Source organism: Achromobacter pestifer (assembly GCF_013267355.1).
GTDB classification, from domain to species: domain Bacteria; phylum Pseudomonadota; class Gammaproteobacteria; order Burkholderiales; family Burkholderiaceae_B; genus Achromobacter; species Achromobacter pestifer_A.
Genome location: NZ_CP053985.1, coordinates 2141587 through 2198378, shown reverse-complemented (window position 1 = coordinate 2198378; position 56792 = coordinate 2141587). Strand labels below are relative to the sequence as shown.

Genomic DNA, 56792 nt, shown 5'->3' with positions numbered 1-56792 from the left:
GATGCGGGGCGACTCGCCTGCTGCTCGATATGTCACTGTCGCCGCCTACGAGAAGGCGGGCGGGGAGGTGCGCCGCGATCTTTTCGAGGACGACACGTATCTGGCCGACCCGGAGAAAGTACGCACGATGGCAGAGACGAAGATGCAGCGGTCCAAGCTTGCGAAGGGCGTAGCAGGGGAGGGCTGGCTGTGGGTCGAGTACCGCGTTTCCTTTGAGCATGCAGACAAGAAGCCCTTTGGCGAGATCCAGCGCGTGCGGCAGGAGCCGAGCAAAGAGCAAGCCAAGCGCATTGATGGCCTGAGGAAGAAAATCGAAGCGGCCCAGGCCAAGCTGGCCGAACTGCGCTCGGTGGAGGGATACGACGAGGCCGACCTGAACAAGGTGCGCGGCCTGATACGCGGTTACGAGGGAGAGCTTCGCGTCATCGAGAGCGAGCTTCTCGACTATCCGGCGAACTTGAAGGCATTGGCCGGTGTGGTTCTGCACCTGGACCATCAAGGCGACCTGACGGCCACGCGCGGCCTGATCCGCCAGGATGAGCGCGATGCGGTGTCGCAAATTTTGCGGACCAAGGCGGGCGGGGCAGGGGCGGCGCAGGCCGTGGATCTGCCCCCGGTCAAGACGCGCCCGGTACATTCGGAAGCGCTGACGAACCGCCTGCAAGCACAGCGCGTTATTGCCCTGCAGGCTGAGGTCATGATCCGCCCCAATCTAGCCCTGTGCCTGCTGGTGGAACAGATGCTGGGTGATATTGACTGGACCCGCCGCAGCGCCAGCGGTGATACTTTCGATTTCTCGGCACGGTCGGCACATCACGAATTGACGAACACGGATCCGGAAATCAAGGACAGCGCCGCTTGGGCGACCGTGCAGGAGCAAATCGCACTGGTGACGAAGGACATACCCGAGGACGACGGCGCAGTCCTGCCCTGGCTTCTGGCGCAGGCGCAGGCCGACGTTATCGACATGCTTGCAGTGTTGATCAGTGCGACGATTTATCGTCATCGCAGCCATGCGCACGGCACGGAAACCGGACACCTTGACCGGCTGGCCGAAATTGTCGGCCTGGACATGAGCAAATGGTGGCAACCCACGGCCCAATCCTATCTGGCGCACGTGTCCAAGGAGCGGATCGCTGCGGTTGTGACGCAAGCCACCGACGCAGAGCAAGCCCAGCCCCTTTTGGCGATGAAGAAGGCCCAGGCGGCGGCCGCTGCTGAGGAACTGCTGGCGGGGAAGGGCTGGGTTCCTGAACTGATGCGCACTCAACCCCTTCTGACCGAAATGGCGGTGGAGCATCCCATGGGCGAGATGGAGGCGTAAGAAGGATGCCCGCCCGAGAGGAAACCGCGGGCGGGCATGTCGTCGCCTCGTTGGATGGGAAGCCTTGCGTCAATATTAAATTGTTAGTACAATTAATTTATGCTAACCGTGATCGAAACCGATGAATTCAGCGCCTGGTCCGCGAAGGTGTGGAGCGACTCCGAACGGGAGGCATTTGTGGATTGGATTGCAGCCAATCCGGAAGCGGGGGATGTGATCCCCGGTTCGGGGGGATGCAGAAAGGTGCGATGGTCTCGCGCCGGGATGGGCAAGCGCGGTGGTGCCCGAGTGATCTATTACCTCAGATTGGCGAGCGGTGAGGTTGTGCTGCTCATCGTGTACGCGAAGGCCAAGTTCGATAACCTCCCCGCCTCGTTTCTCGCCAAACTCAAGGAGTGCTTTGATGCCTAAGAAAGTTGATACTGAGATGGCCGAGTTTGAGGCTGCGTTGCTGCGCAGCGCCAAGCAGGCTGTTGACGGTAAATATGCTCGCGTGCATTCGCCGGACGAGATTGTGCGGCGGCGTGGCCGTCCTGTTGGAAGCACTGCCGCAGTTCGCAAGTCGGCTACTACTATCCGTCTTGACGAGGAAGTCTTGTCGGCATTCAAGGCTACCGGGCAAGGCTGGCAAACTCGCATGAACAACGCGTTGAAGGACTGGTTGAAAACCCACCAGCTAACCTGACTGTTGCGCATGTGACGCGAGCGCGGGAAGTATGGCGACGAGGAATCGAGATGGCACGCTACCTACCGCATCCGGGCGAAATTCTCCGAGAGGACGTTATCGCGGTCCTGGGTCTATCCGTGACTGAAGCCGCCGCACGGCTGGCCATGTCTCGGGCGGCGCTGGCCCGCGTCCTCAATGGTAAGGCCGGTATCAGCCCTGACCTCGCGGTCCGGCTGGAACAGGCCGGGGCTAGCACCGCCCAGGCATGGGTGGCGATGCAGGCCAATTACGACTTATGGCAGGCATTGCAGCGTGAGCAACCTCCTGTTCGGCCGCTGGCCGATCTGGCTGACGCGCCCTAACCGCCCACAACACCCGCCAATGCAAAAGGCCGCCCTAGTGAACTGACCCCCAGAAGTTGGATGGTCAGAAGCTAAGGCCCGAAGGCCTGAGTTCGGTATTGCACCGGGCTCAGGCCTTTCAGCTTGAGCTTGATGCGATCGTGATTGTAGTAACGGATGTACTGGCGTATGCCGGCCTGCAACTGGTCGACACTCTCGAAGCGGTTCAGGTGGAAGAACTCGGCCTTGAGCGTGCCGAAGAAGCTTTCCATGGCGGCATTGTCCAGGCAGTTTCCCTTGCGTGACATGCTCTGCGTAATCGACCGTGCTTGCAGCATCCGACGGTAATAGGGTTGCTGGTATTGCCAACCCTGGTCGGAGTGCACAACAGGACGGTCCCCTGGCCTGAGTCGAGCCAACGCTTTCTTCAGCATGTTGCCCACAAGCTGGAACAGCGGCCGGCGGCTGGTCTCGTAGGCCAGGATCTCGCCGTTGTACAGGTCCATGACCGGCGACAAGTACAGCTTCTCACCGTGCACATTGAACTCGGTCACGTCGGTGACCCACTTCTGGTTGGGCCTGTTGGCCTCGAACTGGCGTGCCAGCAGGTTCGGCGCCACGCGGCCCACCTCGCCTCGGTACGAACGATATTTCTTCGGGCGTACCAAGGATCTCAGCCCGAGCGTCTGCATCAGTTTTTGCACCGTCTTGTGGTTCACGCACTGCCCCGTCTGGGCGCAACACGGCTGTGATGCGCCGGTAGCCGTAGCGGCCCTTGTGGCGTGCGTAGACAGCACGGATCCTGTCTTTGATCTCGGCATGCTTGTCGGCAGCTTCAGCCACCTTGACCTGGTAGTAATACGTGCTGCGCGCCAGACTGGCCGCCTTGAGTAAGGCTGCCAACGGATGTTGCTGCCTCAACCCAGTCACGGCTTGCGCTTTTTCTGCGCAGCCGCACGCTTCTTTTCCTGGATCAAGGCATCGAGTTTTTTTAAGTACGCGACCTCGGCGCGCAATTCGATCAACTCCTGGTTCTGCCGGGCAATGATCTGCTTGTCGTCCAGTTCGGTAAAGGGGACGTCGGGCTTGGCTGGCTTGGTGCTCATGGTCTTGGGGCGACCCTTGGGAAGGGGCCGCAGTGCGTCGATACCTCCAGCATGATACTGGCGTGCCCATTTGCCAATATGGCCTGCGCAGCGAATGTCAAACGCTACCGCCGTCTGGGCCAGGGACCATTGCTCGCGCCACATCCGCTTGAGCACCTTGAGCTTGAACTCCGCGTCATAGCTTGAACTCTTGCGGCGCAGCCCGGACATGCCGTGGGCTTGGTAACCGTTCACCCACCGCCTCACCGCCGCATAATCAAGTCCATGGCGAGCTGCAATCAACTTGCAGCCCCCGGACCCTGACAGATACTGCCTCACTACCTCGAGCTTGAAGCCCTCGTCGTACTTCGCCATGTAAAAACCCCCGAAGGTTGGATCAACGTCCAACTTTCGGGGGTCAGTTCATAGGCGGCCTTTTGCATTGGTTGTGGCGGTGGTTTCATGCGGGGCGGCCATTCCCACCGGCTGCGCCGGCGGGGCCGTCCTGCGGACTTCGTGAGCGTCCCCCGGACGCTCACAGGTGCCCTTAAGGTCCCCGCCGCCAGGGCGGCGGCGGATCCCTTAAAGCCACCACACAGAACGCACCCCGCGGGTGCCGCTATCTCTTTGATTTATTGTGATTCCTCTTGAGGAGAGTGCTTTTCCTTTGTATGACACCGAAAGCCTCCGACGACACCCAAGTCCGCGGCGCATATGGCATTCTTTCAACTTTCACTTGTACACAAACGGCGACGAAAGAGACTTTCCAGATCAGAAATGCGCCAAAACTCCGGTGACGTCTACATTCAGTCTACTGTTTGTCTACACAGTGTCGCCTGCTGTCTGCCGACTGTCTACGTGTTGTGACTTTGTGACTACGAATTATCTACAGGATGTCCACGTAAAGAGGGTTGTGGCTGCCCGCCGGGAGCAGCCCGGACTGCGCAGCGCTTCGTTCTGAAGGCGCCGAAGGACGAGGTCCATTCAGCTTATGACGTGGTTCACTGAAGCTGGCCTGAAGCCAGAGCGGAGCCTCATCCGCGCCGACCGCTATCGACCCAAAGCAGCCATTGGGATTCCGTATGCTTTGCACGGCGAGCCATCCTTGGGCATCGTGCTGCGAACGGTCACGAAATAGTGCATTACTGCCATTAAAATGACGGATTCGCGCGCATGCCTGAGATGCAAAGTCAGGCTCTGTTTGTTTTGCGCTTAGATTAAACACAGCTCTGTGCTGGCACTACGGACGCTTGCAAGTTGTTTGAGCAGCGCCTTCCAAGGCTTATAGGTAATATCCCTATGAGGGGCGTGGGGCTATTGAAAAACCTAACGGCGTCACCACTTTGTTAACGTCGAAATCCTTAGCACGCTTTGGAGCAGTAGTCGGCTTGTCGACTAAAGGGTGAAATGGGTGGCTCGACAACTACAGGCGATGCGTTGGACACGCGTCGTGCCGTCCACCTCATACCCTTCCACCCATGCTGAATCTGAGCGCCCTTTTTTACACAGAAGTCGAATCTGAACCTTGCCTCTTCGGCAATTTGAACCTGCGCGATGACGATCGCAGGGACATCGCCGAAGCCAAGAATGAAGTCCGGTTGGCGCTGCGGGACGGCATCCCCCGTGTCTACGCGGCGGAAGGCCATCCCGGCAAGATCCCTCAACCGCGATTTTTCACCCAGGGCTCCTGGGCGTACAAGACGCTAAACGCTCCGGCGCAGCGGCCCCAGCAGGCCGACGTCGACGACGGATGCTACCTGCCGCTCAGCTTCCTGAACCAGACAGACCACCCCAGTGTCGCAGCCGACGTGTTCTTCGACATGGGGGAAAAGGCCTTGGCTGACCTCGTGTACGAGAAAGGCTGGAAGCTCTCCAGAAAACCCACCTGCATCCGCGTGGAGATCAGCGATCTTGCCCATATCGACATCCCCCTGTACGCAATCCCGGACAAGGAGTTCGATACCCTCGTCAAGGCTGTGAACGTCATGCGCGCGTCTCTCGAGAGTCGCAACGCCGCTGATGCAGTGATGGACAGCTGGGAAGATCTACCCAAGACGAAGGTGCTGCTGGCCCACCGCGAAGAAGGCTGGATGCACTCCGACCCTCGCCCGGTAAAGGAATGGTTCGTCGACCAGGTCGAGACCAGAGGCGAGCAGCTGCGCCGCGTAGTGCGCTACATCAAGGCCTACCGCGACTGGACCTGGAAGTCGGGCGGCCCCAGTTCGATCCTGCTGATGGCGGCGGCGTCGCCCCTGTTCGTAAAACAAGATCGCCGCGATGACCAGGCGCTTGCCGATGTTGTGAAGCAGCTGCCGGCGGCGCTTCGCAAGGGCGTTAGCAACCCAGTTAATTCGAAGGAGTCGCTGACCGACCGTCTACGGGCATCCAGCGATGACGCGGATATGGTTGAACAGGCTGCGCTACAGTTTGAGGATTTGAGCTGCCGCCTTCAGGCCGCCCTAGACGCCGGCAACGCCGAGCAGGCATGCATATGGTTGCAGGACCTGTTCGGGCCGCGCTTCCCTGACCGCCCCGACCGCGTCAAGGAGGCCGCGATGGCCTCGGCCGTTGTAGCCGCCATCGCTTCCTCTCCGGCAATCGCGGGTCCGTCCGAACTGATGGGTCGGACTCGCGCCGGATGAAATTCGCGAAAGTCGCGATTCCAGACCTGACCGCCGCGCTGCAACAGCGTGGCTTTTCCTACGTCGGCCGTGGCTGGAAAGGCTGGTTGATGTTCACCGGCGAGCTCAGGCTGAAGTCGCAGCGCTATCCCTGTGAGATCGCCGTCTCGTCGGCGTTGGACGATTTTCCTCGAGTCTGGCTGACCCCATTGCCCGTTGACAAGCGTGAGTTGCTGCCTCACCTGAGCAAAGATGGATACTTGTGCTACCTGGCTTCGGGCTCGGTTATCTTCGACTTCTTCGACCCTATTCGACAGACATTGGCTTGCTTGGACCGTGCCGAGCAGGTCCTGGAAGACATCTTGGCTGGCGAGATGGTTGATGACCTAGCAGAGGAGTTCCACGTTACCTGGGGTACCACCTCGTGCATGCTGGACGTGAACGAAAGCCGGCCGGGCATCCTCGAGGCCTACACCTTCGGCCAGAAGGTCACATTCGTCACGGACGATAAGGCCCGGACCCGCGCGAAGCTGGAGGCCATTGGCCTTGGGCTGCCCAAGATCGAGTTGTCCGCTTTTCGGGTGTTCACCAAGTCGCCGCCGATGCCGCTGCAGAGCAGCTGGCCGCCGACAACCGTCCAAGCGTTCCTGCAATGGCAGGGCACGCTGGACCCGCTGTGCCGAAAGAAGATCGAGCGGCGGCTCATGGACTTGTTCCGACGGAAGGCGACCCGGGTACTAGTCCTGATCGATTCGCCGGTGGTGCAGTACGGCATCGAGGTGGAGCTGAAGCGCCAATTGGCCAGCGTGGGAACAAAATCGTCCATGCGCGAGGACCTCTACCGCCTGCCAATCCGCAGGATCTCGGTCTATCGCATCGATGACAACTACCTCGCCGGGCGAAACCTCCCCGGCTCGAAGACGCTAGCTGGGCTCAAGGTTGGACTGATTGGATGCGGAACCATCGGAGGCTACCTTGCCGAGATGCTCGCGAAGGCCGGAGCAGGTACCATCGGTGGCAAGCTGACATTGGTGGACATGGGCAGCTTTGAACCCGGCAACCTTGGTCGCCACCGCCTGGGCTTTAACGCCTTACTGGTGAACAAGGCCGAGGCGATGCGCGAAGAGCTTCGTCGCGTCGCGCCTGGGATCGACGTCGTGGCCGTTACCGACAACGCGAAAGAGATGACCCTAGGACCACTGGACCTGCTGATCGACGCCACCGGCGAACAGGGGCTGACTGATTGGCTAACGTGGAAGCACTCAGACAGGGTGCCGTTCCTGACGGCTTGGGTCGAGGGAGCCGGTGTAGCCGTCCGTGCCCTGTTGCAGGCTAAACCCGAGCACGCTTGCGCGCGCTGCGTGTCGCAGCCTCCTATGGCGGATCAATACCGCGTGTTTGACGCACCGCCAAAAGTCGTTTTGAAGGGCCACGGCTGCGAGGGCCTCTACGTTCCCTTCCCGGCGTCCGCCTCGGTGCAGGCGGCTGCGCTTGCGATGGAGATGGTACAGGCCTGGCTGGACGGCGCAGAAACGCCCACCTTCAGGACGCGCGTGCTGGCCCAAGAGCTCAAGGTCCACTTCAGTGACTGCACACCGCCTCGATACAAAGGATGCCCAGCGTGCGCCACGTGAGTGATTGGACGCTCGGCGACGGCAGCCTGTTGCTGAATTTCTCCGACGAGGTCCGCGGAGTGTTCGAGAGGAACGTGCAAGTGGGTGAGCGACCAGAAAGCGGCGGAGTGCTGCTCGGGACCGTCCACGAGCACGGCCTGCTCGTCACCCTGGCCACCACTCCTACGCGTTTAGACCGCCGATTCCGCTACCTCTTTGAGCGGTTGCCATTCGGGCACCGCGCGGTGGCGAAACGCCTCTGGCGCTCCACGGCCGGCACAACCCGCTACATCGGCGAATGGCACACTCACCCGCAGGACATTCCCTCACCCTCGGGCATTGACGTGGACGAATGGCGGAAGCTTGCCAAGCTGCGCGCCGACAAGCGCCCGTTGCTGGCGGTCATCGTGGGTCGTGACGCCCTGCACGTGGAACTGACGCATGGAAACGGCGATCGAGAACAGCTCCAGCCGTACGTTTACTGAGCGCGGAGAGGATCAGCGCTGGCGCATCATGCTCAAACTCGTGTACGACCGCTGAAGTCGGCGTCCAATCTCTTGTTGTGCATCGTCCATTCGACGGTGGTGAACTGCGGGACGACATGGGGGGTGGCGATAGTAAAGACCGGCGTGTACCCCTTGACGATCCCGGCCACCCAGTTTTGGTGGTTGACCACAGAACGGCGATTCGCTGCGTTGCCTGTTTAGGTCGTGATGCCGATGTCGTGCCACTCCATGAGCGCCCGCGAGGCGTGGTCGTTCACCAACTCCACTTCATCGACGATCGGCAGCATCATCAGAAAAGCGAATGCCTCGCTCCAGATCAGCGCCGCCGCATCCTCGTGCGCCGTTTAAGATGCGGGCTCGGCGATGTCTAGTAGCGCATTGAGCCTGCAGAACTTCACGCTGCCACGTCGTGGAGCTGACGCGGACCACGTCAGCCGCTCCGAACCAAGGTCATCTGGGGCTCGTGTCTCAGAAATGGCGCCAACTTCGTGTTGAGGATGTCGCTGGCCGCTTTCTTGCCTAGGGCCATTAGTGTGCGCCGCGCAGCCTCGGTCGCTACGTCCAAGCCGAGGTCTTTGGCCTGCTCGTTTGATGGGAGTGCGTCGAGGCGGAAGTACCGATCCTTCAGCTTGTGCTGCATCAGCTGGTCCACCAACTGCTGCTGCGAAGAGATCGTGACGGAGAAAAGTCGGTTGTCATCCATCCAGCCTTGGATGCCCAGCTCGCGGCCGGACTCGAAGGATAGGGAGTACATGTTGGTCGTCGTGCCGACGCTGAGAATGCGGACGGCATCGCTGGGCACGCCGAAGAAGTGTTCGGCCTCGTGAAGCGCCAGCAGATCCGGGGCATTGGCGTACAGGCCGCCGTCGGCATAGAGCTGGCCGTCAAGTTCGGCCAGCTCGAAGAAGGTTGGGGCCGCCGAAGTGGCCAGCGCCACGTCCACCGCGCGGTACTTCCAGTCGCGGGTCCACTCGGCCTTGTGCCGGGTCTTGAAGACCTGTGGACGTCCGCTGGTGACGTTGACCGCGGGGATGCCGACAGCGTGTGTTGCGTCGTTCAAGGTCGCGTCTTCAGGGATGAGGCTTGTGATCACGTCGCGAAGGGCCTGTGAGCGGTAGCGGGGATGATTCCAGTGCTTTACGATGTCCCAACCCTTGCTGAAAGCGCCCGTCGGCTTATTGCGCGGCGGAAAGATCCTTTCGCCTGACTGCGCGAATGCGTGTACCACCTTCTGCATTGGGACTTCGAACGCTACGGCCAGTGCGATGATCCCACCGATCGAGGTGCCATAGGAAAGGTCAAACCGTCGGCCGATGGGCTCGCCGATGTGCTCTTCTATCTCCTGAAGCGCGCATGCAGTGAAAAGGCCTCGATAGCCTCCGCCCGTCAGTGCCAGCGCCTGAAAGGGCCGATCCTCAGTCCACGCCATGCGTGCGCTCCTCTATTTTGGTATTGGGATTGAGGATAGCAAGGATAGCGCCTGTTAGCTAAAGCAAAAGAACTCGTTGCGGAAACTGGCGATGGCGATTGGTTGCTGTGGGTTGATGTCTCCGCCCGAGCAGCAGACGCTGTTCGGCGAGCTGTTTTATGAGGTATCGCTTGCGACAAAACCAGCCATCAAGCGGACTGATACCGACCATTCGCTTTCAGCCTGAAGCAGTCACTTGCGCGGTTACTCTCAAGGACCGCTTCTGGCCGACAAGCGACTGCTCGCCGGCCGGGATGCATCAAACCTCGGTTTGCTCTGCCATCTCAAGCGCATCGTCGACCTCGATGCCGAGATAGCGAACTGTGCTTTCCAGCTTCGTATGCCCGAGCAGCAGCTGCACCGCCCGAAGATTCTTCGTCCGGCGGTAGATCAGCGAGGCTTTAGTACGGCGCATAGTGTGGGTGCCATATGCGGTATCGTCGAGGCCAATCGATGCGACCCAGCGATGCACAATCCGGGCGTACTGCCGCGTCGACAGATGCGGCGACGTATGCAAACGGCTCGGAAACAGAAAATCCGCCGCCTTTAGCCCTCGCGCCTCGATCCATGCTTCCACGCTCTCACGGGTTTGCTCCGTGATCTCGAATTGCACCGGACGCTGGGTCTTTTGTTGCATGACGGTGGATCTAGCGGCCACGTGGCTTCCGTGACGGATTTCCTGCACCTGCAATCGCGTGAGATCGCACGCTCGAAGCTTGCTATCGATTGCGAGATTGAACATTGCGAGTTCCCGGACGTTCGACGTCATCTGCAGTCTCGTTCGGATTGCCCAAATTTCTCCTAGCTTTAGAGGTGGCTTCTGCCCGGTGAGTTTGCCCTTGTTCCATGGCACACGATGGCCAACGGTGACATTCGCGGATTCCATGACAATCTCCTTTCACGTAAAGGAAGATTCAGTGTGCCCCTACGGAGGGTCGCTATCCGACCCAAAGCGGACCTAGGATTTTTCACACGATAGACTCACCGTTCTTCCATTCTGATACGCGGCGGCTATGCTTTCCCAAATGAACGTCCGACCAGCCTCTCGTGAAGACATCGATTCGACCATTGAATTGGATCCGATTGGCAAGCAGGAACTGGGTAGGAGGGTGTTTATCGCCGATGCGGTGGCCGTTGGCAAATTCCATCTTCGTCGCGATCTACGGCGGAAAAAAAGCCCGCCGTTGGCGGGCTCGTGCGTAGGTGACGAGGCTCTGACGAGAATCCCGCTGGGCTTCGTAACGAAATGGAGGACGACCCTCGGAGCAAGCACTCCGGGGCCATTCTTCGCTAAAGGTCTCAGGCGGACAATTCCATCTAGCGGTCAATTTTTTGCCGGACGTGGACGACCCCTGCAGCGAGGTTCAGGCTTTATCCGAACCCCTAGCGGACCGACTCGAAATCGCCTGGCTTCCAGCTTTTATCGAATGCCGCCGCCTCCGGACCGTAAATTCGGATGTAGGCAAACCAGCCCTTGCCGGGTGCTGTCTTGATCCACTTGCCTTCGTTTCCTTTCGGCGCATTCGGCCCGAAATACAAAATTAGGGGCTTGGTTTTGTCGATGTCCTTCAGCTCGAAAAGCGAACGCAACGCTGCCTTGTCCTGATCAGTCTTTACCTGTGAGCGGGTAGCGGAGTCATAGAGCGTCACTGACCAGAACAGCTTTCCGGGGACTGGTTGCGGGATAGTCAGCGTGTAGTTCTTGCCGCCATCGAGGTAGACCCCGCCGGCGTCGCGGGCTCCGAGCCAGTAAAGAGAGCCCGCGCCGGGATCGCGGCGGAACATGGCCGGTGACGTTACGATGGCTTGAGCGAACCAGCGATCGCGCGCATCAAGGTCGATACCGGCGGGGGTCTCGAATTGCGCGCTACCAGGCACAAGGCCCACCCATTCCCACTGGCGATCGGGCCAGTTTTTCCGGTCGGGACGCTTGCTGTCGAAAGCCGCCACAAGCATCTGATCACGGCCATCTTTGGCTGCTCGGGTCAAAAGCGCTTTCATGCGCTCATCCGGCTTGAAAGCCTTCCCCTTCTCGATGCCAAGTTCAGACAATAGACCGTACATCGGCAGGAAGGTGGGCACCAACGCCTCCTGTTGAATGATCTTGTCGAGTTCCTCCCAGAACTGGAAGTTGTCTTCCCAGCGTAGGGAGGAACTATCCATCGCGTTCTTGGTAGTGTCCACCACTTGCAGTGGGGCGGATTGCGAGCCGTTTTCCGACCAACGGTAGATCTTTATCGTACGCAGGGCATCCAACGCTTTGTCTACGTCTCCGCCCACCGGCATAGCACGTACGGCCAATAGATTCTTCAGCGAATGGGAATGGCCCACGTGGTAGCCATCAGGGACCTTGCCGTCGTAGCCAGGAGGCAGCACCAGGTGCTTGCCGCCTTTACCTGCGTCAGGTCCCGGCAAGCCGAGGTCCTGTACCCAGCCCTGATTGTGATCGTTCACCAGCCCAATGAACGGGCCGGGCGGCAAATCGATCACCACGGGTCCGTCGGTCAGGTCCAGTACTGCGGATCCGTACGGCGTGTCAGAATTCAGCGTAAAGCCCACTTGGCGCGGGCCCGTGGAGGCGATTCCCCATTTCTTGCCATCTTCAATGCCGAGAGCACGATTGCCATCGAAGATGCCCTCGACCGATACCGTGGGGTACCAGAACCTGTAGGCCACTAGGGCCCGTTGCAGATCCGCATCGTCGCGCGCACGTTCCGACGTCTTGGCCGTGGGATAACCTCGCTCAAAGGTATAGGGTGATACTGAGCCTGTTTGCTGGGCGTGTGCAGTCGTAGCCAGAGCCAAAGCCAAGCCTAGAGCGGAGAGCGTGGGACGGTACATGGTTTTATCCTGTTTGGAATCGGTATAGGCCCCGTGATCTGCACGAGGCCCTCCCCTCAGTTTTAACGGCCTTGAGATTGCTGGATGTCGTTCAACTTCCAGGACTTATCGAACCAGGGTTGCAACGGGCCGTAAAGGCGGAAAATCGTCAGCCAGCTTTTGCCCGGAATGGTCTGAATCCAGTTGCTCTCCTTCCCGGCGGGCGCCTTGGGGCCGAAGTAAATATCGACAGAGCCGTCTGGGTTCGTAGCCAGGTTCTTTTCGCTAGAAAGGCTGGGGAACGGTTGATCGGTCTGCAGCATCGAACGTGTTTGCGTGTCGTAAAGCACCACTGACCAGAAGTCCTTTGCCGGGACGCTAGCCGGCACTCGCAGCACATAGTTCTTTCCGCCGTCAAAAGGCTTCCCAGCCGCGTCGAAATTGGCCGCGGCATATTGCGAGCCGATGCCGGGCATGGCCACAGCCATTGCCGGCGTGTCGACGGTCGCAGCATAGAAGAACATGGTACGCGCGTCGAAGTTGCGGGCACCGTTGTTCAACCATTCGTAGCTGCCGCCTACGAAGGGTGTGTTCCAGTGACGGTCGGGATAGATGCGAGTCGCCGGATCTCGATTGGTAAAGTCAATCGCACGAGCGGTTGCATTACCGACCGCCACCGCCTCAGTCAGGATGCGCTTCATTCGCTCGTCGGGCGCGAACGGCTTTCCCTTTTCCATGCCGATCGCCGTGAACAGTCCCGTCATGTCCGGCCCATAAACGCCCGCGGGCTCTTCCTGGATGATCTGGTTCACTTCTTCATAGAACCGGTAGTCATTGGCATGAATGGTGTTCATCACGCGCCCAGACAGATTCACAAATTTCGTGGGTTCCGGCGCGCCAGCGCTGGCATACGGATAGACTTTGAGTCCCGCTTTCAGGCTTTGCACACCGGGCGCTGGGTCGCCATTCTTCATGAATGCCCGACCGAAAAGCAGGTTGCCGTAAGTAGGTGACTTCACGATGTAGTAGCCCTGCGTGGGCAATTCCCCTTGGTAGCCAGGAGGTACGAAGAGGTATTTTCCGCCCTTGCCCTTGTCAGGCCCAGCATTACCCAGATCCACCACGTAGCGGAACCAGAAGTCGTCAACCACGCCCAAGATGTTTGGAGGCGTCTCGACGACGACGGGGCCATCCTTCAGATCCATCCAGTTCCAGAAGTACACGGTCTCGGTATTGGCTGTCAGGAAGAGCGACTTTGAATCCATCAGGGTCTCAAACACGCCAATGGTGTTGCCCACGGCTCCGGCTTCCCGCAAGCCGCTGCGGATGGCCACGAGCGACGCACCGGGGATGCCGTTGAGAAAGGCCTCCACTCCGCGAAGGAAATCCAGATTGTCGAAGACCTTGGCTGCCGTCTGCGGAGTCGGAACGCCGTCGAAAAACTCCAGTTGCCCGATACGCGTTTGAACTTTTTGAGGTGTGGTGATCTGCTCCGGTATCGGGGTGGTCATCTTGTAAGTTGACTGAGGGGCGTTGCTGGCGCAGGCGCTCAAGGTAAGCACGGCGATGCCGACCAGGCCGGGCTTGAACTTTTGAATAGCAGACATGACGACTCCGATTACGCGAAAAGGTGGGGACACTAAACCGCTACAGCGCCCAGGACATTGGCCGCCTGGGCAACGAGAGATATCTCGCCTCATTTTCCGAAGGTGATATTTACTCCAGCGAAAATCGTGAATTGAGGTAGCCCTTCCCCTTTGTGCGCCACCGTCCACTGAGGCTCGACGAACGCATTGAAAATATTTGTGCCTGAGCGCCAGGCTTTGCCTGCGCCAAGCCCCACCGGGATGTAGTAGTTGTTCTTCTGCAGGTCAAAGGTCCAGGTGCCGGTCGAACGCAGATACCAGCCTTGCGGCATATTTCGGATGATGAATGGCTGCAAAGTGGCGGTATGCACCGTGTCGCGTTGGCTTTGCCCTGCAAAGGAATGCTGCCACTGCACCAACCCACCGAGCAGGCCTTCCTTGCTGGAATGTACGGCCACCGCGGCAAGTCCGCCGGACCATTTTCCAGCACCCAGCTCACGACTGGTTGCGGTGGGTACGGTTAGCAACGGTCCGACGCCAATGTCGACCGTACCCTGCTGCAGCAGCAGAATGTCAAAAACACTGACGTCGCCAAGACCAGTCTTGTAGCCCCCGTCGGCCTCGGGGCGGGTGCTGATTGGAGCCGTGAAGCGCAGGATCTGCGGCACGCCTATCAAATCGCCGGGGGCAATCGGAATCGTGGGTCGGACGAGAAAGTCATTGGTATGCGCGTTTGTACCGAAGAGCTTGGGCGTGTAGTAATTCTGAAAGTTGAGGGATGGCGCCAAGTTGAGCGGATTGTTGCTCTTGTTGGCATCGTCTGCTGATTGTGCGTACACGCCTTGACCGGCCGTGCAAAGCACCGCCACGGCCGTGAGTCTCTTAATCATTGTCATACCCTCAGAAGATCAGTGTGGCGCTTGCCATCAAAGTGGAGCTGCTATCGAGCCGGCGCTGGCTGCTGAGAGTAGGAACCCAACGCAGTCCCAGGGATAACGAGCGGCTGTCTGCCAGCTTGCGGTCATAAGTCACGATGGGTCCAACCGCCCAATCGTTACCCTTGAAGCCGTTTAGACGGTCGGCGGTGGGGCCCTTGTCGGAGCCCAGCTGCTGTTGAGTGCCGACGACAAGGCCTGCTGCGACGCCATTCTTGAACATTTTCCGGCCCATGACATCAAGGCCAAAGATTGGCGCATTGCGATAGTCCGTAGCGGTGTTGCGCGTGTAGACCTGGAGGCTAGCTACCGCATCAATCTGGAACTCAGATTCTGGAAAAATTCCGGTGTATGCGGCTTGTGGAACAAACGTCCAATTGTTCAGACTGGGATTGGCCAGCGAGTTTTGGTCGTATTTGCCCGTGGGAGCCCAGATGTTTAAGCTCAACGCCATATGCTGGGTCTGGGAGAAGTGATAGCCAGCAATGACCGGGGTCATATAGATATCGAACAGATTGGAGGCGGTGTCGCTGTTGCTGCCGCTACGTCCACGAGACCCTGTTAAGGTGGCGTCGACCTTAGTCCAGATATAGGGCAGCGTGATGCTGGACGCGAAATTCCAGCGTCCGGCGCCCGTATCCCAAACCTTCATCAATGTGGCCAATGTGAAGGCCACTTGGCCGTCCAAGCCCAGGGTTGTATTGCCACCAACAGGAACCTCGCGGCTTCCGCGGATCTTGCCGTCTAGATATATCTGACTCAAATTGACGGCCGTTATTGGCGTGGGCGAGACTATGCCGATGTTGGGTTGAACAGTCGTGCCTGTGATCTGACGGCCCAATGCACCTTCTGTGGCGCTGGCAAGTGGCGGGGAGATTAGCGCCACGGCCAATACAAATGCACTGCTCTTTCGCAAACTCTTCAGGCGCAAAAACATTACTTGTTCCAATAAGAAAAGCATGAAATTAATGCCACGCACATTAGACTAACGATGTGGTGTTTAGCGCGGGTACGGCCACCGGAACGTCGGTGTCAAAACGGCAGAGACAAGTCTGCCAAGAGGCGGGGAGTGTTCGTCCATGAATATGGACCACGGACGATGTTATCCAACACAGTTTGACTGAATTTGACTCGGCTGACTAGTGAGCTAACAAACTCAAAACCAACAAGCCTGAAACGAATAGAGCCTAGTAATGGAATGGACCAAGGCTTCCAACCAAATTTAGCGGAGCTCCAGATTTTGAAGGAGTGAAGTTTCAACGGTCACCGGACTCGACTCGAAAGCAATCCCTCCATGAGTACCGCAGTAGATATTGCTATCGCCATCGGCACTACGTTTGCCGCCGCGTTGCACGAGGCCGGCCGCCCGCACCTGTTGTGCGACCGTCTGGCCCGTGACCAGCTGACTCTGGAGGATGGCCATCGCCACTTAGCCGTTCCGGGACTCCTGCAGATCAATCGGGACCAGATCGATCGCCAGATGGACCTCGTTTTCCTCGTGGTCAAGGTGGCGCAGTCCTAGACGGCAGAGGTTTTAGGCTAGCGTTCTCAAGGTTTCTACGGCCGCTTCTGGCCGCTAGCGGACCAAGCCTCTGTGGGGCGCGTTGTCGGAGACGGAATCTGTTGCGCGTATGCGATGCGAAGTTCGCATCGAATCGGAAAATTCACCGAATTGGCGATGAAGCAGAAATGGTGCGCGCGATCATGTAGTTCGGCAGCCAGCGCTGCGTCGTCACCACCGCGGATGATGACCTCGGGGCGCAGGTTGACGAGGGTGAATGCACCACCGCGCTGGGAATCCTCGGCCATGACTCCCTCTGCTTCCTCACGGTAGCCCAGGTGGAGCGCAGCGGCCGAACTGGCTCGTCAATCTGAGCGCCCTTGGCCGAAGCGCATTCGACCTACACCTAAGAGATCGCGGAAAGTAATAGAAGTGCGCTTAGTGAGAGCATAAGCGCTGCTATAAACAAATCCAAAATTTTCCAAGATATTGGTCGACTGAACACGGGCTGTAACAAGCGAGCCCCAAAGCCAAGCAAGGAAAACCAAGTGACACTGCCCACGCTGGCCCCTAAAGCGAATATCCATTTTCCCATCCCCGCATAACCCGTTGAAATTGTTCCCATCAGCACGATGGTGTCGAGGTACACATGTGGGTTCAAAAACGTGAAGGCTAGGGCGGTAAGCAATGCATGCCGCCAGCTCCGCTCTTCGAAGCTCGATGTGGCTAGAGTGCTCTTTGCTGACCAGGCGCGTCTGGCGGCCAGAACTCCGTAGCACGCAAGGAAGGCGGCGCCGCCAAATCGCAGGCCCTGCATTATAAGGGGGCTCTGTTGGACGAGGTGGCCAGCACCCGCGACACCGGCAAGGATCATTGCCCCGTCACTGATAGCACACGTGGCGACGACAAGCCCAACATGCTGTTTCTGAAGGCCTTGCCTCAGTACAAATGCGTTCTGAGGTCCGATGGCCAATATGAGGCCGACCGAAGTAGCAAATCCGAATATAAACGCGGAGTACATTACTGATAATTGGAGTGCTGCGAACGCGTCATGATGGCACATTCGGCGGTTTCGCCGCATGTTCGCCGTTCCCCTGCCAGTAGTAGCCCGACTCTAAAGATCAGCTCGCCGGCACGCGAAGGGATGCTCCGACACGGCGAAAATGGAATTGGCAACGACTGGTCTTCTGGGTCAAAACCGTGGTCGCCGCTTGTGGTAACCGGTCCTATCGGATGTGCCGTCCACCGACTACAGCGGTACGTTCATTCCCACCTTGATACGGTCCATGACCACCAAAGTTTTGAATGCCCGGACGTTGTTGTTGCCGTGGAAAAGCTGGCGCGTCAATTCCACGTACTGATCCATATCTTGCACAAGAAAAACCAGCACGAAGTCGCAATCTCCGGTGACGTAATAGCACTGCTGGATCTCTCGGCAGGCCATGAAACCTTGGCGCATTTCGTCCAACAGGTCGGCGCGCTCGCTTTCAGCCTTGACCTCGACCAAGATGGTCAGCCCGTAGCCCAGGGCCTTGGGGTTGATGCAGGCCGTATATCGCTCGATCACGCCATCGGCAGCAAGTTGCTTTAGCCTCCGATTCACCGCAGCGGTGGATAGGTTTGTACGGTTACCCAGCTCGCTCTGTGGGCAACGTGAATCCTTCTGTATCTCCGCAAGTAGCAGGCGGTCGTAGCGGTCGAGCTTGGCAGTCATGTCGATGCCGTCAAAGAAGTAGCTAATTTCGAGAAAATATTCCGAATTTATAGTCCATTTCAAGAGAAAAAACGCGTGCTGTCGAAATATTATTTCGTTTTCGACGAAATTTTCTGGAATCGACATGCTTGCTTCGACACTCGCGCCACATGGTCACACCGGGATCTCCGATCAACGAGGGGAAACTCCTACTCTGTTTGCCAACCCTCGAGCCCAGCGCGGGCCTTATCCGTCCGAGCTGCGCTCGATCATGAACATCGAACGCGCCAATGAAAGCCGTCGCTGGCTCAGCGCTTGGTCCGGTATTGCGCCGGAGCCCACGCCGCTGTATGACCTGCCTGGCCTTGCGCAGCAACTGGACGTGGCGCGCTTCAGCGTTAAGGACGAATCCGTTCGTTCTCCGCTCGGTAGCTTCAAGGCACTGGGTGCGCCCATTGCTTTGATACGCCAGGTCCTTCGGATCCATCCCGATCTCGACCCCGCTTCGATTCTGGCGGGGCGCTATGCACAATTGTTGAAGGACTACACCGTTATCAGCGCGACTGATGGCAACCATGGCCGCGGCTTGGCGGCGGCGGCTCTGGACGCGGGTTGCCGCTGCGTGATCGTGCTGCATGCCAATGTCAGCGTGGAGCGTGAACATGCTATCGCAGTCTATGGTGCGGAGATCGTGCGTATCAACGGCAACTACGACGAATCGGTGGAAAAAGCGGCCCGCTTGGCGGTTGAAAATGGATGGCAGGTTGTGTCCGATACCTCGTATGACGGATATGAGGACATACCCCGGGACGTGATGCAGGGGTATGGCACCATCGCCGCGGAGCTGGTGGAGCAGACGGGAACTCGTTCAAACGAGGCCGGGGACTTCACACATGTCTTCCTGCAAGGTGGAGTCGGCGGTATGGCAGCGGGACTGGTGAGTTATCTGTGGGAGCATCAAGGCGAAAACCGTCCGCATTTCATCGTGGTCGAACCGATGCAGGCTGATTGTCTGCTGCAGAGTGCAATTCAGGGAAATGCAGCAAGGGCCACCGGATCTGTCGACTCGGTGATGGCCGGACTTGCTTGTGGAGAGGCCTCGCCGCTCGCGTGGAAATTTCTTCAATCCAGTGTCGACCACTTCATGACCATTGAAGACTCGGGAGCCGTTGGGGCGATGCAAGTACTCGCCAAAGGAAGCGATCGGGACATTCCCATCGTTGCAGGCGAATCCAGTACAGCGGGCCTTGCCGCGTTGCAGTTATTGCGCGCTGATGTCCAGCTCTCAGCCCAAGTGCGGCTCGATGCCAACTCGCGCGTGCTTATCATCAACACAGAAGGCGCAACCGCACCACTGGTTTACGAGGAACTTGTCGGGCTCTCCGCTCAAGCCGTGGCGGCAAGGCAAGCCGCATGGCCGGCGGCCTGAAAGACTCTTCCTGATCAACATATGACGCGGCTCGACGCCTACGCAGTACGTCCGCATGAGTGGCGTACTAACCGCCGCCGTTGAGCCGCGTGACGCTATCCACTTCTGAATAACGACCGTCCAACGCAGGCGGCGGGCGTTGCTGCGCCCACAGATTGAACTACCAAGAAAGCTAACGGAGACAAACCATGCTGCGATTCACGTTTCCGCCATCACCTGGCGGACACAATTACCCCGTTCTTAATGACTGGCGGATCGCTGGTCGCAAGGTCGGGAGAAAATTCGAGGGGTTGCAATGAAGGCGCATTCCGTCGCGGGCAACATTAGTCTAACGGCCACGGGGTGGAGCAGGCACGACACCTTGTGGGTGTTAGGAATCTATGGGACGGCGGTGAGTGGGGGAACGCTATTTCTGCCGGTCAGCCTTGGACTCTCGGGTTTTTGGCCGATGGTTATTTTGTCCCTAGTAGCGTTTCCGATTACGTTCATTCCTTATCTTGGCCTGGCCAAGTACGTGTTGGCCGGCTCTACGGAAGGGGGCAGAGACGGGAACATTCTGGACACCACGAACGAGTATCTTGGCTCGAAGTGGGGGAAAGTCCTGATCGGGTTGTATTTCGCGACAGTCTTTCCTTCGATGACGATCTACACCATTACGCTTACTAACACCATTATTGACTTCGTCCGGACGCAACTGACCCTCGGCGACCTGTCGCGCTGGATCGTCGCTCCGATTGCCGTGTGCTTCTTGATGTTGTTGGTGCGGCACGGGACCACCACAATCGTCAAGATCATGGGAAGCATTGTCTTCCCATTCATCGTTGCCATTGTCGTCTTCGGACTTTTGTCCATTCCTCATTGGAATTCGGCCATGTTGTCGACGGCTGTTGATTTCGGAGGAACGGAGGCGATAGCGATTGACGTTTGGAAGGGGATACCCATGTTGGTATTCGCCTTCAGCTTTACGTCAATAACCTCCAGCTTTGTTGTGGCTCAAAAGCGCCATTATGGACGTCAGGCCGCTCGAAAGGTGACTCAAATCATGGCTGTTGCCGTCACGCTGATAGTGGCGACAGTTCTATTTTTTTCGTGGAGCACCATTTTTGCTCTGTCTCCCCAAGAGCTGGCCGAGGCAAAAGCGTCCAATTTGACCGTCGTGTCATTTCTCGCGCGGAAATTTGATACGCCGGCGATGGCAATTGCTTCCCAGGCGATCGTGTTCGCAGCTGTAATCAAGTCCTTTCTTGCTCACTATCTTGCAACGCAAGAGAGCGCGAAGAGCTTTGGGCGAATTGTCCTGCGGTTGCCCGAGCACTTTTTAAACGGCCGCGCATTTCCGAGAGTCCTGGCGTTGTTCATCTTCGTTGTCACGACTGCGTTTGCGATCGCAAATTTTGATGTGCTTAACCTGATCAAGGTTGCGCTGGTCCCGGTGAGCGTCTTCGTTGTGTATTTCCTGCCTGTCTACGCATTCCGGAATGTGCCGGCTTTACAGCAATACAAAGGCCGTTTGACCAACGTAGTCATTGTCGCGATCGGCAGTGTATGCCTCATCAGTGGCTTTCTCGCCATTGCTGACAGGTTCGGCCATTAAGTCTACATAAGGGGACTTGCTATGCGTAAATTTGAATTTCCGGGTCGCCCCGTCTCAGTGGGCTCGCGAGGGATGGTGGCCACCTCGAATCCCGCCGCCGCGCTGGCTGGCCTGGATATCCTCCGCTCGGGCGGCAACGCGGTGGATGCGGCTATAGCTGTTGCCGCCATGCTCGCCGTGGTCGAGCCTACCCAAACGGGTATTGGCGGAGACTGCTTTGTGCTGATCAAGAAGCGTGGCCAGCCAGTTATCGCTCTCAATGGAGCCGGTTGGGCTCCTCGGCGTACCAGCGCGGAACATTTGCGGGACTCGGGCCTGGAGAATATCTCGGCGGATAACGTCCACGCAGTCACAGTCCCGGGCGCCGTGCGTGCCTGGGAACTCTTGCTGAAAGACCACGGCACCAGGTCATTCGAAGAGTTGTTCTGTCCCGCTATCGCGTCGGCGGAGCAGGGTTATCTGGTTACGGAGCGTTTGGCACGCGATTGGGCGCGCAGTGCCGAAAAAGTTTCCGGAACGTCTGAGGTCAAGGAGATATTCCTGGCACAGGGGCGACCGCCCACCGTAGGTGACCGGCGATTCAACGCGAAGCTGGGCAAGGCATTGCGCGCCATCGCAGAGAACGGCGCCGACGCATTCTACGAAGGCTGGATCGCAGAAGACATCGTGGCGTCGCTTAGGCAACATGGTGGAGTCATGGAGTTGGAAGATCTGGCTGAGTACAACGCGGAGTACGTGCAGCCCATTTCCACGGAGTATCGTGGCTATCGCCTTTGGGAGTGCCCACCAAGTGGGCAGGGGATTGTCGCCTTGCAGATCGCATCCATGCTCAACCGCTTCGACCTTTCTGCATATGGGCCGTTGAGCGTCGAACGCTTTCATTTGCAGGCCGAAGTTTCGCGGATTGCTTATGCCGAACGCGACGCCTTCCTGTGCGACCCGAATCATCATCCGCTCAGTGTTGACCAGTGGTTGTCAGCGACGCGCATCGAGCAGCATGTGGGACGGATCAGTCAAGACCGGCGTATCGAAGACGTACAGTCTTTCATCATGCCAGAGCACAAAGATACAGTTTTCATCTCCGTGGCGGATACTGACGGGACTGTCGTCGCATTCATCAATTCACTATTCGATGACTTTGGCAGTGGTCTGATGGCATGCAAATCGGGTGTGCTTTTGCATAACCGAGGCTGTGGCTTTAGCTTGCAGGCCGGACACCCCAACGAAATCGCCGGGCGTAAACGCCCCATGCACACCATCATTCCGGCGATGCTGACCAAGGAGAGCGAAGCGGTGATGTCCTTCGGAGTTACCGGCGGACACTACCAGCCAGCGGGGCAAATGCAGGTACTCGCTAATATCGTTGATTATGGTATGTCGGTTCAGGAGGCCATCGAGCATCCGCGCATGTTGGCTCGTGGGGATTCGTTTGAGATGGAAAGTACGGTGCCGGAATCGATCTGGGCCGCGCTACGCGAGAAGGGACATTTTCCCACCGTCTCGCCCAATCCGCTGGGTACGTGCCACGCGATATGGGTTGACCATAGCCGTGGCGTCTTCCTTGGCGGCTCCGATGGACGGCGTGACGGCTTGGCCATTGGGTTCTAGGCAGGCTACGTATTCCTTCGAATCGATCTGAACATGTAGGCCGAATCATCCGAACGGGCGGCGATTCGCTGGGCTGACAACGGCGTGAGCTTCAGTTGCTGCAACAGACCGGCTACGCTTTCGTATCCTCCGCAAAGCTCCCGGGCTAACTAAGCGTTGCGAGGGCGACATGGTACTTCCCGTTCGAAGATTGACTTGCAGGTATTTCTACTTTGGGTCCGTCGTTTCTGGCGTGGCCCGGTACAGCCTCCAATACGAGAGCTCGGTCCGATGCTCGTCCGCTTCTGGCCGAATGCAGTCGATTGGCGTTCATGGCTAACTAGCGATAATGGTATGTTTTCACTAATTGATACCTCATTGGGCCCCGAAATTTTGGGGCCCACTTTTGTCACTATCTGCGCTTTCGACTGTGCATTCAACCGGTCGTTGCAACACACTAGTGAAAACGATAAATAAAGTCGGTTGGGGTGGAACAAAGTCATTCGCAACGAGAACGTCGAGCTTTGTTGCCCAGTTTTTACCAAAGCCCCTGCAACGTCGCACATTCTTGAGGGGATCACTTTCGCGGCCTTCTTCTCGTCGTGCGCCCATGCTGGGCGCACCAGAATAACGACGGCCCGTTCGCGGACCGCCGTTGAGTTCCTGACCAGCTTCCTGTCGGCGTCGATCAGGGCTGCAGCTCAATCTCGCCCGGCCGCCACGTCTTGTTGAACCACGGATCCAGCGGACCATAAAGGCGCAGGAGCATGAACCAGCCCTTGCCCGGAATCGTCTGCACCCAGTTGTTCTCCATTCCCGCCGGGGCCTTCGGTCCGAAGTAGACATCCACCGAGCCGTCCGCATTGGTCTTAACGCCCTTACTCTGGCTGCTGACGCTCGGGGCCTTTTGGTCGGTTTGCACCATCGAGCGGGTCTGGTTGTCGTAGACGATGATCGACCAGAAATCCTTGACCGGGACATTGGGCGGCAGGCGCAGCTTGTAGTTCTTGCCGCCATCCAACGGGTTGCCCTTCGCATCCTGGACCGACCAGGGATACTGCGACCCTCGGCCCACCATCTTCTCCTCCATCGCCGGCGTTACGGCGATGGCAAAGTAGTAGTAGAAGACGGCACCATCCAGGTTGCTGACTCCGGGCGCAGACTCGAACTTGTAGCCGCCCAGGAACGGCAGGCGCCACCCACTGTCCGGATAGAAATACGCATCCTTCGGGCGAATCTTGAAGGCGATGGTGCGTGCCGTCACCGCGCCGATGTTGGCGGCATCGGTAAGGATCATCTTCATCCGCTCATCGGGAGCAAAGGGCTTGCCCTTGACGATGCCAATCGAGGCGAACAGGCCCAGGGTGGTGGGATCGGAACCCTCCGCCGGCTCTTCCTGGATGACCTGGTTCAGCAAGGTCCAGAACGAATAATCACCCGGTGCGACGAAGTTCGCTGGGAGGCCGGAGGCATTGACGAACTTCATTTTGGACGGGCTCGCGGCTTCGGCCAAGGGATAAAGGCGCAGGTTCTTCTTGGCCGATTCGACCGCAGGTTGGGTGGCGCCGTCTACGAGAAAAGAGCGAAAGACGAGGTAGCTGCCGAAGGTGCTCGGCCGCAAGACGTGATACCCGGCTGGAATATCGCCGTTGAATCCGGGCGGTAACAGGAGGTACTTGCCGCCCTCGCCCTTGTCGGCTCCGGTAATGCCGATGTCGCCCACCCACTTGTACCAGAAGTCGTCGACCACTCCGAGCACCTTAGGCGGAATCTCGGCCACCACAGGACCCTTCCTCGTATCGATCCACATGAAGTTGTAGATCGTATTGTCGTTGCCAGTCAACGCGACGGTCTTCGAATCCATCAGATTTTCCCAGATCACATTCGTCTGGTTGTCGGGTCCGAACGTGCGCAGCGACTCGCGCATGCCGGCCTGGTTGACAATCGGGATCGCCAGCAAATAGGCCTGGAGCGCCCGGGAACGATCCAGGTTGTCGTAGATCTTGTCGACAGTTTCGGTCGACGGATAGCCGTAATCGAGGTTCAGGGTTCCGATCGACGAATCGATCTTATTCGGCACGGCGACGCCCGGCGCGATAGGTGTCGTCATCTTGAAGGGCTGTGCGGTAGCAACGTTCTTGCTGGCGCCGCCTGCCGTCAAAGCGACCATGGCAGTGGCGATCGCGGCCCATTTCACGAGTGAATGAGATTCAGTATTCATGATTGACCTTGTTATTTGAAAATCATGATCGCTGCGCCGTTGCAGCGACTCGCGCTATGATGACCGCGGTCCCAATGGGTTGGCAACTGTCCGAAAGGGCAATGCCGATGCATCTTTAGTTTGGGTGCTACCTCCTGGTTCGGTCAGCTCGCATTTGTTGCTTTTTGGCGCATGGGTGTTTGCGCTTATGTCAGCATCGCCTCGTACCCGTCATCATCGCTCCAATCCAACTCACTGACGGGATGCCCGATTTCACGGAGGATGCGCAATGCAATTCCGTTTCATGCGGCACAGCTTGCACGTCGCAATTTTCACGGCGGCGCTCTCACCCATGGCGGTACAAGCGCAGGAAAGAAACTGGGAGCTTGCAAAGGCTGCTCGGAAACTGCGCGTGAACCTGCAGGCATCGGCCTACTACAACGTCGAGCGGCCAGATAACCCCCCCGTTGGTCATTGCGTCTCCAAGTGCAGTTGATGTTTCCCATGTAACGGAGCAAGCCTTCCGTTTCATCCCGCTCAAGCACAAAGGAAGCCCATGTACATACCAACGTCCCAACACGAACCACCCCGCCTCTGGCAAGGCGTCGCGATCATCGCCATCACGCTTGCGCTGGCAAGCGGCTGCGCAAAAAAAGGCGACCCGGTTTCGCAGGCGGCCCAAGTGGACAAGGCCGCAGGCATCGCTGCACCTAGCATCGCCGAAACGAAAGCCATTGCCGAGGAAGCCTTCATCTACGGCCTGCCCATCGTGATGAATTACGCAGTGATGTACGAGTTCGCGGTGGACTCGAAGTCCAGCCAGTTCAAGGCACCCTTCAATAAGATAAACAACCAGCACCACGTCGCCACCTATCAGGATACGGCGATCGTCACGCCCAACAGCGACACGCCCTACTCCTTTGTTTGGCTGGACCTGCGCGCGGAGCCGATGGTGATCTCGGTGCCTGCCGTGGAGAAGCGGCGCTACTACGCAGTTCAACTGATAGACAGCAACACGTACAACTACGGCTACATCGGCACTCGCGCCACCGGCAACGCGCCGGGCAACTACATGGTCGTGGGACCGGACTGGAAGGGCGAGAAGCCCGCGAATATCAAGAAGGTATTCACCTCGACAACCCCGTTTTCGCTCGCGCTTATCCGCACCCAGCTCTTCAACCCCAAGGACATCAAGAACGTCGAAAACGTGCAGGCAGGCTACAAGGCCCAGCCGCTTTCCGCATTTCTGAAGCAACCAGCGCCGCCGGCCGCGCCGCCCCTCAAGCTCCTGCCGGCCACCACTGCCGGGATCAAGCAGAACTACTTCGAGTATCTGGATGCTGCGCTTCAGTACGTTCCCATGACACCGGAAGACAGGGAGCTTCGGGCCAGGCTCGCGCGCATCGGCATTGGCCCGGGCAAGACTTTCGAGTTCAAGGATCTTTCACTCGAACACAAGGCTGCCGTCCTGCTAGCCATGAAGGAAGGCGAAGAGAAGATAGAAAAATTCGTGGCCACCGGGGTGAAGAATGTCAATGGCTGGAACATCGGTTCGTTCTTTGGCGATCGTACCTACTACAAGGGCGACTGGCTGAAGCGCGCTGCCGGCGCCAAGTCCGGCGTCTACGGAAACGATGACGTCGAAGCCATGTATCCCATCACCCGCGTGACGGCGACCGGCGAGATCATCGACACCAGCAAACACAAGTACACAATCACCTTCCCTGCCGGACAGCTTCCGCCTGTCAACGCGTTCTGGTCGGTGACCATGTACGACGGCAAGAGTCAGCTTCTGATCAAGAACCCCATCAACCGGTATCTCATCAATTCGCCGATGGTGCCGACGATGAAAAAGAATGCCGACGGCTCGCTCACGCTCTACATCCAGAAGGATTCGCCCGGCAAGGCGCTCGAAGCCAACTGGCTGCCTGCGCCGAATGACACCGTCTACCTCGTGATGCGCTTGTATTGGCCCAAGGAGTCGCCGCCTTCAATCCTGCCGGCTGGCGCAGGAACGTGGAAACCACCTGGGGTTGTGGCGTTGAAATAGGCCCCTTTGATCGGGCCGTCCGTGCGTCGCGAGGACCTAGAGATTTCGCACCCAGATCGCGAGCCGCAGTCTTTTAAGCACGGCGCTGGCACTCACCGCGGTTCACAGGCACGCCGACGAGGGCGGTGCGTGCTTCTGGTTTTCGGGACCGACCATGGCCCCTGCACATCGTGCTTAACTGATAGCGCGCGGGGCTGACGATCACCGTCCGGGGCACGTCTGTCTGCGAAATGTGCGTGCCCCGGCGGACGCTCTAGGCACGGCGCGAAGCCGGGGGAGGGCAGCGGTTCTGCAACGCTGCGGCACGGTGACTGACTTCCAATCATGGCCTAATTTCCGGTGAAGCCCTGGAGGTGGGCTGCTTACTTCCGGGGCTTGTTCCTTCGCCTGCAGGCTCGCTCTTGCTTGGACTCGGGAGCATCCTGCCAAAAACTGCGACCGACTTTATTTCTCTCTTTCACTAGAGACTGCGAAAGCAGAGGGAAGAGGTATGCGATGAGGCCGCTGCCGCCACGGGAAATCGGGTTGAGGAGATACTGAATCAAAGCGAACTTCCGCTCATGGCCGGCAAGCGACCGCGCGCCGGCCGGGATGCATCAAACCTCTGTTTGTTCAGCCGTCTCTAGCGCATCGTCGACCTCGATGCCGAGATAGCGAACTGTGCTTTCCAGCTTCGTATGCCCGAGCAGCAGCTGTACCGCTCGAAGATTCTTCGTCCGACGGTAGATCAGCGAGGCTTTTGTACGGCGCATAGTGTGGGTTCCATATGCGGTATCGTCGAGGCCAATCGATGCGACCCAGCGATGCACAATCCGGGCGCACTGCCGAGTCGACAGATGCGGCGACGCATGCAACCGGCTGGGAAACAGAAAGTCCGCCGCCTTTAGGCCTCGTACATCAATCCATGCTTCAAGGCTCTCACGGGTTTGTTCCGTGATCTCGAATTGGACTGGACGTTGGGTCTTTTGTTGCGTGACGGTGGCTCTCGCGGCCACGTGGCTTCCATGACGGACGTCCTGCACCTGCAATCGCGTGAGATCGCAAGCTCGAAGCTTGCTATCGATCGCGAGATTGAACATCGCGAGTTCCCGGATGTTCGATGCTATCTGGAGTCTCGTTCGGATTGCCCAAATTTCTCCGAGCTTTAGCGGCGGCTTCTGCCCGGTGAGTTTGCCCTTGTTCCATGGCACACGACGGTCAACGGCGGCATTCTCGGATTCCATGACAATCTCCTTTTGAGTAAAGGGAGATTCAGTGTGCTCCGACTGAGGGGTGCTAACGACCCAAAGCCGACATTCCTCCAGCGCGCGAGATAGCGCAATTTTGAGCGCTCGAACCCCTTGGGCTATATCGATTGCTGCCTCGTCCGTGCGGACAAGGCCGCGGCAGATTCCTTGCGTTCGCTGTAGCGGTCTACCAGGTATGGCGCGACATCGCGTGTGAGTAGAGTGAACTTCATAAGCTCTTCAATGACGTCGACGAGTCGGTCATAGTAGGGCGAGGGCTTCATTCGACCGGCATCGTCGAATTCTTGATAAGCCTTGGCGACCGATGACTGATTCGGGATGGTCAGCATGCGCATCCAACGCCCCAGAACCCGCATTTGGTTCACCGCGTTGAATGACTGCGATCCTCCTGAAATCTGCGTGACCGCCAGCGTCTTGCCTTGCGTCGGGCGCACCGCGCCAACTGACAGCGGGATCCAGTCGATCTGCGTCTTCATCAATCCCGTCATCGCGCCGTGGCGCTCTGGTGAACTCCACACCATGCCTTCCGCCCATTGGACCAGTTCGTGGAGCTCTCGGACCTTTGGATGGTCTTCGCTGGCGTCGTCGACCAGCGGCAGCCCGGAGGGGTTGAACAGCCGGGTTTCGCCACCTAGGGCCTGAAGCAGGCGCGCGGCCTCCTCGGCGACCAAGCGGCTGTAGGAACGCTCGCGCAAGGACCCGTACAGCAGCAGGAAGCGAGGCGCATGGGTAGCTCGCGCGGGCGAAAACAACTCGGCCGTGCTCGGTTGTGCGAACAGGGACGGGTCAACGTTGGGCAAATCGGCGAGAACCTTAGACACGATTGCCCTCCGAGTCGATCAGAGGCTCGCCGTCTTCCTTGTTGAAAGCACCACGTTGGGCCTGGGGCAGGATGTCCAGGACTGCTTCCGACGGCCGACACAGCCGAGTGCCCAGCGGCGTCACCACGATGGGGCGGTTGATCAGGATCGGATGCTGGAGCATAAAACCGATCAACTGTTCCTCAGTCCATTTCGGATCCGACAATCCCAGTTCATCGTAGGGCGTTCCCTTTTGTCGCAGCACGTCGCACGCCGGTATACCCATAGCGGAAATCAGCTTCCCTAGCGTTTCAGCGTTGGGTGGAGTTTTCAGATACTCGATGATTGTCGGCTCTTCGCCGCTATCTCGGATCAACCCGAGGACATTGCGAGATGTCCCGCAGGCAGGGTTGTGATAGATCGTGATGGAACTCATGACATCTCTCTGTTGATACAAAACTAGAATTTCAATTGGCCGTGGGCCGCGCGCTCAACACCACAAGCGCGCCGAATGCGGCCAAGCCAATGCCACCGGATAGCCACAGCGCGTTGGCCCCCCAGGAGTCCAAGGCAAGGCCGAAGAGAAACGGGGCAGCCGCTTGCGCGACTCGCGCCGGCATCATTAACCAGCCCTGGCGAGCGCCATAGCCCTGAGGGCCGAACAACGCCAGGGGCAATGTGCCCTTGGCAATGGTCAGAATGCCGTTGCCAGCCCCGTGCAGAATGGCGAGTACCGGGGCCATCGCGGGGCCGCCGGTCAGCAGCACCGCAACGCCGGCGGGATGCGCAAGCGCCGCCAGCCGGGCCGACCACAACGGATGAACCTGGCGCAGGAATCCAAACTCAAGCAGGCGTCCAGCCACCTGTGCGGGACCGATTAGCGCGCCGACCGCCACCGCAGCTGTGAGCGTCGCGCCTGTGGCTTCCAGCATTCGCGGCAAATGCGTTGCCATCGCAGTGCTGATAAACCACGTTGCTGCGAAGACGAAGGCAAGGAGGGCCGTGGCGTACACCCGCTGTTTCGGCTCGGAAGAAGGTGGGGACGACTGGACGTGTGCGTTGTTGGAGGCACTTGGGATTTCTGCCTTCGAGACAGCTGCCGCCCTAGGGAGCCAGGCATTCAGAGGCAGGCCGACCAATAGATGCAAACCTGCCCACCCCAGGCAAGCGCCGCGCCAACCAAACTGGGCTTCCATCCAGGCAGAAAGCGGCCAACCCACAGTGCTGGCGAACCCAGCAATCAGCGTAATCCCGGTGATGGCGCCGCGGGCATGATGACCATATAGGCGCACCAGGCTGGAGAAGGCCGCTTCGTAGAGTCCGGATCCCATCGCCACCCCGATAACGAGCCAGGCGGCAACCATTGTCCACACCTCTTGAGCGGCGGCAAGCATTCCCAGCCCCGACGCAAACAGCAAACTCGTGCTGACCAGGACGATTCTCCCGCCGCGACGATCGATCACTTGTCCTGCCCAGGGACCTACCAACGCTGATGCGACCATGGCGAGCGAAAAGGCCGCGTATACCGTGGGCGCAGGTACGCCCAAGTCGCGGGCTATCGGAGCTGCCAACATCGCGGGCAAGTAGTAGGACGACGCCCAGGCTAGGGTCTGAGCGGTTCCCAGTGTGCCGACTACTCGAATCGGGGCGCCGGGCACGAATCAGTTCCGCTTGGCGCCGGCGTCGTACCAGCCTTTGCTCTGATTGACGATCCGCACGACCAGCAACATCACGGGCACCTCAATAAGCACGCCCACGACAGTAGCCAGGGCAGCGCCAGACTGGAATCCGAACAGGCTGATCGCGGCGGCGACGGCAAGCTCAAAGAAGTTGGATGCACCGATCAGCGCAGATGGGCACGCAATGTTGTGCTTCTCTCCAACGCGGCGGTTGAGCCAGTACGCCAAGCCCGAGTTGAAGAACACCTGGATGAGGATCGGCACGGCCAACATTGCGATCACCAGAGGTTGGCCGATGATGGCTTCGCCCTGGAATGCGAACAACAGTACCAGCGTCAGGAGCAGCGCCGCCATCGAGAACGGCCCGATTCGCTCCAGCGCCGTTTCAAACGCCATTTGGCCGCGGCGAAGCAGTGCGCGGCGCCAGAGCTGGGCAAGAATGACCGGAATCACGATGTACAGCCCGACTGACACCAAGAGCGTGTCCCACGGAACGGTGATGGCCGATAGACCCAGCAATAGTCCAACCACGGGCGCGAAGGCGAACACCATGATTGTGTCGTTCAGAGCCACCTGGGACAGCGTGAAGACCGGATCGCCACCGGTCAACCGGCTCCAGACGAAGACCATGGCAGTACACGGCGCCGCGGCCAGGAGAATCAGGCCGGCGATGTAGCTATCCAATTGGTCGGAGGGCAACCAAGGGGAGAAAATTTGGCGGATGAAAAGCCACCCCAGGAAGGCCATCGAGAAAGGCTTGACGGCCCAGTTGATGAAGAGCGTCACGCCGATGCCGCGCCAATGCTGCTTGACCTGGCCTAGTGCACCGAAGTCCACCTTGAGCAGCATCGGAATGATCATCACCCAAATCAGGATTCCAACTGGCAGGTTTACCTGGGCGATTTCTAGGCGTCCAATCGTCTGGAACAACGACGGCATGAGCTGGCCCAGCGTTACGCCCAACACGATGCAAAGGAAGACCCAAAGCGTGAGGTAGCGCTCGAATACACTCATCCCGGGGCGTTGTCGCGGAGCCGGCGCCGCCTGAGTATTGGACGTCATCGGACTACTCCCGCGGCTGGCCGATACCACGCAGCTCGGCCTGGAGCGACATGGCGTCAAGGCGATCAAGCGACAAAGACAGGAACAGTTCGATACGACGCTTGAGCATGCGCGCTGCGTCGTGGAAGGCCTTGATGCGTTCTTCTTCGCTTCCCTCATGCGCGGCAGGGTCCGGCACACCCCAATGCGCAGTCATCGGATGGCCGGGCCACACGGGGCAAACTTCGCCTGCCGCGTTGTCGCACACCGTGATGATGAAGTCCATCTTTGGAGCCTCGGGGCCCGCGAACTCGTCCCAGCTCTTGCTACGGTAGCCGCCTGTCGGCAGCGAATACGATTTGAGGGCGTTCAGTGCCAGGGGATGGACTTCGCCCTTGGGTGTGCTGCCGGCGGAGTACGCCCGGAAACGATCAGGACTGAGTCCATTGAGCAGCCCTTCGGCCAGAATTGAACGCGCGGAATTACCCGTGCAAAGGAACAGCACGTTAAAAGGTGAGTGCGACATAGAAATTCCTAGCAGCAGCGAGTGGAGATGGTTGCCTTCGGGGTGCAGCAACTAGTGGGCGCCGGCGCTTTTACCTGCGGTGCAGCGCAGATCGGTGCGGTGGCCTGGCCGGCTGGCGCGCCATAGGTCAGAATGATGCCGAGCGTGTGGAAGTGTTCCCAGGCCAGACCTTGTGGATCTGTGATCCAGTATTTCTCGCTGCGGGCGTAGCAGCAGGATGCTTCCCCCTGATCCTCTAGGACCAGGCGGGCAGTCTCAGCGCTGAACTTCAACGCCTCCAGTTCCTCTGCGCTATCGGCTTGAATCCCGAAATGGTCTACGCCTCCGCCAGCGCCGCGCGTTGATATCGCGAAATTCACTGGAGGGTCGTCAAGCATCCACTTTGCGTAATCCGATTCGACGCGTGCCGGCTCCTGCGCGAACAACCGGGAGTAGAAGCCGATGTTTCTGGCCAGGTCGTCGACGTGCAAATGAACATGAAAGCGCTTCATGGGGAACTCCCGGTTAGCAGGTCGTGCAGCTGGCGATGGCGGAAGCCTCGCAGGGCGCACCTTCGCAACAGTGTTCGGTGAGGTAGCCGAGCAACCCATTCATTTGGGAAAAGTCGGCGCGATAGATTAGGTTGCGGCCCTGTTGCTCGACGCTCACCAAGCCGGCATGGGCTAGCTCCTTCAGGTGAAAGGACAATGCGTTCCTTGCAACGCCGAGTTGGTCCGCAAGCACGCTGGGCGTGAGGCCGAGAGGCCCGGCCACAACCAGGGCGCGGAACGTGCGTAGCCGCTGAGGATGGGCAAGGCCTGCGAGAGCGGAGATTGCTTGATCTTCATTCATGATTCAATCATACAACGAATATTGAATAAAAGGCCACATTGGACGATCAGGCACTATCAAGCGTTCACCGGAAACGCGAGTGGCAGCTCCTGGCCGAATGCAGTCGATTGCCACCCGCTGTGGCTTGCATCCATCTAACGGGTGACAGGTGTTCTGAAGTGCGAGCAGCGGCCGCTCAAGCGGCGATGGCTCTCTAAGAGCTGTCGCAATTGCCGACGCACTGGGTGACGTTCGCTGCCCGCAATGAAAGAACTATTGAATGCGGTTTTCCTTCTGTAGCGGCAGGATGAGGTTCATGTCGTTCCTGAGGTCGAGCGCGAAGATTCCGTTCAGTTTCGCTACCGCGTTGCGGTCCCCGGAGATCTTCGCCTTACCGGAACTCTCGAGGGTGTCCATTGTGGATTTTCCTGACGCAAATTCCAACAGATCCCGTTTGGAGATATCGAGTGTGGCGTCGGCATTCGCCGCCTGAAAATTCGACACCCGGTTAAGCACACCGTTGTGCAGATCAAGGCCGAACTTCGATCCGTCGTCGAGCTTGAGATTAATAACAGCGTTGCCGGCCTGTTCCGCCTTGGTCTGGTCAACCATCATGCCCAAGTAGGAAATGAACAGTTCGGGCGGCAGGCCGGCAATGACTTCAGGAGACGAGGTGCTCAAATCGTTCTTCACGCTGCCCCCCGTGCGCAGCTCGACTGCTCCCGCCAGGTACCAGTTGCGGTACAGCGAATTTTCCTCCTGGTAGCCCAACTGTTCGAGGGCGTCAGCCATGAGTAAATTGGCATTCTTGTTGTCTGCGGTGTACGCGACAATGTTGTTGAGCAGGTCGGCTGTGAAGCGATAGTCTCCCTTCTTGAAGCTGGCGACCGCAGCATCCAGAACTTTAGATTCGCCGCCCATGGTCTCCACATAGCGTTTGCCGCGCTCAGCGTCGGGATACTTCGCCAGTTCTGCCGGATTTCCGCTGTACCAGCCCAGGTTCCGCACGTAGGTGGATTTCAAGTTGTTGCGCGTGTTGCCGTAGTACGGCCGGTTATCCCATTGATTAAATACGGACTTCGGTAGTTTGGCGTTTTCGGCGATATCGTCAGGGCGATAGCCGTAGTTGGCGTAGCGCAACGTGGTGTCATAGAGTGATTGATAGACGTCTCGCTGATTTTTCATGTACTCGAGCACGTTCTTGTTGCCCCAGACAGGCCATGTATGCGGGCCGAAATGAACCTGGACGTCGCTGCCCCAGCGTGCGACAGCGTCGCCGATGTACTTGGCCCAGACGCTAGCGTCACGCGTCTGCGCGCCGCGCAGCGTATAGATGTTGTGTTGGAGATGATTGACGTCCTCGGCCATGGATAGAGCTTTCCATTCGGGGATGTACATCACCATTTCTGCGGGCGCCTCCGAGTGCGGAGCCAGGTAAAAGACGAAATTCACGCCATCAATCGTGACCTTCTCACCATCCTTCGTGATTTCCCGGTTGGGAATCGGCAGCGCGGATGCGCCGTTAGCCAGCGCTGGGCCCAGTGCCCCGGTGATGATACCGGTAGGACCCGGTTTGAGCACGTTGCCGTACTGATAGCCCGCGCGGCGAGCCATGATATTGCCGGCAGTGACGTTCTCTGCGACGGCTTCCTCTAGGAAGCCCTTGGGAACGATGACCGGAATCTTGCCGCCCTTGAGCTCCTCCTCGGTGGCCAAGCCAGCCTTGATGATGCCGTCAAAGCCGCCAAAATGGTCGGCGTGGCTATGACTAATTATGACGCCCTTGAGCGGCCGCTTTCCGCGATGCTGTTGATAGAGCTCAATCGACTTCGCGAGTGTGTCTGCCGCATACTCGACGTCGTAGAACACGACGCCGTTCTTGGTTTCGATAATGGTCAAGTTGGAAAGGTCTTGTCCGCGCACCTGATAGATGTGGTCGGTGACCTTGAACAGACCACCGTAGTTGGCCAGTTGGGCATGACGCCAGAGGCTGGGATTGACTGTGTCCGGCGCCTTCTTGTCCTGCATGAAGTTCATCGCGGTGGCGTTGAACACGCCGCCATCGATATTACCGTCGTTGATGAGTGGGGCGATCAAACCTTTGCGGGAATCGTCAAAGGCAACTTTGCTGTCGAAATCCAATTCCTTGTACACAGCCTGGTTGCTGTCTCTGGTGTAGCTGGTCGCCCCTTTTTGTTCTGCCGAGAACTGATAATTTCTGGAGCTATGAGGGCTGGAGCAGCCCGCTGTGCTAAGCACTAAAACGCCGATGGTGGAGAGTAGGCCGAGATTACTTGCTTTTCGTCGCATAATAAGCTCCAGTTGACATCGCAATGACGTAGACGTGCTCGGCGTCAATAGAGCCGGGCACTTTTAAAGCCTACTGGAAAACGGTTAGAGTAAACAAGAAACGGTGTGAAAAAGCCCCTCCGCGAATGAACGACTCCGTGCGGCAATGTGCGCTCCTCGGGCACCCTAGTGTGAGGTATCGCTTGTGTTTTTTAGGCTACGGATATTGGGATCAAGCTATGTTGATATGTGTTTTGGGGCTGGCGCACGGAGACTATTTCTGGGACATCACGTGAATTCGTGGGTCGCTTCTTTCGGCCTCCACGGCCGGGAAGGTTCCAAGCCGATGTCCAGCGCCGCGGTCTTCTCTTCCCGTCGATCCACCACTCCAGCGAGCTTGCCGGCGCTGTCCGTGTAGATTTCCGTTTCATGTCGCGCTCGGGAAATCGCAACGTAGTAGACGTCGCGTTGCGTGGTTCGGCTGTAGCTCTCGGAGTTTATTAGCGCCCGGTCGCAAGTGAGGCCCTGCGCGCTATGGCTAGTGGTTGCATAGGCGCGGTCCAGATGCAATGGCGCCGATGTGGCGTCCAGGATCAGACGCCGGCCGCCGCCGCCGATTGTCACCGTCGTTGGCGTGACCGCGAGCACCTCAAACCTGGCGCCGTTGGCCAAGTCCAGCTGAGCGTTGTGCCGCGTTACGCGGACCCAGTCACCGGCGGCTAGTTCCGCCTCTACGGGTTCGTATACGGAGATTTTCGCTGCGCGCGCAGGGTTGAACGTCGTTCGCTCGCCGGTGGCCACGTGCTCCACCACGAGGTCTGTAGGCTTTTCCGGACGAACGCCGATCACTCTGTACATCTCACCCTGCTTGAGATTGCCGGTCTTGTAGTCTCGCTCAGGCTGAATGACGTCGCCTGCGACGTAGTACTTTGCGACGCGACGCTCCGCCTGCGTGGTGTCCCGCCGAGTTAGCATACGGAACTCGAAACCTCTCCCCGCCAGTGCCAGGGCTTGATGGGTCGCTTCATTGAGCGCGTTTCGCGAGGCGTTCGTGCCGGTCACAATGAGGGTTTCCCGTCGCTCATCAGCATTGAGCGAAGCGTATCGACGGGCGATGGCGTCATATCGCGCCTCGTCCACGTCGATAGTGTGAACTGCGTGCAGCTTCTGTTCAAGGATGCCCAAGGAACTCGAGGCATGCCCTGCAGCCGCCAATTCGACCGCAGCCTTCAGCGCCGGGGACTTCTGGCGGATGATGTCCCCCATCATGGCGGTGGCCATGCCCTTGACCTGCAGCTGGTGGAAGGGGCGTCCGGCTTCGATTGCCTTGGTCTGGCCGGTGTCGCCGAGCATGACTATGCGGGCGCCATCCGCCTCGGCCATCTGCATAAGCCGTTCCATAATGCGCGACGGCACGACGCCGGCTTCGTCGATGACCAGTACCGTCTTCGCGTCCAACTTGAAGCGGTCCCGTTGACGCGCTTCTAGGACGGACGCCACCGTGCGGGCCTCCATGCCCAGCTCGCGAAGAGCTTCAATCTGCTTTCCATAAGAGGCAACGGCCTTGACGGTGTATCCAGCCGATTCCGCGGCGTCTTTGACCTTGGCCAGCATATGCGACTTCCCAGTGCCGGCCAATCCTTGGACTCCCACGAAGCGGTTCGGCGTACTGAGGATCAACTCAGCGGCAGCGAGCTGGCCAGGCATTAGCGAGCGGCCATCGAGCGCCAGCTTAGCCGCCGCTGTTGTCAGGATAGGCTGGACCTGATCGCGTCCTTCCCGCTCGATCTGCAAAATCCGCTTCTCGCGCTCGCGCGCTACCTGCGTTGTGTACTTGGCGCCTGTCGGAACAATCTCGCCGCGTGCGATCGACTTGCGGACCTGTTCCTCTGCCTGCTTTTTACTCATGCCACCGACAACCAGGCGCTCAGTCCAGTCGGACCGACTCATGCCTGCGCCTTCACGATCCCGTGCATGACGGTACTCGAGTTTGCCGAGAATGAGGTGGCCACTGTCCAAAGAGCGTTTGACGGCCGCCTTCAGTTCCTTCAACCCGATGCCCGTTCCGTGCGCCCGGCGAAGGGCCGTTTTCAGCATCTCCTTTCCGTCCATCACGGACTCACGTTCCGTGTGGTGTTTGATCGCCCAGCGAATGGACTGGTCGGCGATCAACGCTGCGGCTTCGGGAGATAGGTCGCCCCGCGGCTCGATCTGCTTGCCCTTCTCGTTCGGCGCCTTCGAGGGACTGAAGTCGATGGCAAGCTCCTTCGCCTGTGTCTCCCAGTCCTTCTGCAGCTCCTCGCGAGTGATTTCCGGTGCCTTGCCCAACCGTGTCTTGATCGCGATGGTTTGCTTGAGTGCATGGCTTGCCGTTTGCCGCGTCTCACCCAGAGCGGCCAGCTCAGCATTGATGTCCTGGGTACGCTTAGAGAAGGCCTTGATCTGATCGCGCGAGATATGCGCCAGTTCAAAAGACTTATCAACGTAGCGGATTTGCAAGCCGGCCCTTTCTAGTGAGGTGGCCAATTCGGCGTGATAGACCGATTCCATCATCGACTTCAGCCGAAAGATCTCGTCGTTCGAGATCGCCACCCAGGTGCCATCTGCCCGTTCGGTCACGTTCATTAGCAGAGAGTGCGTATGGAGCTGAGGGTCTGAGTATGCGCCTTCGGTCGGCCTGGCCGTCTCATGGCGGAACTTGGCGATGACCGCGTTGCCTGTGCGCTCAGTTGTGGTGACGCCGCGCTCAGTCTGACGAGCGCGCAACAGCTCTCGCTCGAGAAACTCAAGAGCAGCTGTGACCGCCTGGTCGTGGGCGTCGATGACGCTGCCATCCTTTCCGACCAGGGCTTGGATGCTGACGCTCTTCGGTGGCGAGAATGTCATATCAAGCGCCGCACGAGCCTCAGAGTCAAGCCGAACCGATCGAGAAAGCTCAATGTTTGGGCCGAAGTCGCCTCGCAAGGCCCGCAAAAATTCTCCTTGTTCTACGGCGCCAGCCAGGCCGATGGCTTCTGCTGCTTTTCCTTGCCATTGAGCTGCGGTGCCGTCGCGGCTGTAGTAATCGTCCTTTTGGTCTGCGTAGTAATGCGATGCCCTCGCGGCAGCGCTACGATGAACCGTCTTCAGCGAGATCATCTTGAATTCCCATGAATTTAAGGCCGCCGAAATCTCCATTCCGGCGGCGCTAAAGAGCCCGTGTCTATGCAGCGAGGAGCCAAGCCGAGAGTGGAAGAATAAGGACTGCGAATCGAATGATTCGCCGACGTATATCTGGTGCCATGGTTTTCCTTGCTAGGTAGGCTAGGGTGTGGCTTATTTCTCCGGCGAGAAAAAGGGAGTAGCGCCGGCGAAAGACGAGGTCAGAGATACTTGAAAAGCACGATCAAGGCCGCGCAGAAGGCCGATCCGCCGAAGGCGCCCGCCAGGCACAACATGCCTGCTCGCCAGGCGGTGGCGGAATGAGCAGATGTAGCGGCGCGACTGGCAATGCGTAGTTCGCTCGTTGCCGTAGCAATGGTGCGCGCCGCCTCGAGCAGCGATCGGCTGGCCTGGTCCGCAGTCTGGTTCGCTGCGTCTAGGCCCGCCTGGCGAATGGTCATCGGGAGTGCCTGCAGAGAATTCTGAATTTCCTCTTGCTGGCGGGAAACTTGTTCCAGCCGGCTGATGAAGACGTGGCTTTCTCGCAGAATCTCCGAGTAAAGAAGCTCAATCTTGCTGCGCGGCGGAGCGTTCGTCGCCGGCGCGACCGGGTTTGTTTCCTGCATAGTCGTGCCCCTACATGAAGAGCGCAGAAAAGGCCTTGTCGAGCTGGCGGTCGACGGGACGCGCTAGGGCTTGCAGGGCGACCATGTCGCTCAGCTGCGAGATGCGCTTCTTGTCACTGCGGTCCGTCTCTCGAAGTTGCTGACGGTAGTTCGTCTCATCGGCCAGGATCTCCTTGATCGTGGTGCGTTTGTTCGCCAGCAGATCGAAGATCTCGTTTTCAAAGATGGCTGCTTCCGGATTGGCCATGAATCCACCGGCCTGTTTGGCGTAGCCGAAGATAGGAGCAAACTCGTCCTTGACGTCGGCATCGACGCGATTGAAGAGCACGCGCACACGCTCGCCCGGCACGCCGATCTGGGTCAGAGCCTGAATAGTCTTGATCGTTTCTCGCTGCGCCTTGCCAGAGGACACAACGGGTAGCACGTAGTGGTCGACCTCGTGGTGCGCCTCGTCGTACTTGATCAATTCAGCGAGGAAGTCCTCGATGTTGGAGGCGCCAACGTCGACGATGGCGGATTCGGCCATGAGCAGCTTGCGGAAGAGGCGGCCGAACTGTTCGCCTCGAATCTGCTCGACGTCCAGGCCGAGATCGGCGGCGCTTTCATTGGTGGTTTCGACGGCAATAATTTCGGCGTCGGGAATGCGAGGAGCGAAGACGTGGCTGGTGGCCATGGTCTTGCCCACGGAGCCGGAGTAGTTCAAAACTACGATTTTCATGGAATCAGTTCCTATTTTTGGCGGCCTATTTCGGCCAGTTGGGCGAGGTCGATGGATTCAGCCGAAGTGCGCAACTGCACCAGGTCAGCCTTGCTCGAGATGCGCCCAGGCTCGGAAGGGGATTTAGGCGATTGAAAATGCCGAGCCGGCGGTAAAGGCGAGGTGGGTGGCGTGGTCACGCGTGGCGAAGAGGGCAAACCCGATTTCGTCTGCTGTTGACGCCATCGCCATCTAGCTTGGCGTAGCGACTTTGCTTTCAGGACGATTCCGGACTTTGCCAAGGTCGCGACGATTTCGGCGTAAGGCACTCCCTGGTCCACCAGGCTGTCGACCAGAGGAAGTAATGCCCGCAGTTGGGCGCGACCGCTGCTCCATGCCAGCGCGTTTAGCTGCTGAACTGTGTCCAGGTCTTTCGTTTGTGGTGGCGGCGATTGACTTCTTTGCATGGTGAACGAGAGCGGCACTAGGGCCGCAGATGGGATTGGGTGGATGTTCCGTCGATCATGAATCCGCAGGGGATGGGGTTTGGCGGCCATAGGCCGCCGCTGCATCAAGTTGCGTTTAAGTTGGACTGAACAATGGCGCTCCTCCATCTGGAGAACGGGGTTTGAGGGAGGGGGGGCCGCGCTCGGCGTGGCCGGGCGTGGGGGAACCGTTGCGGTTCCCCGGGGGGCGGAAGCGCGGCCGCCGATGGGCGGCCGGCCAGGGGGGCTCGCAGCCCCCGCGCTTTGGGGGCTACCACTCCCCGCCCGGCGGAAGGGGTACCCGCCGGGGAGGGGACTCATACTTCACGGTCGGTTGACGAAGGCCTGGCCAGAGAGGCAGTGGGACCCGTGGCGAGCAGATGAAGGTGATGCGGGCTCGAGGTCGGGGCGGGCGGCGCGTGGCGGGCCAGCGGCCTGTCATCACCTGGGGGGCTACTTCTCCCCCGCCCGGTGGCGCACTGCGCCAACGGGGAGGGGGACTGAAGCTATGGGTTTCAGGCCGGCGCCGAAGGCGGCGGGGCGAAGGGAGCGGAGCGACCGGAGGGTAGGCGGATCGGTCGGCGTGTCGCGGCCGGCGCCTCGCGCGCGACTCTCTCTAAAACCTATAAAACCTATATATACCTATTGGGTACCGTTTTCGGTACTAGCAAAATGCCGTTTTCGGTACTAGCAAACGCCAATTTCGGGACAAGCCGAAGAACTTTTCGGGCTAGGCCCGAATTTGGGACCAGCCCCGATATTGGGTGCGGCTGTGGATAACTTCTACGGGGACGACACAAGTCCTGCGGCCCGAAATACCCGAGCTTTGAATTCGGGTTCTGGCTCGTTCGGGGCCTGCTCCAAGCCCAGCTTCTTGCCCTTGGCCACGATGCCAGACCAAGTGCTTTGCCAGGGCTTGTTGGCCGATCCCTTTGGCTCCCATTCGCGGAACACCCAGAGGCGCCATGACTCAAACCAGTCCGACGAAGTGCCGCCGTCGCCTGGCTGGGAGCGCTTGTACGCGCTGAAGGTCGCGGCCATCGCATCAATCTTCTCGTCCGACCACTGTGGCTTCTGGCCCAGAGCCCAGTCCCGCCATTTTGCGGGTAGCTCCCACGTGGCAGGCAGGCGAGTGGCGGCTGGACCAGCATTCGGTCGCCGGCGCGTTCCTGAATGACGCACAGAGCAGTGATCCTGCAGTGCGGCAACCGCAGTGTCTTGCTCAGCTGCGGCCGGAGGCGTTGTCGTGGGCAGCGCAGGCGCTTCTGGAGCCCAACCAGTCGACTCGCCCGGCCCATCTGATGCCGAGGTAGGGGCACAGCCGGCATTGCCCGGCCGCTCATCAGATTCGGCAGCGGCAAGTGCCGATTCCGGTGCGTCCTTTTCGCCCGGGATACTGTCAAGGTTGCCTTGGGGCTCTTCGTCAACCAGAGCACCCGCCGCCCGCGTGCCGGAGAGTTTCACCAGCGGGACCGCATTAGGGCATAGCTTGTAGATAATGCTGCTTCGATTGTCGCCGGCGCGACGGCCGGTGTCTTGGATCGCGCCAAGCTCGCGCAACCTGGCCAATGCCTCGATGACGGTCTTGCGATTCAAATGCGTGACGCATACCAGGTACTCAATGGAAGCGAATGCTGTCCATTCGTCCGCGTCGTACCGCACGAGCTGGGCCAGGTTGATCAGAACGAGTTTTGAAGACGACTTTTGGACATCGGCCATTCTGGCCCATTTGGATGCTTCGACGCTCATGGCCGCCCCTTGTGCCGCTGCGGGTTTTTACCGGGTAAAGAAAATGTCGGAGCCCGGCCGTTCACGTGCCGCCCTCCTGGAGTGATTCTGCGATTGACCGACGAGCGGCCAGGGGAAGCCCGTGCTTCTCGTAGAATTCGCGCCTGGCCTGAAGCCAAGCCTTGTAGGGCCACGCACGGCGTTCGCCCCAGGGGTAAGCATCGCGAATCGCTTGGTGGATTTGGGCGGCTGTCTTCCCCTCGGCTTTGCCATGGTCATAGACTTGCTGCATGATCTTGTAGGCCTTGAGCGTGCGCGCTTCCTGCGCGCCGCGTCGACGGGTCGCTTGGGTCATGGAACACTCCAAAGACTTTCAGGGTGTGGTGGGTGGGGCGATCGAGGGCCGTGATGACGAAGAATCGTCATCTACTGGTTCACCGGATGAGTCGCTTCGCTCCACACTGCCGTTGATTCGGGAAAGGACGCGCCCTTTCTGAAGCATGCCAAACATGCCCATGATGAACATGAACACAACCATAAAGAGGCCGGCGTAGATCGCGTAGTACATTGCTTGGTGCAGCCACGCTTTGAAGAAATCCTTCGTTGGCTCGAACAGTAGCGCGAGGATGCAAAGTGGGCCTAGTACTACGACCAAGCCCATTCCCACTTTAACTGTAATGAGAACGAGCATTCCGATCGCGCTCATAATTGCAGAGATCACCGTAATGATCAGGGCGACGATCACGAAAACAAATGCCCGTCCGATGTTGGAGACACCATCGGGTGCACGATCTTGGATCTTTGTGCCAATTTCCGCTCCCTTGTTTGCCGCATCATCCATCATTTCGGAGGGCGTCTTCAATGTTCCGGTGAAAAGCTGGGCGACTGAGCTGGGAAGATCCAGCATGGTGCTGGCGATCTGCTGCTGGTAGAGACCGCCGGTGCCTGCGATCCCCACAATGACGCCGATATTTACCACCCTCCTTGCGGCGGTAAGCACTGGCGTTGCAATGGCGCCTGACATCATGAGCCAGCCGTACCAGATCAGAGCGATTGACAGGCCCACTGAGACAACAGGCAGGATCTTTTCAGTGACCGAGGCTACCATCGGGGTAATGACGCCGGTAAGCATCGTGGTCACCGATTGATCGATCCAGTTGGCGATTTCTCCGAGACTGGTTAGGGCAACCGCGGTCGTGGCCATCAGCGTGCTCCTGGCAGCGGCGCGCGAATCGCGTCGATGCTGAAGGAAGACTCCGCCAACTTAGCCTTTTGCTTTTCGATCAGCGCAGCTTCGCGCTCCAGTTGACGCTGCAGGCTGTCGATATGCATTTGATCCGCCGCCACGTTGGCCTGTTCAACCAGCATTCGGGCATTCAGTTCAGAAATGCCCTTCGCGTCCGTGGTCTGGTTGATTTCTGCCTGAAGCTTTTCGAGCTGGCGCTTTCGTGCGGCAGTGGCGTAGTCGATGTTCTCGAGCGCTGCCTTGGCCGCCGTCAGGTAGTCCCATTCGCGATCTTCGAGTTTCTGCTTGTCCGAAATGTAGATGCCGGACAGCGTTTCCTCGCTTTTGATGCGCTTCACGGAGCGAGACATGGAACCGTAGGTCTCCTCCGCGCTCTTGAGAATTTCCTGAGCGTCCTTGGGAAGCGCCTTTCGGATTTCGGGGTCGTTCCAGATGTCCCCGAGATTGCGCGTCCCGGAGAAGCCCTGGAGCTGGGCGCGGGCCGTGTCGAGCTGCGCCTTGAGCGTTGCAATCTGTTCAAGGTACTTGGCGATCGTGGCCGCATGCTCTGCGGCCCGTGCGCCGATGCTCGCTGCATCGACGACAGGAATCCCGCTGGCATGGGCGGGCGCCGTGCTGTTCGCAATAAATACGCTTGCCAGAATGATGGCGAGGGTGTTCCGACGGGATGAAATCACTTTGGACATGGTTAGCTCCTTGTCGCCTCATCGGCGAGTTTGAGATACAGCGGCAACCACTGCTCAGGGTCGTTGCCAAGCTTCAGAACGGCTTCTTCGGCAAGCTCAGCCATGTCGGCCGACCCTGAGAAGACGAGCAAGGAATCGGGGCACTTGGAGAGGTCCAGTTCTGCTGTGACCGTCGCCTCGCCCTGTTTGATAAGGAACTGACGGCTGAACTCGCCCAGTTCCTTGATCAGCTTGAACTCCGATGGCGTGAGCTTGAAGTCGTTTACGTATTCCCCCTCGGAGGCCTTCGGGTTGGGCAGGTAGATTTGCGTAGCCGATTGTTGAATCATCGACCGTCCCACAGGATTGCCGCTGATGGCTTCAGGTTCCTGCGTTGCGAAGACGAACACGCCGTTCTCCTTGCGGATGGTGCGGCTCTTGTCCTGCATGAAGGTCTGAAAGTACGGGACCTTCAATGGGTGTTGCACTTCATCGAAGAAGTAGGCAAATCTTCGTCCGTCGAGCATTTGTTCAGTTCGATAGAGCAGGTACGTGATCGCGGCATCACGTATCTCACCCTTGTCGAGAAACTCCGTCAGATCGAATCCGAAGAGATCGGTGCTCGACAAATCGAGTTCGTCGGTCTTGTTGTCGAACATCCAGCCATTTTCATGACCCGCGCACCAGCGTTCGAGCCGGTCGCGCAGGCTAAGGGACATGCCCTCTGACGGCGCGGCGGGGAGGAACTGCAGTAGCGTCGACAGTTGGCGTTGCGGTCTGTCGATAAACTCCACCAGCTTCTTGATTGCAGTCTCGATCTGCTTTTGCTCCGCCATGGTCGCTGGATCTGCCCCATTGGCGGCGAGTTGCTTCGTCATGCTGGCCATGAACGTGACATTGCTCTTGGTTGGCTCGAGTTGAAGGTAATTCCACCCGGTCGGCACTCCCATTTGCATGGGGAAGTATTTGCCGCCCATCGCCATGACCGTGACCTGTAGACCGCGGTCCTTGTCGAATACCGCAGCCGTATAGTCGAATTTGCGCGCCTGTGCGACTAGATGCCCCAACAGGACGGTCTTACCCGTCCCGGACTGCCCCAGGATGGACGTGTTGCCAAGGCGCCGCTTGCCCGTTTCATCGACTTCCGCGAGCGAGGCATGAAAGTTCATGTAATAGGGCGTACCGCCGGTGGTCTTCAGCATGGTGACCGCCGGTCCCCAAGGGTTGCCCGCCGGCTTCCCGAAGAGGTAGTTGTGCATCGACGAGAAGCACAAGAAATTGGGCGACGTGATCGGGCACGGGCGCGGTCGCCAGTTCCAGTTCCCCGGCAGCTGAGCGGCCCAGGCCGCAATAAGGGAGCGATCAACCAGGCGTGCCACGACCTCGCTGCTGGCAAGGGCGCCGCTGATGTCGGCCGCTGCTCGCAGGGCCTGCTCACTATCGTCGCCGAAGACCTGCAGCGTCGCGTGGTGATCCCCCATGACGAACTTGCCGGCGGACAGATCGTCGCGAGCCCTCTTCAGATCGGCGATCTGCGACTCGGAATAGTCTCCAGAGTCTTCGAGCCATTTGATCTGGCGGGACAAGGCTTTGAGCCCATCAGCCTTCGACATGGAGCCGAAGGATTGAGAAAGGATGAACTCGTATGGCTGATTCAGCAGACTGTTCAGGTGGCCGGGTTTGGTGTTGTTGCTGTACTCGCGGACCTCCAGCATTACGTAGCGCTTCGTCCAGTCAGGCCCGCGCATTTCCGCCTGCTCCCCGTGCGTTGAAAAGAACTGACGGCTGGTGGGAAGATAGTTGTAGAGGCGCGCACTGGTGATGGGAACGGGCGAATGCTTCCCATTGAGCAGCAAACCGAAGAACTCCGCAGGTTCGGAAAAGTGTGCGGTGCGCAGTTCCCCGGCGACGTCAACTTCTCGCTCGACGATAGTCAGCTTTTCAGGACCGTACCGCTTCAGCGTGCCGGCGAGTTTGCGATTGATGTCGTCAAGCTGTTCGATCGCCTGCGACTGCCACGCAAGGGCCTGACGCGCAGTACGCTTCTCGAACCTGGACAGCAGGCGCAACGTCGGATCGACCTGAGCCCGCGTGAGGATCGTGAGGTACATCTCGTTGATCATCGGGGGCTTGCCATCGAACACCTTGCTATATGCGGCGTCATGGGCGCGAGAGAAGGCGTCGGGATAGTCGCTCTGCGGGTATTCCGAGACGCGCCGACGGACGAGATGCGACCAAAGCCCAAAACCCGTGGGCCAACCACGCAGGACGTTGTTGAGCTCTTCGATCCACTCCTTGTGCTCGGCTTCGGAGTAGCCCTGGAAGGTTCGTCCGTCAATGCGCCAAGCGCTCAGGTACTCCCAGTTGCGTGTGGCTATTACGGAGTCTGTGACGTGGTGGGAAATCGGCACATACTGGCTGACCGCCGGCTCGTAGGCAGGCATGGCCGGTGAGATTTGAGTCATGTCTTCTTGGCTCCGAGCATCCGGCACCAGCGCCGGCGCTTGCTGTAGGGAATCGGCGTGAGCGATATGGCGCCCCAGAAACGTTTGTTTGGGGCCAAGAGCTTTGTCTTGAACCACAGTTCCCATATCCAGAACGCACGATCATCGTTGCGGCTCAGGACCGCCAGGATCGGGTAGAGAATCGGGCCGAGTAGCCATCCCCAGAGGGTGAACATGGCGGCGGTGACCGTGAGAAAGACCAGAGCCACGAACGCCCGGGTCGGCACGCCACCTTTGATCGTCGCGATTCGCGTGGCTCCCTTGAACAGGGGGTACTGGTTGGGCGGCACGCTGGATCCGGGCGGAGGGGGTCTGGTATCGGCGGGTGCTCCTTCGTGCCGCGCCTTCGCAGGGGCGGCCATGTTCAGAAGAAGAGCTTGATGATGCCGCCGGCCAGTGCGCCGGAGAAGACCACACCGCCACCCCATTGAATCAGCGTGTCACCTCCCATTGATCCGGGCCGAAAGTCCAGCCGGCCTTGCCTGCCCACCGGGCCAACGCCTGGCGCACGGTGCGGTCGTCCGGGCTGATCTTCCAGATTTCTTTCAGGATGACCGGCTCGGGGTCAGCCTGAGGGATGGCTTCTGCGGGATTCGATTCGGCCGGCAGTGAAGACAGTATTTCTTGGCCAGCGACGAGGGAGGCGGCAACTTGGATGGTGGCGGGCTGGTCGTTGGCCGTTTGCTCGGCTGGCGCCGCGGCATGAGACGCCCCGGGGGCTGATTCACTCTTGGCCGGCGCTTCGGGTACTGGTATTGCGGCGACCGATGCAAGGAATGTGGACGTCGTAGTGGTCGGGGCAGAATTACCCGGTAGATCGGACGCCGGCAAGGAGATTGCCGCAGCGCTGGGAGACTCGGATGGTGCCGCCGACTGGGCGGCCGGGTCTACCAGGCGAGGATCGACGCGATTGATTGCCACACGAGGCGTATCGCTCGGTTGGGCCGGCGCGGGCGGGGCAAAACCGCAGGCCGAAAGAAGGAGGGCCGTCGCGAGGACGGCCGCCAGGGCGGGGGTGTGCATGGGGAAGACTCCGGGGGCAAGGACTGCCCGAGAGGTAGAGGGAAGCGCCTCGCAAGTGCAAGGGCGCGGTAGATGCCTGTGACTACGCCGATTCTGGCGACCAGGGCGTCAAGCCTTGGCGCTCGAGCTCGTTATGGACGGCGCGTAGTTCACCAGGACTGCTTCCTCGGCGGACCAGCAGAAGTAGTTCCACGAGCGCGGGATTGGTGCGGGCGGTGGTGTCGAAGTTCGGTGCAACATCTAGCATGGTCAGGCGCAACTGCGAAACCTGCTCGGACACGGAGTCATCCACTTCCAGACGTAAGCGGAGGTATTGAGACAACCGCATGCCGAGTTGTGCCGCAGCCGCTTCATACTTGGCGTAGCTTTCCGCTGACAAACGAAAGCTCACGGGACGTTCAAGCAGCGAGCGCATAGAAGCGTCCCTCCTCGACGACGATGTGGCCAACGGCCTCCGTAAAGGCCTGGTGGAACGCGGACTTTCTGACGGCTCGCTCGCTCGGGGAGTCGTGCTTTCCCTGGCAGTGATCGCGGAAGTGATGGTCTCGAAACTGGGCCAGGGAGAGGGGCGTGGGTTCTTCAAACCACAGTCGGGCGGCGTGGCGCCCGGCCCTTGCGGTGGAGGGATATTCGAATGTCGCGTCAAAGCGGCGAGGCACGCGTGCGCCCGCGAGGGTCGTTGACCTCATATGGATCATTCCTAGGGGGGCCCTCAACATGGGAGGGGGATTGAGGGACTAGTAGCCAGCCATAAGCGGGGATGGGGCCAAACGCGGGGCCATTCACACAAATTAGTGCGACCTAATGCGGCTATTTTGCTTGCTTCGTGATGCGTTCTGTTCGCTAATTGGCGCTAATTTGCGTCCGCACAGATTCGATTCCTGTCGGGCGCGCCACCAAATCCAAGACTTAGGAATGGCTTGGGCCCACACTGGGCCTGAATGTGGCTGTTCCGACTCCGGTTCAGAAGGTCTGATTGGCCTCTCCGGACGATGCCGCGCAGCAAGCCGCCGCATCTTGTCTTTCCCCTAGCTGATTTGCCATCTTGTCGATCCACTCCGAGTAGCGCTCGAAGAGCATCTTGACGTTTTGCGCCCATCTGCCTGGACGGATGCTTCGGGATATGCCACTTCAAGAGCTGCGGTAGACACGAGGCTTGTCGCAGAAGGTTTTGGCTGACATATTGCATGTCCAGCAGCCGTTCAAGGCCAATCATGATGCACAACCCTCCGCATCCGGGTGAAATTCTTCGGGAAGAGGTAATTGTGCCCTTGGGGCTATCGGTGCCCGAGGCTGCCAACAGGCTGGCCATGTCGCGGGTGGCGCTTTCACGGGTTCTCAACGGCAAGGCGGGTATCAGCCCGGATCTTGCTGTTCGTCTGCAGCATGCCGGGGCCAGTACTGCCCAGGCTTGGGTCGCAATGCAGGCTAACCATGATCTGTGGCAGGCGCTACAGCATGAGCAGCCGCCCGTCAGGCCGTTGACCTCGATGGCAGCCGCGCGCTGATCCTCTTAACTTGATCGCCAAACCTGCAAGCCTCCTACCGCCTCAGGTAGTGGTCTGCACATGCAGCCGGCTGGACTTGCAGCGGTGCAAGGCGCGGTAATGTTCCAGCGCACGCCCGTTGGCGCCATAAGCGATGGACTCGATGCGCAGCAAGGGTTCGGGTTCCTTCATGCCCAGCAAATCGCAGGTCTGGGCGTCCGGCTGCACGGCGTCTATCCAACGTTCCGCACGCACGATGCGCAGGCCGTACTGCCTGCGCAGCACGTCGTAGAGCGAACGGTTTTCCAGGCGGGTGCGGTGCAGGCCCGGCACCAGATCCGCGGGCACGGCGGTTTCCACCAGCAATTGCAGTTCGCCGTCGACGCTGCGCAGCCGCTTGAGCGCCACGACCTGGCTGTCTTCGGTCAGCCCCAGCGAACTGGCTTCGTGCGCCGTGGGGGCGCGCAGTTCCTGCAGCAGCACCTGGGTGCGTACCGTGCGGCCCTTGCGTTCCATCTCGTCCGAAAACCCCAGCACGGTGGACACGAAGTCTTCGTCGCGCTCGCGCGCCGACACGAAGGCGCCCTGGCCGCGGATCTTGTAGATCAGGCCGTTGCGGACCAGGTCCGCCAGCGCTTCGCGCACGACGATGCGCGAAATGCCATATTGTTCCCCGAACTCGGCCTCGGTGGGCAGCTTGTCGCCCACGGCCAGTTCACCTTGCAGGATCTTGCCGCGCACCACGTCGCGGAACTGTGTCCAGAGCGGGGCGCCGGCGCTGCGGTCCAATATGGCTTCGGTGGAGATGGGGCTGCTCATGTCGTCAAAGAATTGGAAATCGAACCTGTGGCCAAGACGGAATCGGCGGGCTCTGCCCGGGGCGCCTCGGCTGGAGGAAGTTGAACACAATGCCGGTCCCGCAGCGTCGCGGTGCAGGCCCGTAACTCGTCTTGCCGGCGCGCGAGGCTCCAGCCCAGCTCGGCCGCGGCGATATCCGCCAGCTCCGCCAGCAGCGCCGGGGTGACATGGCCGCGGATGGCCAGCAGGGTGCGCCGGATCACCAGATCGGCCAGGTGCTGCACGGCCGTTTCGCGGCACAGATAGCGGATCTCGGCTGTTGAATGATCTGCTGCGTGGCGCAAGGGCTTGTCGCCTGCCGCCGCGAAGTCCGCCGCCACGGCGCCCGCCCGTGAACCATAGCGCATGAACAGTTCGGCGACCCGTCCCCGGTCCAGCGCGGTGGCGGCCTGAATGCTGTCCAGAAAGCGTTGCCGTCCCGCCGCATCGGCGGGCATGCCCGCTCCTCCGCCGATAGCCACTTGCTCGGTTGACTGCCGCCGCGCGCGCCCCAGTTGCTGCAGCACCGCGTCGGCCGCCAGCTGCGCCAGCGAACGGAAGGTGGTCCATTTTCCGCCGACCAGGCACACCATCGGCACCTCGCGCCGCGCGTTGGGCGGGTCGATCACCACCGCGTGATCGCGCGATATCTGTCCGGGCTTGTCGGCATCCGACTGGGCCAACGGCCTGACGCCCACGTAAGTGTAGACCACGTCCTTGCGGCCGAAATCCAGGCGGGGAAACACCTCACGCAACACGTCGAGCAGGTAGTCGATCTCCGCCGGCTCGGTCGCGGCGAGGTCCGGATCATCCACCGGAATGTCGGTGGAGCCCACCAGCACCCGGTCCAGGAACGGATAGACGATGCACACCCGGCCGTCGGACGCCTCGAAGTAAGCCATGCGGCCCTGGAGTGCCGAGCGCAGCGCGGGATGGTCCAAGATCAGGTGTGACCCTTTGGTGCCCATGACGCGCGAGCCGTCGCCTTCCAGCGCGCCGGCCGCGCGGTCCAGCCAGGCGCCCGTCGCGTTGACCACCGTGTCGGCAGTCACTTGCACGGATTCGCCGGTCAGCGCGTCGCGCAGCGTAATGGCGCGGCCCTGGCAAGCGGTCACGCTGCAATAGTTCGACGCGACCGAGGCCGGGTGGCCGCGATGCGCATCGTCGATCAACTCCAGCACCAGCCATTCCGGATGCCGTATCCAGGCGTCGTAATACGTGGCCGTCCAGCGCACCGCCGCGCCGAACAGCGCGCTGTCCGCCGCCGGTACGCGTTCGATGCGATGTTCCGGCATGACGCGCTGGTTACGGCCCAGCTTGTCATAGAGGCGCAAGCCCAGTCCCACCACGCACAGTCCGCGCGCGCCAGGCGAGGCGCTCAGGCCGGCAAAGCGCAGCATGCTGCCCCACAGGCCGCCGAAGCGGCTGGATAGCGGCACCACGGTTTCCAGCGGTTGCACCAGGTGCGCCGCGTTGCGCAGCAGCAGATTGCGTTCGCGCGTGGCTTCCGCCACCAGCGAAAATGACCCGCTTTCCAGGTAGCGCAAGCCACCGTGGATCATGCGCGATGGCGCGCTGCTGGCGCCTGCCGCCACATCGTCCTTGTCCACGATCAGGCAATCCACGCCCTGCAGGGACAGGTCGCGGAACACGCCAGCGCCGTTGATGCCCGCGCCCACGATCACCGTCGAAAAATGGCGGCCCGCCAATGAAGCCGGACGCGTGAAGGGGGAGGTGCGCGGGGTCATCGGGCGGGTCCCGCAAGATGGCCGAAAGCGGGGGCCATGTTGTCCACCAAGCCATGGAAGCTGGCGTAGAAGTCGGCGTGCGCCTGCGCCTCGGCGGCAAGGGGTTCGACCCGTTCGCATGGGGCGGGCAGCAGGTCGCCGCCGCCAGGGTTTTGCGACAGCGCGGCATACAGGGCGGCGCCGCGCGCGCCGGTTTCGTCGTCGCCGCAGCGTTCCACGGCATGTCCCAGAAAGCCCGCCAGCAGGCGCGCCAGCCGCAAGTCCCGGGCGCCGCCGCCCAGGGCGGCCACCCTGTCTGGCACGCCCAGCCCAAGCGCCGCCAGGCGTTTCAGGTGCCGCGCGTGCAGCGCCACCACGGCGTCGATCACGGCGCGAGCCATGTGCGCGCGGGTGTGATGCCCTTGCAGGCCGACGTATCCCGCGCAGGCTCCCGCCGGCCAGCTCCCGCCATTGATGAAGGGCAGAAAACGCAGGCCCTCGGCGCCCAAGGGCACCCCCATCGCGCAATCCACCGCCGCGGCCGCATCCTGGAACTGCAAGGTGCGCGCCAGCCAAGCCACGTTCGCCATCGACGAGGGACTGTTTTCCAGATAGAGCCTGCGGTCCGGATCACCGAAGCTGACGATGGCGCCCACCTCCGGTTTCGGTTCGCGAGTCGGCGCCACCACGGCATTCACGCACCAGGTGCCGAGCACGGCCACGGCGTGGCCCTGGCGCTCCGCGTTCACGGCTTTCAGCGATGCGAGCAGATCGATGGCGCCGAGCGCCACGGGCAGGCCGGCGGGCAAACCGAAGGCGGCCGCCTGGGCTGGCCGCAGCCGGCCGATCACGGCGCCGCTGGGCGCGATGGGCGCCAGCGCCGTCGCTGCCAGGCCGGACAGGCCGGCGGCTTCGAAAGCCATCGTGGACCAAGCCCCGGCATCGAGCGACAGCAGGCCCGCCGTACTGGCGTCGCTGGCGTCCGTGGCGATCTCGCCGGTCAGCAGGAACCCCAGATAATCCTTGGCGAATAGCAGGTGGCGGACGCGGCGGAGTTGCCCGGCGTCCGCGCCGAAGAGTTCGGCGGCGATCAGCGACGGCTGCCCCGACCACGGCCGGCAGCCGACTTCGTCATACAGCGCGTCCCCCATGCGGCGGCCCAGCTCGCGGGCGCGGGCGGCAGCGCGCTGGTCGGTCGACGCCACCGCGCGGCCCTCCAGCAATTGCCCGCTGGCATCCAGCGCATACAAGCCGGCGCCATGGCCCGTGCAGCACAACGCGCGCACGTCGGCCACGCGCGGGCCCAGCTGGGCCGCCACGCCCTGCAAGGCCAGCGCCAGCGCCGTCTGGATGGCGTCTGCGGACAGCTCGCAACCGCCTTGCGGCAATTGCCGATAGGGCAGGGCGCCGCCCGATGTGGCCAGTGTGGCACCGCTCTCGGCCTCGAAGGCAACCGCCTTCAAGCCCGTGGAGCCCATGTCTATGCCCAGGTAGATGTCTGTTTTCATGTCATAACATTGTCTACAGAAATTTCAGGCAGGATAGCAGTGTTTCCCCTAGTAATCTAAAAAATTCGTCTGCAATATAGTTCAGCGATGTCATAACAACGATTCGACCAAAACAGGTTGAACAACAGGCACCGAGGGCTGCAGGGTTCTTGGAACGATGCGAAAAAAAGGAGCGGAACATGAGACGAGATTTCTTGAAGACCGTAGCGGCGGCGGGCGCCAGCCTGGCGAGCGCCAACGCCTTTGCGCAGAACACCCCGCAGGCCTCCGGGCTGCGCGGCAACGCGAACGACGTCTACGTGATGAACGTGATGGTGTCCGGGGTGGAGTACTGGTTTCCTGTTTACGAAATGATGAAACAGCTGGGCCATTCGCTCGGCGTGCGCACCCGCTATTCGGGCACGCCCGAATATGACGTCAACAAGCAGCTGGCCTCGTTCGAGCAGGAACTGGCGCGCAAGCCGGCCGGCATCCTGCTGCATCCCATGAACCCCGATCCCTTCATCGAACCCATCAATCGCGCCGCGGCCATGGGCATCCCGGTGGTGACCTTCGCGGCTGACTCCCCCAATTCCAAGCGCGTGTCCTTTGTCACGTCGGACAACGACCGTGAAGGCGCGCAGGCTGCCGACGCCATCGCGGCCTCGCTCAATGGCAAGGGCGAATACGCGGTGCTGGAAAACCCGGGCCAAGACAACCATGACCGCCGCGTAGCGGCCTTCATCAACCGCATGAAGACCCAGCATCCCGGGATGAAGCTGGTGGGCCGCGCGGCCAGCAACCAGGACCCGAACAAGGCGTACCAGGCCACGCTGAGCCTGGCGCAGGCCAACCCCGGCCTGGGCGCGCTGTTCATGCCCGAGGCCAACTCGGCGCTGGGCGCGGCGCAGGCCTCCATCGAAACCAAGAAGAACATCAAGGTCCTGTGCTGCGACGTCAACGCCAAGATCCTGGACATGATCAAGTCGGGCGAGGTCTTTGGCTCCGTCAACCCGAACCAGGGCGTGCAGGGCTATATGGGCATGATGCTGCTGTTCCTGGCTCGCAACCAGCAACTGATCGACCCGATGAACGACGCCAAGCGCAATGGCACCAACCCCATGGCCGTACCGTTCCTGGACAACGGCCTGTCCATCGTCAGCAAGGCGAACGCCGACGACTTCTATTGGGACAAGTATCTGGCGCGCCGCGGCACCAAGGGCATCAACGAATGAAGGCGTCCGCACCGCTGCTGGAACTGCAAGGCATCAGCAAGCAGTTCGGCGCGTCCAAAGCCCTGGCCGACGTGCGCTTCACGCTGCGCCGGGGCGAAATCCATGCCTTGTGCGGCGAGAACGGCGCCGGCAAGTCGACGCTGATGAAGATCATCGACGGCATCCACCAGCCCGACAGCGGCGACATCTACCTGGAGGGCGAGCGCGTGGTCATCAATGGCCCGGCCCATGCGATGCGCCTGGGCATCGGCCTGGTCCACCAGGAAATCGCGCTGTGCGGCGATGCGACCGTGGCCGAGAACATCTTCATGCCCATGATCAGCGCTGGCGCGCAGGCCTGGATGGACTATGCCAGCCTGAACGAGCGCGCCGCGGGCGTGCTGCGGCGGCTGGGCCAGAACATCGACCCGGGCTTGCGGGTGGATGCGCTGGGCATATCCAGCCAGCAGCTCGTCGAGATCGCCCGCGCTTTGACGCTGGATTGCAAGGTGCTGATCCTGGACGAACCGACCGCCGCGCTGACCGAAGTCGAGTCCGTGGCGCTGTTCCGCGTGTTGCACGACCTCAAGGCCCAGGGCATCGGCATTGTCTACATCAGTCACCGCATGGCCGAGATCTTCGAGCACTGCGACCGCGTCACGGTGCTGCGCGACGGCCGCGACGTGCACAGCGCCGATATCGCGGCCCTCTCTCCGGATGCGCTGGTGCGCTGCATGGTAGGGCGCGATCTGGGCAACTATTACCCGCCCCGGCAAGCGGCTGGCGATGCGCCGGCCGAGACCTTGCTGGAAGTGGAGGACCTCGCCGACGGCGCCAATGTCCACGGCATCTCGTTCACGCTGCGCCGGGGCGAAATCCTGGGTATCTCCGGCCTGATGGGCGCGGGCCGCAGCGAGCTGGCCGAAACCGTGTGCGGTCTGCGGCGCGCGCGGCGAGGCGCCGTGCGGCTGCGGGGCAAGCCCCTGCGGCTGCGCCGCTATGCCGATGCCCTGCGCCACGGCATCGCCTACCTGAGCGAAGACCGCAAGGCCGCCGGCCTGTTCCTGGACATGCCGATCGAACAGAACGTGTCGTCCATGGCGCTGGGCCGCATCAGCTCGCGCTTCGGCCTGCTCAAACGCGCGGCGGAACACAGTCTGGCCGTTGAGCTGGGCGCCCGGCTCAGGCTCAAATCGGACGGCGTGGCGATCGACGCCAGTTGCCTGTCGGGCGGCAACCAGCAGAAGGTGGCCATTGCCAAGCTGCTGGCGACTCGGCCCTCGGTGCTGCTGATGGACGAACCGACGCGCGGCGTGGACGTCGGCGCCAAATCCGAGATCCATCACCTCCTGCGCGACCTGGCCAACCAGGGCGTGGGCGTGGTGGTGATTTCGTCCGAGCTGCCAGAGATCATCGGCCTGTGCGACCGGGCCCTGGTCATACGCAACGGCAGGCTCGCCGGAGAACTGGCGGCAAGCGAAATGACGGAAGAAAAACTGCTGCGGCTGGCCTCGGGCCTGTCCGCCCAGGAGGCAACATGATGAGCGATCTGAAAACCCATCCGGCGGCGCAAGCGGTCCTGACATCCCCTGCCGCCGGCCTGCCGCCTGGCCCCCGCCCGGGACGCCGGCTGGGCAGCTTCCGCGAAGCGGGGCTGCTGCTGATCATCGCCGCGCTGTGCGTCGTCATGAGCTTCGCGTCGCCGCATTTCCTGACCTGGGAAAACGTGCGTGCCATGCTGCTGTCGTTTTCCATCGAAGGCATCGTGGTGGTCGGCATGACCATCCTGGTCATCGTCGGCGGCATCGATCTGTCGGTGGGCTCGGTGGTCTGCCTGGCCATGGTCATTACCGGCAAGCTCTTCCTGCTGGGGCTGGACCCCTGGACCGCCAGCCTGGCTGCGATCGCCGTTTGCACGATGGTGGGCGCGCTGATAGGCGGCTGCGTGACCCGCATCGGCCTCAGCCACTTCATCGCCTCGTTGGCGTTCATGGTGATCGTGCGCGGCCTGTGCCTGGCAATCACCCAGGGCACGCCGCAATCGTTGTTCTCGTTGCCGCCGCAGTTCAAGTTCATCGGGCAGGGATCCATCGCGGGCATTCCCGCGGTCATCCTGATCTTCGCCGCCATCGTCGTCGTCAGCGACTTCGCGCTGCGCCGCGCCGCCCTGCTGCGCAAGGTGTTCTACACCGGCAGCAATGAAAAGGCGGCGCTCTATGCCGGCATCCGCACCGGTCGCGTGAAGTTCTGGGTCACCGTGCTGTGCTCGACCCTGGCCGGAGTCGCCGGCGTGGTCTACACGGCGCGCTTCGGCGCCGCCACGCCCAACTTCGGCGTGGGCATGGAGCTCAACGTCATCGCGGCGGTGGTGATCGGCGGCGCCAGCCTCAAGGGTGGTTCGGGCACCGTGCTGGGCGCGGTGCTGGGCTTGGCCCTGCTGTCGGTCGTCACCAGTTCGCTGATCCTGCTGGACGTGTCGCCCTACTGGCAGGACGTCGTCAAGGGGCTGATCC

At 60.1% G+C, this 56792-nt stretch carries 51 protein-coding genes and 1 pseudogene (2 of these 52 only partly in view); 17 read left to right on the top strand and 35 right to left on the bottom strand.

Annotated elements, in window-relative coordinates; translation table 11 throughout:
• The 4 genes from FOC84_RS10640 to FOC84_RS10625 form a co-directional block, all read left to right on the top strand.
• A protein-coding gene (locus tag FOC84_RS10640) for a ParB/RepB/Spo0J family partition protein (protein ID WP_173144390.1) crosses the window boundary here: on the top strand, positions 1 to 1324 show its 3' portion. It extends 662 nt beyond the left edge of the window; 1324 of the gene's 1986 nt are visible here — the last part of the coding sequence; the start codon falls outside the window, past its left edge; it ends in the stop codon at positions 1322 to 1324.
• Positions 1325 to 1423: 99 nt separating this feature from the next.
• On the top strand, positions 1424 to 1735 hold the full coding sequence (locus FOC84_RS10635; RefSeq protein WP_173144389.1) for a transcriptional regulator: 312 nt from the start codon (positions 1424 to 1426) through the stop codon (positions 1733 to 1735).
• Positions 1728 to 2009 (top strand): BrnA antitoxin family protein, encoded by a 282-nt coding sequence (locus FOC84_RS10630; RefSeq protein ID WP_173144388.1) that lies wholly within the window; start codon positions 1728 to 1730, stop codon positions 2007 to 2009. Before FOC84_RS10635 ends, FOC84_RS10630 begins: the two co-directional genes overlap by 8 nt.
• Before the next feature lie 50 nt (positions 2010 to 2059).
• Positions 2060 to 2353 (top strand): HigA family addiction module antitoxin, encoded by a 294-nt coding sequence (locus tag FOC84_RS10625; RefSeq protein ID WP_173144387.1) that lies wholly within the window; start codon positions 2060 to 2062, stop codon positions 2351 to 2353.
• Between the two features lie 71 nt (positions 2354 to 2424).
• Here the strand turns inward: FOC84_RS10625 and FOC84_RS10620 are convergent.
• A pseudogene (locus tag FOC84_RS10620) lies at positions 2425 to 3792 on the bottom strand (IS3 family transposase).
• Between the two features lie 1103 nt (positions 3793 to 4895).
• On the opposite strand from FOC84_RS10620, the gene FOC84_RS10615 reads away from it, so the two are divergent.
• Genes FOC84_RS10615 through FOC84_RS10605 form a run of 3 tightly spaced genes read left to right on the top strand, consistent with a single transcriptional unit; the run spans position 4896 to position 8136 of the window.
• On the top strand, positions 4896 to 6059 hold the full coding sequence (locus FOC84_RS10615; RefSeq protein WP_173144386.1) for a CBASS cGAMP synthase: 1164 nt from the start codon (positions 4896 to 4898) through the stop codon (positions 6057 to 6059).
• Positions 6056 to 7672 carry a ThiF family adenylyltransferase gene (locus FOC84_RS10610; RefSeq protein WP_173144385.1) on the top strand — a complete coding sequence of 539 codons (1617 nt, stop codon included), beginning with the start codon at positions 6056 to 6058 and terminating at the stop codon, positions 7670 to 7672. Before FOC84_RS10615 ends, FOC84_RS10610 begins: the two co-directional genes overlap by 4 nt.
• Positions 7651 to 8136 (top strand): Mov34/MPN/PAD-1 family protein, encoded by a 486-nt coding sequence (locus tag FOC84_RS10605; protein WP_173144384.1) that lies wholly within the window; start codon positions 7651 to 7653, stop codon positions 8134 to 8136. The genes FOC84_RS10610 and FOC84_RS10605 overlap by 22 nt, the downstream gene beginning before the upstream one ends.
• 451 nt (positions 8137 to 8587) lie before the next feature.
• Here FOC84_RS10605 and FOC84_RS10600 read toward each other — a convergent pair whose 3' ends face one another.
• The 6 genes from FOC84_RS10600 to FOC84_RS10575 all read right to left on the bottom strand — a co-directional run bounded on the left by FOC84_RS10600 (position 8588) and on the right by FOC84_RS10575 (position 15903).
• Positions 8588 to 9586: a CBASS cGAMP-activated phospholipase gene (locus tag FOC84_RS10600; RefSeq protein WP_173144383.1), complete on the bottom strand. Its 999-nt coding sequence runs from the start codon at positions 9584 to 9586 to the stop codon at positions 8588 to 8590.
• Positions 9587 to 9884: 298 nt separating this feature from the next.
• Complete coding sequence (locus tag FOC84_RS10595; RefSeq protein ID WP_173144382.1) at positions 9885 to 10511, bottom strand: tyrosine-type recombinase/integrase; 627 nt, start codon at positions 10509 to 10511, stop codon at positions 9885 to 9887.
• A 497-nt stretch (positions 10512 to 11008) separates the two neighbouring features.
• A complete protein-coding gene (locus FOC84_RS10590; RefSeq protein ID WP_173144381.1) occupies positions 11009 to 12466 on the bottom strand; it encodes a DUF1254 domain-containing protein in 1458 nt (485 codons plus the stop codon).
• Between the two features lie 62 nt (positions 12467 to 12528).
• Positions 12529 to 14052, bottom strand: coding sequence for a DUF1254 domain-containing protein (locus tag FOC84_RS10585; RefSeq protein WP_173144380.1), 1524 nt, complete (start codon positions 14050 to 14052; stop codon positions 12529 to 12531).
• Positions 14053 to 14141: 89 nt separating this feature from the next.
• Positions 14142 to 14921, bottom strand: a complete 780-nt coding sequence (locus FOC84_RS10580) for a hypothetical protein (RefSeq protein ID WP_173144379.1) — start codon at positions 14919 to 14921, stop codon at positions 14142 to 14144.
• 10 nt (positions 14922 to 14931) lie between these two features.
• Complete coding sequence (locus FOC84_RS10575; protein ID WP_173144378.1) at positions 14932 to 15903, bottom strand: SphA family protein; 972 nt, start codon at positions 15901 to 15903, stop codon at positions 14932 to 14934.
• Positions 15904 to 16260: 357 nt separating this feature from the next.
• On the opposite strand from FOC84_RS10575, the gene FOC84_RS10570 reads away from it, so the two are divergent.
• Positions 16261 to 16488 (top strand): hypothetical protein, encoded by a 228-nt coding sequence (locus FOC84_RS10570; RefSeq protein WP_173144377.1) that lies wholly within the window; start codon positions 16261 to 16263, stop codon positions 16486 to 16488.
• 35 nt (positions 16489 to 16523) lie between these two features.
• Here the strand turns inward: FOC84_RS10570 and FOC84_RS10565 are convergent, their stop codons facing one another.
• The 3 genes from FOC84_RS10565 to FOC84_RS10555 form a co-directional block, all read right to left on the bottom strand.
• Complete coding sequence (locus FOC84_RS10565) at positions 16524 to 16775, bottom strand: OsmC family protein (protein ID WP_254241949.1); 252 nt, start codon at positions 16773 to 16775, stop codon at positions 16524 to 16526.
• 98 nt (positions 16776 to 16873) lie between these two features.
• On the bottom strand, positions 16874 to 17488 hold the full coding sequence (locus tag FOC84_RS10560; RefSeq protein ID WP_173150064.1) for a LysE/ArgO family amino acid transporter: 615 nt from the start codon (positions 17486 to 17488) through the stop codon (positions 16874 to 16876).
• Between the two features lie 228 nt (positions 17489 to 17716).
• Entirely contained in the window at positions 17717 to 18181 is a 465-nt protein-coding gene (locus tag FOC84_RS10555; protein WP_173150062.1) for an Lrp/AsnC family transcriptional regulator, read from the bottom strand.
• Positions 18182 to 18431: 250 nt separating this feature from the next.
• Between FOC84_RS10555 and FOC84_RS10550 the strand changes: the two genes are divergently transcribed.
• The 3 genes from FOC84_RS10550 (at position 18432) to ggt (ending at position 22791) form a co-directional block, all read left to right on the top strand.
• On the top strand, positions 18432 to 19589 hold the full coding sequence (locus tag FOC84_RS10550; protein ID WP_254241948.1) for a diaminopropionate ammonia-lyase: 1158 nt from the start codon (positions 18432 to 18434) through the stop codon (positions 19587 to 19589).
• A gap of 295 nt (positions 19590 to 19884) precedes the next feature.
• Positions 19885 to 21183 (top strand): hypothetical protein, encoded by a 1299-nt coding sequence (locus FOC84_RS10545; protein WP_254241947.1) that lies wholly within the window; start codon positions 19885 to 19887, stop codon positions 21181 to 21183.
• Between the two features lie 21 nt (positions 21184 to 21204).
• Complete coding sequence (ggt, locus tag FOC84_RS10540) at positions 21205 to 22791, top strand: gamma-glutamyltransferase (RefSeq protein WP_173144375.1); 1587 nt, start codon at positions 21205 to 21207, stop codon at positions 22789 to 22791.
• Between the two features lie 667 nt (positions 22792 to 23458).
• Here ggt and FOC84_RS10535 read toward each other — a convergent pair.
• Positions 23459 to 24991, bottom strand: a complete 1533-nt coding sequence (locus FOC84_RS10535) for a DUF1254 domain-containing protein (protein WP_173144374.1) — start codon at positions 24989 to 24991, stop codon at positions 23459 to 23461.
• Positions 24992 to 25259: 268 nt separating this feature from the next.
• Here FOC84_RS10535 and FOC84_RS10530 point away from each other — a divergent pair, with 268 nt between their 5' ends.
• A complete protein-coding gene (locus FOC84_RS10530) occupies positions 25260 to 25466 on the top strand; it encodes a hypothetical protein (RefSeq protein ID WP_173144373.1) in 207 nt (68 codons plus the stop codon).
• A gap of 60 nt (positions 25467 to 25526) precedes the next feature.
• On the top strand, positions 25527 to 27020 hold the full coding sequence (locus FOC84_RS10525; protein WP_173144372.1) for a DUF1254 domain-containing protein: 1494 nt from the start codon (positions 25527 to 25529) through the stop codon (positions 27018 to 27020).
• A 596-nt stretch (positions 27021 to 27616) separates the two neighbouring features.
• Here the strand turns inward: FOC84_RS10525 and FOC84_RS10520 are convergent.
• The 21 genes from FOC84_RS10520 to FOC84_RS10420 form a co-directional block, all read right to left on the bottom strand.
• Positions 27617 to 28243: a tyrosine-type recombinase/integrase gene (locus tag FOC84_RS10520; RefSeq protein ID WP_173144371.1), complete on the bottom strand. Its 627-nt coding sequence runs from the start codon at positions 28241 to 28243 to the stop codon at positions 27617 to 27619.
• Positions 28244 to 28365: 122 nt separating this feature from the next.
• Entirely contained in the window at positions 28366 to 29088 is a 723-nt protein-coding gene (gene arsH / locus FOC84_RS10515) for an arsenical resistance protein ArsH (protein ID WP_173144370.1), read from the bottom strand.
• The gene (gene arsC, locus FOC84_RS10510) at positions 29081 to 29503 is read right to left on the bottom strand and encodes an arsenate reductase (glutaredoxin) (protein WP_173144369.1); all 423 of its coding nucleotides are present in this window, start codon (positions 29501 to 29503) and stop codon (positions 29081 to 29083) included. The genes arsH and arsC overlap by 8 nt, the downstream gene beginning before the upstream one ends.
• Positions 29504 to 29534: 31 nt before the next feature.
• Positions 29535 to 30725: an MFS transporter gene (locus FOC84_RS10505; RefSeq protein ID WP_173144368.1), complete on the bottom strand. Its 1191-nt coding sequence runs from the start codon at positions 30723 to 30725 to the stop codon at positions 29535 to 29537.
• A 3-nt stretch (positions 30726 to 30728) separates the two neighbouring features.
• Positions 30729 to 31808, bottom strand: a complete 1080-nt coding sequence (gene arsB, locus FOC84_RS10500; protein ID WP_173144367.1) for an ACR3 family arsenite efflux transporter — start codon at positions 31806 to 31808, stop codon at positions 30729 to 30731.
• A gap of 4 nt (positions 31809 to 31812) precedes the next feature.
• A complete protein-coding gene (locus FOC84_RS10495; protein WP_173144366.1) occupies positions 31813 to 32313 on the bottom strand; it encodes an arsenate reductase ArsC in 501 nt (166 codons plus the stop codon).
• Between the two features lie 8 nt (positions 32314 to 32321).
• Positions 32322 to 32804, bottom strand: coding sequence for an ArsI/CadI family heavy metal resistance metalloenzyme (locus FOC84_RS10490; RefSeq protein ID WP_173144365.1), 483 nt, complete (start codon positions 32802 to 32804; stop codon positions 32322 to 32324).
• Between the two features lie 13 nt (positions 32805 to 32817).
• Entirely contained in the window at positions 32818 to 33144 is a 327-nt protein-coding gene (locus FOC84_RS10485) for an ArsR/SmtB family transcription factor (RefSeq protein ID WP_088159580.1), read from the bottom strand.
• A gap of 252 nt (positions 33145 to 33396) precedes the next feature.
• The gene (locus tag FOC84_RS10480; RefSeq protein WP_173144364.1) at positions 33397 to 35433 is read right to left on the bottom strand and encodes an alkyl/aryl-sulfatase; all 2037 of its coding nucleotides are present in this window, start codon (positions 35431 to 35433) and stop codon (positions 33397 to 33399) included.
• Between the two features lie 267 nt (positions 35434 to 35700).
• Complete coding sequence (gene mobF, locus FOC84_RS10475) at positions 35701 to 38550, bottom strand: MobF family relaxase (RefSeq protein WP_173144363.1); 2850 nt, start codon at positions 38548 to 38550, stop codon at positions 35701 to 35703.
• Between the two features lie 224 nt (positions 38551 to 38774).
• Positions 38775 to 39179: a hypothetical protein gene (locus tag FOC84_RS10470; RefSeq protein ID WP_173144362.1), complete on the bottom strand. Its 405-nt coding sequence runs from the start codon at positions 39177 to 39179 to the stop codon at positions 38775 to 38777.
• Positions 39180 to 39189: 10 nt separating this feature from the next.
• Positions 39190 to 39897, bottom strand: a complete 708-nt coding sequence (stbB, locus tag FOC84_RS10465) for a StbB family protein (RefSeq protein WP_173144361.1) — start codon at positions 39895 to 39897, stop codon at positions 39190 to 39192.
• An 11-nt stretch (positions 39898 to 39908) separates the two neighbouring features.
• Positions 39909 to 40433: a hypothetical protein gene (locus FOC84_RS10460; RefSeq protein WP_173144360.1), complete on the bottom strand. Its 525-nt coding sequence runs from the start codon at positions 40431 to 40433 to the stop codon at positions 39909 to 39911.
• Between the two features lie 711 nt (positions 40434 to 41144).
• Entirely contained in the window at positions 41145 to 42110 is a 966-nt protein-coding gene (locus FOC84_RS10455; protein WP_173144359.1) for a hypothetical protein, read from the bottom strand.
• A 61-nt stretch (positions 42111 to 42171) separates the two neighbouring features.
• Complete coding sequence (locus FOC84_RS10450) at positions 42172 to 42444, bottom strand: hypothetical protein (protein WP_173144358.1); 273 nt, start codon at positions 42442 to 42444, stop codon at positions 42172 to 42174.
• A gap of 18 nt (positions 42445 to 42462) precedes the next feature.
• On the bottom strand, positions 42463 to 43293 hold the full coding sequence (locus FOC84_RS10445) for a type IV secretion system protein (protein ID WP_173144357.1): 831 nt from the start codon (positions 43291 to 43293) through the stop codon (positions 42463 to 42465).
• Entirely contained in the window at positions 43293 to 44021 is a 729-nt protein-coding gene (locus FOC84_RS10440) for a type IV secretion system protein (protein WP_173144356.1), read from the bottom strand. Before FOC84_RS10440 ends, FOC84_RS10445 begins: the two co-directional genes overlap by 1 nt.
• A 2-nt stretch (positions 44022 to 44023) precedes the next feature.
• A complete protein-coding gene (locus tag FOC84_RS10435) occupies positions 44024 to 46465 on the bottom strand; it encodes a VirB4 family type IV secretion/conjugal transfer ATPase (RefSeq protein ID WP_254241946.1) in 2442 nt (813 codons plus the stop codon).
• The gene (locus FOC84_RS10430; protein ID WP_252978955.1) at positions 46462 to 46794 is read right to left on the bottom strand and encodes a type IV secretion system protein VirB3; all 333 of its coding nucleotides are present in this window, start codon (positions 46792 to 46794) and stop codon (positions 46462 to 46464) included. Before FOC84_RS10430 ends, FOC84_RS10435 begins: the two co-directional genes overlap by 4 nt.
• Before the next feature lie 142 nt (positions 46795 to 46936).
• On the bottom strand, positions 46937 to 47527 hold the full coding sequence (locus FOC84_RS10425; RefSeq protein ID WP_173144354.1) for a hypothetical protein: 591 nt from the start codon (positions 47525 to 47527) through the stop codon (positions 46937 to 46939).
• 82 nt (positions 47528 to 47609) lie between these two features.
• Entirely contained in the window at positions 47610 to 47942 is a 333-nt protein-coding gene (locus tag FOC84_RS10420) for a hypothetical protein (protein WP_254241945.1), read from the bottom strand.
• 799 nt (positions 47943 to 48741) lie between these two features.
• Here FOC84_RS10420 and FOC84_RS10415 point away from each other — a divergent pair.
• Positions 48742 to 49035, top strand: a complete 294-nt coding sequence (locus tag FOC84_RS10415) for a HigA family addiction module antitoxin (RefSeq protein WP_173144353.1) — start codon at positions 48742 to 48744, stop codon at positions 49033 to 49035.
• A gap of 42 nt (positions 49036 to 49077) precedes the next feature.
• On the opposite strand, the gene FOC84_RS10410 is transcribed toward FOC84_RS10415, so the two are convergent.
• Genes FOC84_RS10410 through FOC84_RS10400 form a run of 3 tightly spaced genes read right to left on the bottom strand, consistent with a single transcriptional unit; the run spans position 49078 to position 53086 of the window.
• Positions 49078 to 49833, bottom strand: coding sequence for a GntR family transcriptional regulator (locus FOC84_RS10410; protein ID WP_173144352.1), 756 nt, complete (start codon positions 49831 to 49833; stop codon positions 49078 to 49080).
• Positions 49830 to 51599, bottom strand: coding sequence for a glycerol-3-phosphate dehydrogenase/oxidase (locus FOC84_RS10405; protein WP_173144351.1), 1770 nt, complete (start codon positions 51597 to 51599; stop codon positions 49830 to 49832). The genes FOC84_RS10410 and FOC84_RS10405 overlap by 4 nt, the downstream gene beginning before the upstream one ends.
• A complete protein-coding gene (locus FOC84_RS10400; protein WP_173144350.1) occupies positions 51596 to 53086 on the bottom strand; it encodes an FGGY family carbohydrate kinase in 1491 nt (496 codons plus the stop codon). The genes FOC84_RS10405 and FOC84_RS10400 overlap by 4 nt, the downstream gene beginning before the upstream one ends.
• A gap of 179 nt (positions 53087 to 53265) precedes the next feature.
• Here FOC84_RS10400 and FOC84_RS10395 point away from each other — a divergent pair, with 179 nt between their 5' ends.
• The 3 genes in view from FOC84_RS10395 to FOC84_RS10385 are tightly spaced (each overlapping or abutting the next) and all read left to right on the top strand, a layout consistent with a single transcriptional unit that may run on beyond the window.
• Positions 53266 to 54300 carry a substrate-binding domain-containing protein gene (locus FOC84_RS10395; protein ID WP_173144349.1) on the top strand — a complete coding sequence of 345 codons (1035 nt, stop codon included), beginning with the start codon at positions 53266 to 53268 and terminating at the stop codon, positions 54298 to 54300.
• A complete protein-coding gene (locus tag FOC84_RS10390; protein WP_173144348.1) occupies positions 54297 to 55820 on the top strand; it encodes a sugar ABC transporter ATP-binding protein in 1524 nt (507 codons plus the stop codon). Before FOC84_RS10395 ends, FOC84_RS10390 begins: the two co-directional genes overlap by 4 nt.
• Positions 55817 to 56792, top strand: partial view of an ABC transporter permease gene (locus FOC84_RS10385; protein ID WP_217278790.1) — the 5' portion only. It continues 56 nt past the right edge of the window; 976 of the gene's 1032 nt are visible here — the first part of the coding sequence; its start codon is at positions 55817 to 55819; its stop codon lies off the right edge, out of view. The genes FOC84_RS10390 and FOC84_RS10385 overlap by 4 nt, the downstream gene beginning before the upstream one ends.

What these genes read in the sequence shown, in the direction of transcription:
- FOC84_RS10635 (WP_173144389.1), top strand. Translation starts at nt 1,424, where the DNA reads ATGCTAACCGTGATCGAAACCGATGAATTCAGCGCCTGGTCCGCGAAG.
- FOC84_RS10630 (WP_173144388.1), top strand. Translation starts at nt 1,728, where the DNA reads ATGCCTAAGAAAGTTGATACTGAGATGGCCGAGTTTGAGGCTGCGTTG.
- FOC84_RS10625 (WP_173144387.1), top strand. Translation starts at nt 2,060, where the DNA reads ATGGCACGCTACCTACCGCATCCGGGCGAAATTCTCCGAGAGGACGTT.
- FOC84_RS10615 (WP_173144386.1), top strand. Translation starts at nt 4,896, where the DNA reads ATGCTGAATCTGAGCGCCCTTTTTTACACAGAAGTCGAATCTGAACCT.
- FOC84_RS10610 (WP_173144385.1), top strand. Translation starts at nt 6,056, where the DNA reads ATGAAATTCGCGAAAGTCGCGATTCCAGACCTGACCGCCGCGCTGCAA.
- FOC84_RS10605 (WP_173144384.1), top strand. Translation starts at nt 7,651, where the DNA reads ATGCCCAGCGTGCGCCACGTGAGTGATTGGACGCTCGGCGACGGCAGC.
- FOC84_RS10600 (WP_173144383.1), bottom strand. Translation starts at nt 9,586, where the DNA reads ATGGCGTGGACTGAGGATCGGCCCTTTCAGGCGCTGGCACTGACGGGC.
- FOC84_RS10595 (WP_173144382.1), bottom strand. Translation starts at nt 10,511, where the DNA reads ATGGAATCCGCGAATGTCACCGTTGGCCATCGTGTGCCATGGAACAAG.
- FOC84_RS10590 (WP_173144381.1), bottom strand. Translation starts at nt 12,466, where the DNA reads ATGTACCGTCCCACGCTCTCCGCTCTAGGCTTGGCTTTGGCTCTGGCT.
- FOC84_RS10585 (WP_173144380.1), bottom strand. Translation starts at nt 14,052, where the DNA reads ATGTCTGCTATTCAAAAGTTCAAGCCCGGCCTGGTCGGCATCGCCGTG.
- FOC84_RS10580 (WP_173144379.1), bottom strand. Translation starts at nt 14,921, where the DNA reads ATGATTAAGAGACTCACGGCCGTGGCGGTGCTTTGCACGGCCGGTCAA.
- FOC84_RS10575 (WP_173144378.1), bottom strand. Translation starts at nt 15,903, where the DNA reads ATGTTTTTGCGCCTGAAGAGTTTGCGAAAGAGCAGTGCATTTGTATTG.
- FOC84_RS10570 (WP_173144377.1), top strand. Translation starts at nt 16,261, where the DNA reads ATGAGTACCGCAGTAGATATTGCTATCGCCATCGGCACTACGTTTGCC.
- FOC84_RS10565 (WP_254241949.1), bottom strand. Translation starts at nt 16,775, where the DNA reads ATGGCCGAGGATTCCCAGCGCGGTGGTGCATTCACCCTCGTCAACCTG.
- FOC84_RS10560 (WP_173150064.1), bottom strand. Translation starts at nt 17,488, where the DNA reads ATGTACTCCGCGTTTATATTCGGATTTGCTACTTCGGTCGGCCTCATA.
- FOC84_RS10555 (WP_173150062.1), bottom strand. Translation starts at nt 18,181, where the DNA reads ATGACTGCCAAGCTCGACCGCTACGACCGCCTGCTACTTGCGGAGATA.
- FOC84_RS10550 (WP_254241948.1), top strand. Translation starts at nt 18,432, where the DNA reads ATGAACATCGAACGCGCCAATGAAAGCCGTCGCTGGCTCAGCGCTTGG.
- FOC84_RS10545 (WP_254241947.1), top strand. Translation starts at nt 19,885, where the DNA reads ATGAAGGCGCATTCCGTCGCGGGCAACATTAGTCTAACGGCCACGGGG.
- ggt (WP_173144375.1), top strand. Translation starts at nt 21,205, where the DNA reads ATGCGTAAATTTGAATTTCCGGGTCGCCCCGTCTCAGTGGGCTCGCGA.
- FOC84_RS10535 (WP_173144374.1), bottom strand. Translation starts at nt 24,991, where the DNA reads ATGAATACTGAATCTCATTCACTCGTGAAATGGGCCGCGATCGCCACT.
- FOC84_RS10530 (WP_173144373.1), top strand. Translation starts at nt 25,260, where the DNA reads ATGCAATTCCGTTTCATGCGGCACAGCTTGCACGTCGCAATTTTCACG.
- FOC84_RS10525 (WP_173144372.1), top strand. Translation starts at nt 25,527, where the DNA reads ATGTACATACCAACGTCCCAACACGAACCACCCCGCCTCTGGCAAGGC.
- FOC84_RS10520 (WP_173144371.1), bottom strand. Translation starts at nt 28,243, where the DNA reads ATGGAATCCGAGAATGCCGCCGTTGACCGTCGTGTGCCATGGAACAAG.
- arsC (WP_173144369.1), bottom strand. Translation starts at nt 29,503, where the DNA reads ATGAGTTCCATCACGATCTATCACAACCCTGCCTGCGGGACATCTCGC.
- arsB (WP_173144367.1), bottom strand. Translation starts at nt 31,808, where the DNA reads ATGACGTCCAATACTCAGGCGGCGCCGGCTCCGCGACAACGCCCCGGG.
- FOC84_RS10495 (WP_173144366.1), bottom strand. Translation starts at nt 32,313, where the DNA reads ATGTCGCACTCACCTTTTAACGTGCTGTTCCTTTGCACGGGTAATTCC.
- FOC84_RS10490 (WP_173144365.1), bottom strand. Translation starts at nt 32,804, where the DNA reads ATGAAGCGCTTTCATGTTCATTTGCACGTCGACGACCTGGCCAGAAAC.
- FOC84_RS10485 (WP_088159580.1), bottom strand. Translation starts at nt 33,144, where the DNA reads ATGAATGAAGATCAAGCAATCTCCGCTCTCGCAGGCCTTGCCCATCCT.
- FOC84_RS10480 (WP_173144364.1), bottom strand. Translation starts at nt 35,433, where the DNA reads ATGCGACGAAAAGCAAGTAATCTCGGCCTACTCTCCACCATCGGCGTT.
- mobF (WP_173144363.1), bottom strand. Translation starts at nt 38,550, where the DNA reads ATGATCTCGCTGAAGACGGTTCATCGTAGCGCTGCCGCGAGGGCATCG.
- FOC84_RS10470 (WP_173144362.1), bottom strand. Translation starts at nt 39,179, where the DNA reads ATGCAGGAAACAAACCCGGTCGCGCCGGCGACGAACGCTCCGCCGCGC.
- stbB (WP_173144361.1), bottom strand. Translation starts at nt 39,897, where the DNA reads ATGAAAATCGTAGTTTTGAACTACTCCGGCTCCGTGGGCAAGACCATG.
- FOC84_RS10460 (WP_173144360.1), bottom strand. Translation starts at nt 40,433, where the DNA reads ATGGCCGCCAAACCCCATCCCCTGCGGATTCATGATCGACGGAACATC.
- FOC84_RS10455 (WP_173144359.1), bottom strand. Translation starts at nt 42,110, where the DNA reads ATGAGCGTCGAAGCATCCAAATGGGCCAGAATGGCCGATGTCCAAAAG.
- FOC84_RS10450 (WP_173144358.1), bottom strand. Translation starts at nt 42,444, where the DNA reads ATGACCCAAGCGACCCGTCGACGCGGCGCGCAGGAAGCGCGCACGCTC.
- FOC84_RS10445 (WP_173144357.1), bottom strand. Translation starts at nt 43,293, where the DNA reads ATGGCCACGACCGCGGTTGCCCTAACCAGTCTCGGAGAAATCGCCAAC.
- FOC84_RS10440 (WP_173144356.1), bottom strand. Translation starts at nt 44,021, where the DNA reads ATGTCCAAAGTGATTTCATCCCGTCGGAACACCCTCGCCATCATTCTG.
- FOC84_RS10435 (WP_254241946.1), bottom strand. Translation starts at nt 46,465, where the DNA reads ATGACTCAAATCTCACCGGCCATGCCTGCCTACGAGCCGGCGGTCAGC.
- FOC84_RS10425 (WP_173144354.1), bottom strand. Translation starts at nt 47,527, where the DNA reads ATGCACACCCCCGCCCTGGCGGCCGTCCTCGCGACGGCCCTCCTTCTT.
- FOC84_RS10420 (WP_254241945.1), bottom strand. Translation starts at nt 47,942, where the DNA reads ATGCGCTCGCTGCTTGAACGTCCCGTGAGCTTTCGTTTGTCAGCGGAA.
- FOC84_RS10415 (WP_173144353.1), top strand. Translation starts at nt 48,742, where the DNA reads ATGATGCACAACCCTCCGCATCCGGGTGAAATTCTTCGGGAAGAGGTA.
- FOC84_RS10410 (WP_173144352.1), bottom strand. Translation starts at nt 49,833, where the DNA reads ATGAGCAGCCCCATCTCCACCGAAGCCATATTGGACCGCAGCGCCGGC.
- FOC84_RS10405 (WP_173144351.1), bottom strand. Translation starts at nt 51,599, where the DNA reads ATGACCCCGCGCACCTCCCCCTTCACGCGTCCGGCTTCATTGGCGGGC.
- FOC84_RS10400 (WP_173144350.1), bottom strand. Translation starts at nt 53,086, where the DNA reads ATGAAAACAGACATCTACCTGGGCATAGACATGGGCTCCACGGGCTTG.
- FOC84_RS10395 (WP_173144349.1), top strand. Translation starts at nt 53,266, where the DNA reads ATGAGACGAGATTTCTTGAAGACCGTAGCGGCGGCGGGCGCCAGCCTG.
- FOC84_RS10390 (WP_173144348.1), top strand. Translation starts at nt 54,297, where the DNA reads ATGAAGGCGTCCGCACCGCTGCTGGAACTGCAAGGCATCAGCAAGCAG.